Source organism: Marinovum algicola, assembly GCF_900109145.1.
GTDB classification, from domain to species: Bacteria; Pseudomonadota; Alphaproteobacteria; order Rhodobacterales; family Rhodobacteraceae; genus Marinovum; species Marinovum algicola.
Genome location: NZ_FNYY01000011.1, coordinates 1 through 55835, shown reverse-complemented (window position 1 = coordinate 55835; position 55835 = coordinate 1). Strand labels below are relative to the sequence as shown.

56 protein-coding genes and 2 pseudogenes (1 of these 58 running past the window's edge) are annotated in these 55835 nt (G+C 62.0%); 31 read left to right on the top strand and 27 right to left on the bottom strand.

The features are described 5' to 3' along the window. Together BMW90_RS15350 and BMW90_RS15345 are read left to right on the top strand one after the other, a co-directional pair. Positions 1-162, top strand: the 3' end of a protein-coding gene (locus BMW90_RS15350; protein ID WP_074837349.1) for an SDR family NAD(P)-dependent oxidoreductase. It extends 657 nt beyond the left edge of the window; 162 of the gene's 819 nt are visible here — the last part of the coding sequence; the start codon falls outside the window, past its left edge; the stop codon is at positions 160-162. After that, complete coding sequence (locus BMW90_RS15345; RefSeq protein WP_170850558.1) at positions 159-971, top strand: SDR family NAD(P)-dependent oxidoreductase; 813 nt, start codon at positions 159-161, stop codon at positions 969-971. The genes BMW90_RS15350 and BMW90_RS15345 overlap by 4 nt, the downstream gene beginning before the upstream one ends. Before the next feature lie 18 nt (positions 972-989). Here BMW90_RS15345 and BMW90_RS15340 read toward each other — a convergent pair whose 3' ends face one another. From BMW90_RS15340 to dctP, 6 genes and pseudogenes are all read right to left on the bottom strand, one after another. Beyond that, positions 990-1622: a DUF4286 family protein gene (locus tag BMW90_RS15340; protein WP_139211401.1), complete on the bottom strand. Its 633-nt coding sequence runs from the start codon at positions 1620-1622 to the stop codon at positions 990-992. Between the two features lie 17 nt (positions 1623-1639). Next, positions 1640-2356: pseudogene (locus tag BMW90_RS15335) on the bottom strand (NAD-dependent epimerase/dehydratase family protein). Between the two features lie 92 nt (positions 2357-2448). Beyond that, entirely contained in the window at positions 2449-3594 is a 1146-nt protein-coding gene (locus BMW90_RS15330) for an acyl-CoA dehydrogenase family protein (RefSeq protein ID WP_074837346.1), read from the bottom strand. A gap of 27 nt (positions 3595-3621) precedes the next feature. Next, complete coding sequence (locus BMW90_RS15325; RefSeq protein WP_074837345.1) at positions 3622-4965, bottom strand: TRAP transporter large permease; 1344 nt, start codon at positions 4963-4965, stop codon at positions 3622-3624. Position 4966: 1 nt separating this feature from the next. Then, positions 4967-5485: a TRAP transporter small permease gene (locus BMW90_RS15320; RefSeq protein ID WP_074837344.1), complete on the bottom strand. Its 519-nt coding sequence runs from the start codon at positions 5483-5485 to the stop codon at positions 4967-4969. A 70-nt stretch (positions 5486-5555) separates the two neighbouring features. Continuing rightward, positions 5556-6593: a TRAP transporter substrate-binding protein DctP gene (gene dctP, locus BMW90_RS15315; RefSeq protein WP_074837343.1), complete on the bottom strand. Its 1038-nt coding sequence runs from the start codon at positions 6591-6593 to the stop codon at positions 5556-5558. Between the two features lie 103 nt (positions 6594-6696). On the opposite strand from dctP, the gene BMW90_RS15310 reads away from it, so the two are divergent. Then, a complete protein-coding gene (locus BMW90_RS15310; protein ID WP_074837342.1) occupies positions 6697-7881 on the top strand; it encodes a CaiB/BaiF CoA transferase family protein in 1185 nt (394 codons plus the stop codon). Here the strand turns inward: BMW90_RS15310 and BMW90_RS15305 are convergent. From BMW90_RS15305 to BMW90_RS15290, 4 genes are all read right to left on the bottom strand, one after another. After that, positions 7871-8902 (bottom strand): NADP-dependent oxidoreductase, encoded by a 1032-nt coding sequence (locus BMW90_RS15305; RefSeq protein WP_074837341.1) that lies wholly within the window; start codon positions 8900-8902, stop codon positions 7871-7873. The genes BMW90_RS15310 and BMW90_RS15305 overlap by 11 nt on opposite strands. A 105-nt stretch (positions 8903-9007) precedes the next feature. After that, on the bottom strand, positions 9008-9334 hold the full coding sequence (locus BMW90_RS15300) for a hypothetical protein (RefSeq protein ID WP_176247340.1): 327 nt from the start codon (positions 9332-9334) through the stop codon (positions 9008-9010). 40 nt (positions 9335-9374) lie between these two features. After that, a complete protein-coding gene (locus BMW90_RS15295; protein WP_074837340.1) occupies positions 9375-10085 on the bottom strand; it encodes an IS6 family transposase in 711 nt (236 codons plus the stop codon). A 230-nt stretch (positions 10086-10315) separates the two neighbouring features. After that, positions 10316-10531, bottom strand: a complete 216-nt coding sequence (locus BMW90_RS15290) for a hypothetical protein (protein ID WP_074837339.1) — start codon at positions 10529-10531, stop codon at positions 10316-10318. 550 nt (positions 10532-11081) lie between these two features. Here BMW90_RS15290 and BMW90_RS15285 point away from each other — a divergent pair. Beyond that, positions 11082-11330 carry a hypothetical protein gene (locus BMW90_RS15285; RefSeq protein WP_074837338.1) on the top strand — a complete coding sequence of 83 codons (249 nt, stop codon included), beginning with the start codon at positions 11082-11084 and terminating at the stop codon, positions 11328-11330. Positions 11331-11430: 100 nt separating this feature from the next. Then, positions 11431-12165 (top strand): hypothetical protein, encoded by a 735-nt coding sequence (locus tag BMW90_RS15280; protein WP_074837337.1) that lies wholly within the window; start codon positions 11431-11433, stop codon positions 12163-12165. 21 nt (positions 12166-12186) lie between these two features. On the opposite strand, the gene BMW90_RS15275 is transcribed toward BMW90_RS15280, so the two are convergent. Together BMW90_RS15275 and BMW90_RS15270 are read right to left on the bottom strand one after the other, a co-directional pair. After that, positions 12187-12444 carry a helix-turn-helix domain-containing protein gene (locus BMW90_RS15275; RefSeq protein ID WP_074837336.1) on the bottom strand — a complete coding sequence of 86 codons (258 nt, stop codon included), beginning with the start codon at positions 12442-12444 and terminating at the stop codon, positions 12187-12189. A 139-nt stretch (positions 12445-12583) separates the two neighbouring features. Then, complete coding sequence (locus BMW90_RS15270; RefSeq protein WP_074837335.1) at positions 12584-12901, bottom strand: hypothetical protein; 318 nt, start codon at positions 12899-12901, stop codon at positions 12584-12586. Positions 12902-13046: 145 nt separating this feature from the next. On the opposite strand from BMW90_RS15270, the gene BMW90_RS15265 reads away from it, so the two are divergent. The 16 genes from BMW90_RS15265 (at position 13047) to BMW90_RS15190 (ending at position 25808) form a co-directional block, all read left to right on the top strand. Then, complete coding sequence (locus BMW90_RS15265) at positions 13047-13403, top strand: hypothetical protein (RefSeq protein ID WP_074837428.1); 357 nt, start codon at positions 13047-13049, stop codon at positions 13401-13403. Positions 13404-13446: 43 nt separating this feature from the next. Further along, positions 13447-14052 carry a lytic transglycosylase domain-containing protein gene (locus BMW90_RS15260; RefSeq protein WP_074837334.1) on the top strand — a complete coding sequence of 202 codons (606 nt, stop codon included), beginning with the start codon at positions 13447-13449 and terminating at the stop codon, positions 14050-14052. Next, entirely contained in the window at positions 14049-14342 is a 294-nt protein-coding gene (locus BMW90_RS15255) for a TrbC/VirB2 family protein (RefSeq protein ID WP_074837333.1), read from the top strand. The genes BMW90_RS15260 and BMW90_RS15255 overlap by 4 nt, the downstream gene beginning before the upstream one ends. A gap of 12 nt (positions 14343-14354) precedes the next feature. Next, the gene (locus tag BMW90_RS15250) at positions 14355-14633 is read left to right on the top strand and encodes a VirB3 family type IV secretion system protein (protein WP_074837332.1); all 279 of its coding nucleotides are present in this window, start codon (positions 14355-14357) and stop codon (positions 14631-14633) included. After that, on the top strand, positions 14623-16986 hold the full coding sequence (locus tag BMW90_RS15245) for a VirB4 family type IV secretion/conjugal transfer ATPase (RefSeq protein ID WP_074837331.1): 2364 nt from the start codon (positions 14623-14625) through the stop codon (positions 16984-16986). The genes BMW90_RS15250 and BMW90_RS15245 overlap by 11 nt, the downstream gene beginning before the upstream one ends. Beyond that, positions 16983-17153: a hypothetical protein gene (locus BMW90_RS26700; protein ID WP_170850556.1), complete on the top strand. Its 171-nt coding sequence runs from the start codon at positions 16983-16985 to the stop codon at positions 17151-17153. The genes BMW90_RS15245 and BMW90_RS26700 overlap by 4 nt, the downstream gene beginning before the upstream one ends. Continuing rightward, positions 17146-18297, top strand: a complete 1152-nt coding sequence (locus BMW90_RS15240; RefSeq protein WP_074837330.1) for a lytic transglycosylase domain-containing protein — start codon at positions 17146-17148, stop codon at positions 18295-18297. The genes BMW90_RS26700 and BMW90_RS15240 overlap by 8 nt, the downstream gene beginning before the upstream one ends. Further along, positions 18297-19127, top strand: coding sequence for a type IV secretion system protein (locus tag BMW90_RS15235; protein WP_407657393.1), 831 nt, complete (start codon positions 18297-18299; stop codon positions 19125-19127). Before BMW90_RS15240 ends, BMW90_RS15235 begins: the two co-directional genes overlap by 1 nt. Positions 19128-19139: 12 nt before the next feature. After that, positions 19140-19793 (top strand): VirB8 family type IV secretion system protein, encoded by a 654-nt coding sequence (locus BMW90_RS15230; protein ID WP_074837328.1) that lies wholly within the window; start codon positions 19140-19142, stop codon positions 19791-19793. 1 nt (position 19794) lies between these two features. Further along, the gene (locus BMW90_RS15225; protein WP_074837327.1) at positions 19795-20490 is read left to right on the top strand and encodes a TrbG/VirB9 family P-type conjugative transfer protein; all 696 of its coding nucleotides are present in this window, start codon (positions 19795-19797) and stop codon (positions 20488-20490) included. Continuing rightward, complete coding sequence (locus tag BMW90_RS15220) at positions 20487-21878, top strand: TraB/TrbI/VirB10 family type IV secretion system protein (protein WP_074837326.1); 1392 nt, start codon at positions 20487-20489, stop codon at positions 21876-21878. The genes BMW90_RS15225 and BMW90_RS15220 overlap by 4 nt, the downstream gene beginning before the upstream one ends. A 1-nt stretch (position 21879) precedes the next feature. Beyond that, a complete protein-coding gene (locus tag BMW90_RS15215; protein ID WP_074837325.1) occupies positions 21880-22869 on the top strand; it encodes an ATPase, T2SS/T4P/T4SS family in 990 nt (329 codons plus the stop codon). Then, positions 22866-23057 carry a DUF4177 domain-containing protein gene (locus BMW90_RS15210; RefSeq protein WP_074837324.1) on the top strand — a complete coding sequence of 64 codons (192 nt, stop codon included), beginning with the start codon at positions 22866-22868 and terminating at the stop codon, positions 23055-23057. The genes BMW90_RS15215 and BMW90_RS15210 overlap by 4 nt, the downstream gene beginning before the upstream one ends. A gap of 415 nt (positions 23058-23472) precedes the next feature. Next, entirely contained in the window at positions 23473-24552 is a 1080-nt protein-coding gene (locus BMW90_RS15200; RefSeq protein ID WP_074837322.1) for a TrbL/VirB6 family protein, read from the top strand. Between the two features lie 150 nt (positions 24553-24702). Next, on the top strand, positions 24703-25116 hold the full coding sequence (locus BMW90_RS15195) for an MbcA/ParS/Xre antitoxin family protein (RefSeq protein ID WP_170850555.1): 414 nt from the start codon (positions 24703-24705) through the stop codon (positions 25114-25116). Between the two features lie 41 nt (positions 25117-25157). Next, positions 25158-25808: an RES family NAD+ phosphorylase gene (locus BMW90_RS15190; RefSeq protein WP_244526527.1), complete on the top strand. Its 651-nt coding sequence runs from the start codon at positions 25158-25160 to the stop codon at positions 25806-25808. Positions 25809-26069: 261 nt separating this feature from the next. Here BMW90_RS15190 and BMW90_RS15185 read toward each other — a convergent pair whose 3' ends face one another. The 7 genes from BMW90_RS15185 to BMW90_RS15155 form a co-directional block, all read right to left on the bottom strand. Beyond that, on the bottom strand, positions 26070-26558 hold the full coding sequence (locus BMW90_RS15185) for a TRAP transporter small permease subunit (RefSeq protein WP_074837320.1): 489 nt from the start codon (positions 26556-26558) through the stop codon (positions 26070-26072). Positions 26559-26566: 8 nt separating this feature from the next. After that, on the bottom strand, positions 26567-27871 hold the full coding sequence (locus BMW90_RS15180; RefSeq protein ID WP_074837319.1) for a TRAP transporter large permease: 1305 nt from the start codon (positions 27869-27871) through the stop codon (positions 26567-26569). 80 nt (positions 27872-27951) lie between these two features. Beyond that, positions 27952-28968 carry a TRAP transporter substrate-binding protein gene (locus BMW90_RS15175; protein ID WP_074837318.1) on the bottom strand — a complete coding sequence of 339 codons (1017 nt, stop codon included), beginning with the start codon at positions 28966-28968 and terminating at the stop codon, positions 27952-27954. Between the two features lie 42 nt (positions 28969-29010). Further along, a complete protein-coding gene (locus BMW90_RS15170; RefSeq protein WP_074837317.1) occupies positions 29011-30279 on the bottom strand; it encodes an alpha/beta hydrolase in 1269 nt (422 codons plus the stop codon). Positions 30280-30302: 23 nt separating this feature from the next. Further along, complete coding sequence (locus tag BMW90_RS15165; protein WP_074837316.1) at positions 30303-30806, bottom strand: acyl-CoA thioesterase; 504 nt, start codon at positions 30804-30806, stop codon at positions 30303-30305. Continuing rightward, complete coding sequence (locus BMW90_RS15160; RefSeq protein ID WP_211568899.1) at positions 30803-31999, bottom strand: FAD-dependent monooxygenase; 1197 nt, start codon at positions 31997-31999, stop codon at positions 30803-30805. Before BMW90_RS15160 ends, BMW90_RS15165 begins: the two co-directional genes overlap by 4 nt. Continuing rightward, positions 31996-32745 (bottom strand): maleate cis-trans isomerase family protein, encoded by a 750-nt coding sequence (locus BMW90_RS15155; protein WP_074837314.1) that lies wholly within the window; start codon positions 32743-32745, stop codon positions 31996-31998. The genes BMW90_RS15160 and BMW90_RS15155 overlap by 4 nt, the downstream gene beginning before the upstream one ends. A gap of 375 nt (positions 32746-33120) precedes the next feature. On the opposite strand from BMW90_RS15155, the gene BMW90_RS15150 reads away from it, so the two are divergent. The 4 genes from BMW90_RS15150 (at position 33121) to BMW90_RS26880 (ending at position 36649) form a co-directional block, all read left to right on the top strand. Then, complete coding sequence (locus BMW90_RS15150; protein ID WP_074837313.1) at positions 33121-33831, top strand: TetR/AcrR family transcriptional regulator; 711 nt, start codon at positions 33121-33123, stop codon at positions 33829-33831. 150 nt (positions 33832-33981) lie between these two features. Next, entirely contained in the window at positions 33982-35646 is a 1665-nt protein-coding gene (locus tag BMW90_RS15145) for an AMP-binding protein (RefSeq protein WP_074837312.1), read from the top strand. Between the two features lie 26 nt (positions 35647-35672). Beyond that, positions 35673-36383, top strand: a complete 711-nt coding sequence (locus tag BMW90_RS26165; protein WP_211568897.1) for a VOC family protein — start codon at positions 35673-35675, stop codon at positions 36381-36383. Continuing rightward, positions 36383-36649, top strand: a complete 267-nt coding sequence (locus BMW90_RS26880) for a hypothetical protein (protein WP_074837311.1) — start codon at positions 36383-36385, stop codon at positions 36647-36649. Before BMW90_RS26165 ends, BMW90_RS26880 begins: the two co-directional genes overlap by 1 nt. A 299-nt stretch (positions 36650-36948) precedes the next feature. Here the strand turns inward: BMW90_RS26880 and BMW90_RS15130 are convergent, their stop codons facing one another. From BMW90_RS15130 to BMW90_RS15105, 5 genes are all read right to left on the bottom strand, one after another. Beyond that, a complete protein-coding gene (locus tag BMW90_RS15130; protein WP_074837310.1) occupies positions 36949-38973 on the bottom strand; it encodes a type IV secretory system conjugative DNA transfer family protein in 2025 nt (674 codons plus the stop codon). Further along, complete coding sequence (locus BMW90_RS15125; protein ID WP_083416069.1) at positions 38973-41669, bottom strand: relaxase/mobilization nuclease domain-containing protein; 2697 nt, start codon at positions 41667-41669, stop codon at positions 38973-38975. The genes BMW90_RS15130 and BMW90_RS15125 overlap by 1 nt, the downstream gene beginning before the upstream one ends. Further along, a complete protein-coding gene (locus BMW90_RS15120; protein ID WP_074837309.1) occupies positions 41656-42237 on the bottom strand; it encodes a helix-turn-helix domain-containing protein in 582 nt (193 codons plus the stop codon). Before BMW90_RS15120 ends, BMW90_RS15125 begins: the two co-directional genes overlap by 14 nt. A 538-nt stretch (positions 42238-42775) precedes the next feature. Further along, the gene (locus BMW90_RS15115; protein ID WP_074837308.1) at positions 42776-42982 is read right to left on the bottom strand and encodes a hypothetical protein; all 207 of its coding nucleotides are present in this window, start codon (positions 42980-42982) and stop codon (positions 42776-42778) included. Positions 42983-43520: 538 nt separating this feature from the next. Further along, the gene (locus BMW90_RS15105) at positions 43521-44450 is read right to left on the bottom strand and encodes a DUF2493 domain-containing protein (protein ID WP_074837306.1); all 930 of its coding nucleotides are present in this window, start codon (positions 44448-44450) and stop codon (positions 43521-43523) included. Between the two features lie 799 nt (positions 44451-45249). Here BMW90_RS15105 and BMW90_RS15100 point away from each other — a divergent pair. The 6 genes from BMW90_RS15100 (at position 45250) to qatD (ending at position 52396) form a co-directional block, all read left to right on the top strand. Beyond that, complete coding sequence (locus BMW90_RS15100; protein WP_074837305.1) at positions 45250-46476, top strand: ATP-binding protein; 1227 nt, start codon at positions 45250-45252, stop codon at positions 46474-46476. Then, entirely contained in the window at positions 46473-47378 is a 906-nt protein-coding gene (locus tag BMW90_RS15095) for a restriction endonuclease (RefSeq protein ID WP_074837425.1), read from the top strand. The genes BMW90_RS15100 and BMW90_RS15095 overlap by 4 nt, the downstream gene beginning before the upstream one ends. A gap of 141 nt (positions 47379-47519) precedes the next feature. After that, a complete protein-coding gene (gene qatA / locus BMW90_RS15090) occupies positions 47520-49448 on the top strand; it encodes a Qat anti-phage system ATPase QatA (RefSeq protein WP_074837304.1) in 1929 nt (642 codons plus the stop codon). Then, the gene (qatB, locus tag BMW90_RS15085; protein ID WP_074837303.1) at positions 49448-50320 is read left to right on the top strand and encodes a Qat anti-phage system associated protein QatB; all 873 of its coding nucleotides are present in this window, start codon (positions 49448-49450) and stop codon (positions 50318-50320) included. The genes qatA and qatB overlap by 1 nt, the downstream gene beginning before the upstream one ends. Next, positions 50317-51657 carry a Qat anti-phage system QueC-like protein QatC gene (gene qatC, locus BMW90_RS15080; RefSeq protein ID WP_074837302.1) on the top strand — a complete coding sequence of 447 codons (1341 nt, stop codon included), beginning with the start codon at positions 50317-50319 and terminating at the stop codon, positions 51655-51657. The genes qatB and qatC overlap by 4 nt, the downstream gene beginning before the upstream one ends. Further along, the gene (gene qatD / locus BMW90_RS15075) at positions 51650-52396 is read left to right on the top strand and encodes a Qat anti-phage system TatD family nuclease QatD (RefSeq protein WP_074837301.1); all 747 of its coding nucleotides are present in this window, start codon (positions 51650-51652) and stop codon (positions 52394-52396) included. Before qatC ends, qatD begins: the two co-directional genes overlap by 8 nt. Positions 52397-52514: 118 nt before the next feature. Here qatD and BMW90_RS15070 read toward each other — a convergent pair whose 3' ends face one another. The 3 genes and pseudogenes from BMW90_RS15070 to BMW90_RS15060 all read right to left on the bottom strand — a co-directional run. Then, the gene (locus tag BMW90_RS15070) at positions 52515-53243 is read right to left on the bottom strand and encodes a DUF736 family protein (RefSeq protein ID WP_074837300.1); all 729 of its coding nucleotides are present in this window, start codon (positions 53241-53243) and stop codon (positions 52515-52517) included. Positions 53244-53367: 124 nt separating this feature from the next. Beyond that, positions 53368-53673: a hypothetical protein gene (locus BMW90_RS15065; protein WP_074837299.1), complete on the bottom strand. Its 306-nt coding sequence runs from the start codon at positions 53671-53673 to the stop codon at positions 53368-53370. 14 nt (positions 53674-53687) lie between these two features. Beyond that, a pseudogene (locus BMW90_RS15060) lies at positions 53688-55484 on the bottom strand (strawberry notch C-terminal domain-containing protein); the annotation flags it as partial. Positions 55485-55835 lie beyond the last annotated feature (351 nt).

Here is a 55835-nt window from a genome sequence, read left to right as displayed (position 1 = left end):
GGCCTCGGAACAAATGCGCAGGCCGAGGGTCTGCCACTCAGGCGGCTTGGACAGGTCGAGGATTGCGCCGGGGTCATCGAATTCCTTGCCCGTGATCTTTCGCAATATGTGACAGGACAGGTCATCTGCGCCGATGGCGGCGCAGTCCTGAACGCCAGTTGACCGGCGCGCGGCTGGCGGGCAAGACCGCTATCGTTACCGGCGCGGCCCGCGGAATCGGTCGGGCATATGCGCTGCGGCTGGCCAAGCTTGGCGCAGACGTGGTGATCGCGGATCTCAACCTGCAGGGCGCGGCCCGGATCGGCGAAGAACTGGGCGCGGAGTCCGTCATGGCGGAAATCGAAGCGCTCGGCTGCCGCTCCATCGGCGTTCAAGGCGATCTGCGTAACCCCGAGGCCGTGGCAGGTCTGGTTGCAGAAACCATGGCGGCGTTCGGACGGATCGACATCCTGGTGAACAACGCCGGTGTCGCCGTGGCGCGGGGCAGCGGCACCCTCAGCACCGACACGACGCCCGAAGCCTTCGACTACCTGATCGCGGCCAATCTGAAATCCACCCAGATGTGCTGCGCGGCCGTGGCGCCCGTGATGAAGCAGCAGAAATCGGGAGTGATCGTCAACATCTCTTCCCAGACCGGAATTTCGCTGCTTGAACACGGCAACCTCGCCATCTACGGCGCGGCCAAGGCTGGCGTCGCCTACCTGACCCGCACCCTTGCGGCCGAACTTGGACCGGATGGCATCCGGGTCAACGCAATCGCGCCGGGGATCATCGAAACCGCCCGTCTGAAGAAACTCGATCCCTCCATGGGTGTCGGCACCCCGGAACAGCTCAACGCGATTGCCCTGCGTCGGTTCGGACAGACCGAGGACATGGCCAACGTGCTGGAGTTCCTCGCCACGGACCTGTCCGGCTATGTCTCGGGTCAGGTGATCTCGGCCTGTGGCGGTGCGGTTCTGCATCCCAACTGACCGGAACCGTTCACCGGGTCAGAAATCATCGCGGCTCATCATGAAGGTGAGCCGGAACAGATCCACTGTGATTGACGACCCGCCGGGACGCATCCGGACACCGTCGGCGAGTTGGTTCAGATTGTCGGGATCGGTAGTGTCGATGTACAATGCGCAGGGATATGTGGCTGCCTTGTCCGTTTCACTATAATGGGTCACGGCACTGTCAGGTACCCCAAGCTGCCAGGATGCCACATCCGGCAAATTGCGCAGGCCATAGGCCACGGATCGCAGAGTGTCCAATTGCTGCGCGCTCGTCCCCGAGGAATCCGCGCGCACGACGCACAGGAAACCGCCATGACCGGCCCCGAATCCCTCTTGGATGTCATAGGCTGTTCGGGTCATCCGACGCAGCAAGGGACGGGCGGCGATCGTGGCCGACGTCGGCGCGGCCCGGCGCGCGGCATACGCATCCGATGCGAAAACCTGCAGGGTGTCGGCAGCGTAGATCATCAGCCAGCCTTGTCCGGGCCGGGATGGGCCGACCGCACTGTAGCGCCGAGCATGGGTAAAGCCGGGAACCTCCAGGCGTTCACGGACATGTTCGTGATTGTGCCACCTTTCGAACTGGGCGCGGTCCGACTCTTCGAGGTCGAACCAGTTTGCCAGCAATCCCGCCGACCGCACCTTCAGCCCGCCCTCAGATAATCTTCGATGCAGTCTGCGGCCCCGGCTTCGAACCCGTATCGCGGTACCCAGTTCAGCTCTTGCCGCAACTCAGATGAATCGAGGTCGGCATAGTCGAACAGCGGCGTCTCCTTTCCCCCGCCCTCGGACGCGGGCGCCTCGGCGAAATCGATCCGACCACTCGCAGGCGCGACCTTTACGGTAAGGTCCATCATCTCCCGGATCGAAAGGTACTCCCCGGTCCCCAGGTTGTAGATCGGCCGTTTGAACCTGCGGTCGGCAAAAAGCGTTTCGACGAAGATGTCAGCCGCGTCCTTGGAGTACAGCGGGTTTATCATCGTGTCGGCCTGCCAGGGATGGGTGACCGTCCCCTGCCCCGTCTCTGCAACGTCTTTCATGGCCTTGACCAGAATCCCGACCGCCCCGTCGAGCCGTCCGAAACCGAAGGTCATCACCGGTCGCAGGCCGACCACATCGACGACCTCGCGATGCGCCTGTTCGGCAAGACCCTCGCGCATCGCCTTCGTTCGTCCATACAGATCATAGGGCCGGGTCGGCTCGTCCTCGGTCACCGTCTAGCGCCCGAAGGTCTCCTGATAGAAGCCCCGCGTTCCGTAAACGGCGGCCGAGCTGGCATAGACCACGCGCCGGAATCCGAATGCCTGGGCAAGTTGCAGAAGGTTGCTGGTCCGGAGGTAATTGATGCGAACAGCACGCACCGGGTTTGATGACGCGATCAACGATCCGAAACGGGGAAAGGCCCATTTCGAGCGGACGTGGCAGTTTCTCGAAAAGCTCAGTTGATGTCGGCTCAGTATGGGACCGCAGCGCGTCCGATCTTCTGGCGGGCGATGATCTGCTTCATCACGCCTGCCGTTCCGTCGCCGATTTCCAGCCCCATGACATCGCGCATCCGCTGCTGGTGCGGCAGGTCATAGGAATAGCCGTAGTGACCGCTGGCCAGCAGGCAGTTGTGGATCACCTCGACCGCGTGTTTGGGCCCCATCCACTTGCACATTGCTGCCTCTGACGTATGCGGCAGCCCGGCCTCTCGCAATTGCAGCGTCTGATAGGCGAGCTGGCGGATCGCCGTGATCATCGACTCGCCCTCGGCCAGCGGAAAACTGACACCCTGAAACTGACCGATCGGGCGGCCGAAAGCCTGCCGGTCCTTCACGTATGCCCATGCCTCGTCCAGCGACGCCTGCGCCGCACCCGCGCATTCTAGGGCAATCAGGGCCCGCGAATAATCGAACCCGTGCATGACCTGTGTGAACCCGGTACCTTCTGCGCCCAGACGGCACCATTCCGGAATCACGACATCCTCGAAGAACAGTGACCCGCGCCCGACGCATTTGTGACCGACGTCGTCGAATTTCAGCCGGGCGATGCCCGGTGTGCCCTCGGGGATGAAGAAGGCAGTGACGCCTTTTGCCCCCTCTTCCACCGATCCGGTGCGGGCGAAAACAAGGAAGATGTCGGCGCAGTCGGCAAAGGTGATCGAGGTCTTCTCTCCGGTCAGCACGTAGTCCATGCCCCGCTTCTTCGCCCGCAGCTCGATCCGGGCGGCGTCCGACCCGCCGCGCGGCTCGGTCAGGCAGATCGCCATCAGCTTTTCGCCCGCGATCATCCTGGGCACCCATTCGTCGGTGATCTCTTTCGGCGCGTGCTGCATCAGGACGGCAGCATTCAGCGACACATTGACGGGAAGGGCGGACATGTTGAAATCGCCAAGCGCCAGCGCCTCGGACACCATGCCGGTGGTGATGGAACTGTCGCCCAGCCCGCCCAGCTCTTCGGGAAGGTCGGTGCCGATCAGACCCATGGCCCCCATCTCGCGCGCAAGGTCGCGGTCGAAAGGCTGGGTTTCGCGCTTCTGGTAGCCGGGCAGCAGGATATCGCGGGCAAATTTCTCGGCCGCGGTTTTCAACGCGAGCTGGTCCTCGGAAAAGATCATGTCGTGTTACTCCTCTAGGGGCTGTGGCTATCCGATCTGCGCTGGCAACCAGAGAGTCAGGGCCGGGAAGAGAACCAGAAGCGTCAGCACGATCAGGTCCATAGCAAAGAAGGGCGCGACCCCGGCAAAGATGCGGCCGATCGGAATCGGCGGGTTCGTGACCGACTGGATCACGAAGACATTCAGCCCGACCGGCGGCGTCAGCAGGCCCATTTCAAGCAGTTTCACGACGATCACGGCGAACCAGATCGTGCTGAGCCCCTGCTGTTCGATCAGCGGCAGGGTGAACGGCAGGGTCAGAAGCATGATCCCGAGCGGATCCAGGAACATGCCCAGAATGATGTAGAGGCAGATGATCCCGAAGATCAGAACGCCGGTGCCCGGATCGAAAGCCAGCACCTGGCTGACCATCCACGGCGCGACACCGGTGAGGGCCACGAATGTGACAAAGACCTTGGCCGCCCCCGCAATCAGGAAAATCGCCGCCGTCTGAAACGCGGCCTCGCGCAGCGAAGACCAATAGACGCTCAGCGTGATCCGCCCTGTCGCGAACGCCAGGATCGACACGGTGGCGAAACTGACCGCTGCGGCCTCGGTCGCGGTGAAGATGCCGCCATAGATACCGCCGATGATGATGACGAACATCAGGATCGCGATCCAGGCCTTTGCGATGGCGACCAGACGGTCCCGCATGCTGTGGTGTTCCATGACCGCAGGAAGGTCCTTCGGGCGCATCACCGCCCAGAGCAGGATCACGACCGTGTAGCCCAGCATGGAAATCAGACCGGGGATGATCGCGGCGATGAAGAGCTTCGAGATGGATTCCTCGGCGAAGATGCCGAAGAGGATGAACAGGACGCTCGGCGGGATCAGCGCGCCGAGTGTGCCGCCAGCAGCGACGGCCCCGGTCGCGATCCGGTCGGAATATCCATAGCGCCGCATCTCGGGAACGGCGACCTTGCCCATGGTCGCGGCGCAGGCAACACTTGAGCCCGAGATCGCCGAAAACCCGCCGCAGCCGATGACCGAGGCGACGGCCAGGCCCCCCGGAATCCGGGACAGCCAGGCCCGGGCGGCGGCATAGATGTCGGTGGTGATCCCGGCGGCATAGGCGACATGGCCCAGCCCGATGAAGAGCAGTACGGCTGAAAGGTCGTAGGACTGGAACAGCTCGATGATGGCGCCGTAGGCCAGCGTCATCGAAGGCGCGAAGGCGCGTGAGAAATCCGGCCCGCCGCTGCCCATGAACGCAAAGTTCAAAATTGTGCCGAGCGTCGCGCAGGCCGCGAGAGCGAAGGAAATCGGCGTCCGGAGGGCGATCAGGATGAAGGTGGCGATCAGGCCGCCGACGCCTATGGCGATAGGTGTCATCTTACTTTTCCGCTCTGGCCAGCGGCCCGTCGACCGGACCCGGGTGCCGGGCATCGTGAACCACCAGCGCTACAAGCCGTAGCATCATCACGAGCAGACCCACGAAGAACATCGCCTCCCCCGGCCATTCCTGCAGTTTGAGCTTGCCGTACATGTAATCCCCCCTCGCGAAGGATGAGGCGAATTCGTCCCAGGCCCAGACGGTCAGCGGCACGAAGGCCACCAACCCGATGCACCAGGCGAGAAGGTTGCACGCCTTGCGCACGCCCGCGGGCAAGGCGTTGTAGAAGATGTCGATGGCGATATGGGCCCGCTCGGCGCTGGCATAGCCAAGCGCCGCGGCGATGGTCGCGACCATCAGCTGACGTACGATCAGGATGTCATCGGGAAGCCCCGGCCAATGAAACGACCGCGCCGCGATGCCGTAACAGATGATCACCGTGATTACGATCATCGCCACCACGGCCAGTTGCAACAGCGCGTTTTCAAGCCACCCGAGCACCTTGGTCATCTGTCTCATCCGGTTCTCTTGCTTTCCGATCAGGCGGATCCCTCCCCTGCCGTGGCCCCGGCGGCGGAGGGATCTCCGGTTACCGGGTGCTCTGGTCGATCAGGGATCTGTACTGATCAACGATGGCCTGCCCGTCGAGCCCGTAATCCGAAGACTCCTCGATCCAGGCGTCGATGTACTTCTGGCTCGCTTCCTCGATCATCTCGCGGTCTTCGTCGCTGATATTCGTGACCGTCAGCTCCTTGCCGTCGATCCCGTTCGGAAACTCGGCGATGGCCTGCTGGTTGGCCTCCCGGATCGTCCTGGCGTTGTTCTCGGTCAAGTTCCTGCCGGCCGTCACGACGATCTCCTGCTGTTCGGGCGAGAGCCGCTCGAACGAGTTCTTGTTCATGAAGATGGCGTTCGAACCAAGTGTCCCGAGGTCGAAGATCACGAACTGGTCGCTGACCTCGATGAGCTTGTAGGACAGTGTGGTATAGGCATAGGTCTGAGCGCAATCCACCAGCCCGGTGCTGAGCGCCTGATAGATCTCGGGCGTGGACAGCTCGACCGTGGTCACGCCAAGGTCGTCAAAGATCTTTCCGTATTCGGCAGTATAGCGGACCTTCTTGCCCTTCAGATCGTCGAAGCTTTGCAGATCGACGCCGTTGCAGACCATCTGGATAGGGCCGACAGTATAGTTGCCGATATAGACGACGCCCGCCCTGTCGAACTGGGCCTGAAGACCTTCGTTGGTGGTTGCAAGCTCGTAGAGCGCCATGCTCTGCGCGACTTCGTTTTCACTGGTGATCGGCAGGTCGCCGACGCGGTAGCCGAACAGATCCTGCGGGGCATAGACGGCGGTGATGGTCGACATGTCGGCAACGCCGGACTGCAACCCCCTGAAGCCGTTCTTGGCCCCAAGCAGCGCCCCGCCCCAGTGTTCGACGATCTCGATCTCTCCGCCCGATCGTTCCTTGATCTCGGCGAAGAAATCCTGGACCGTTCCGGCCCGGTCGCCACGGTTCGGACCATAGTCGGCAAAGCTGATCGTGGTTTGGGCGGCGGCGGCTCCGGTTAGAGTTGTCGCCAGGATTGCGCCAAGCGCAACAGAGCGCTTCCCTTCGAAAATGGACATGATTTCCTCCCATATGGTATGCTTGCATACAATGACCTTGTGCAATGAGTTGTCAATCCCTGAACGATTGGCTAGTTCGTGTCAGCGAAAGGGGAGGATCACCATGCTTGGCGACACCGCGCACGGAGCGCATCAACCGCTGGCCGGCCTGAAGGTCATCGACCTGAGCCAGATTTACAACGGCCCCTACGCGACCTTCCTGATGGCCACCGCCGGAGCGCATGTCGTCAAGGTCGAACCCCCAGCCGGCGAACCGCTGCGCCGACGCGGCGTGGTGGGCGGTGCCGCCCTGCCCTTTGCCATGCTGAACGGCAACAAGGACTCCGTCGTCATCGACCTGAAGACCGAGGAAGGTCTTGCGGCCCTCAAGGCAATGGTGGCCGATGCAGATGTCATGGTCGAGAATTTCGCGCCCGGTACAACGAAGAAACTCGGCATCGATGCCGAGGTCATGCAGGCGCTGAACCCCCGGCTGATCTACGCCTCCTCCACCGGGTTCGGCGTGGACGGACCCTATCGCACCTATCCGGCAATGGACCTCACCGTGCAGGCCATGTCAGGCGTCATGTCGATCACCGGCTTCCCCGACCGCCCGCCGGTCAAGGCCGGCCCGGCGCTGTGCGACTTCTTCGCGGGCATCCACCTCTATGGCGCGATCACCACCGCCCTGCTGGACCGCGAACGCACGGGTATCGCACGGCGTGTCAGCGTCGCGATGCAGGACGCGGTCTATGCCTCGCTTTCGTCTTCGCTAGGGATGGTCTGGGGGTCACGGGACGAAGAGAACCCGCCGCCGCCCCGCACCGGCAACCGCCACGGCGGCATGGCTGAAAGCCCCTACAACGTCTATCCCTGCACCGACGGCTGGATCGCCATCATCTGCGTCGGAGAGAAGCAGTGGCAGAAGCTTTGCAACGTGATGGAACGGCCGGATCTGCTGACGGATCCGCGCTTCGCCTCGCTCAAGGACCGGGTCAGCGTGATGGACACGGTGGACGAGATCGTCGGCGGCTGGACCGGCGCGCGCAGCAAGGAAGAGGCCTTCGGCAAGCTGATGACGGGGGGCGTGCCCTGCGCTCCCGTACGGACCCTATCGGAAGTGATGGAGGACGAGAACATGCATGCCCGCGGATCGCTGCAATACCAGGACCACCCGGAACTGGGCCGCATCGTCGTGCAGCATTCGCCGCTGCGCTACGAGGGGGCGCCGCTGACTCCGCTGGAACCAAGCCATGAACTCGGTGCGGATACCGACCGCATTCTTGCGGCGCTCGGGCTCAGCCGATGAAGATCATCGACTTGCCCATGTTGCGCCCCTCGTAGAGGTCGTTGATCGCCTCGGGCGCGCATTCGATGCCCTGTTTCATGTCGGTGGCCCAGGTCAGTGTGCCCTTGGCGACCATCGCGGCAAGATCGTCGCAGGCCGAAGCGTATCGGGTCAGGTGATCGAAGACGACAAAGCCTGACCAGACAAGCCGCCGCGTCATGATCTCGCGCTCATTGCGCGGCCCGGTCGGGATCGGGGACCAGCTTGAATTCGCCGCCGTGCCGCATTGCACGATCCGGCCCGCGACCGCCATCTGACGCAGCACGGTGTCAAGGATCGCGCCGCCGGTGTTGTCGAAATAGACGTTCACCCCTTCAGGCGCCTCCGCACGCACCGCGGCCTCTAGATCGGCCGTCCGGTAGTTGATCGCCGCATCATAGCCGAAGCGGGTCTTACACAGTTCAACTTTCTCGTCGCTTCCGGTCAGCCCGACGGTCCGGCAGCCCAATCCATTGCCGATCTGCCCGACAAAGCTACCGACCGACCCCGCTGCCGTCGACACGACCAACGTATCCCCCGCCTCCGGACGACCAAGCAGCGTCAGGCCCAGATAGGCCGTTACCCCATTGATCCCGCAGACACTGGCAAAGGCGTCGAGCGGCAGATCCTGGGTACAGCGGTGAAAGACGGCGTCGGGCGTGACGACCGCATAATCCTGCCAGCCAAAGAAGCCGTAGAGGAAATCTCCCTCTGAATAGGCTTCGCTCCGGCTTTTGATGACCTGCCCGACCGCCAGACCCCGCATCGGACCGCCAAGCGGCACCGGGGCAGAGTAATTGGCCACATCCGCCGCCCATCCGCGTTGCGCGGGATCGACAGACAGGTAGACGTTGCGCACGAGGACCTCGCCTTGATCGGGCTCCGGAATCCCGGTTTCGTCAAAGGTGAAATGCTTGGCTTGGGGGATGCCTGTCGGACGGGTCGACAGAACCACGCGTCGGTTCCGAAGCGGCAGAGTGAAGACCGGAACGTCGCGGGGCATGGCATATCCTCTCGGGCTTATATGGCAGATTTATCTTGCAGGCGCGCGCGTCCTGCACTCAGGGACCACGGCTTTCGCCACAACGTACGCAAGCTTACGAGATAGTCAAACGCTGCCTGATGTCCGGTGCGCCAGAAAACCGTCCTGCAGGACCGGTTCAAGTTCTCCCCGCCGCACCAGCCGGTTCACATGGGCAAGGGTTTCGGTGAAGGCAAAACTCATCTGGTGCGCATCCAGCTTTCGCGCAAACAGAACCGGCACAAGATCGGCAACGGTCTGCGGCGCGACCGCGCAGGCAGTGCGTATCAAGTCGCAGCGCTGCTCGTGATGATCTTCCAGTTCTGCCGCCCGAGTGTGAAGCCCGTGGAACGGGCGCCGATGACCGGGAAGCACCAGAACCTCCGCGAGAATATCCTGCCGGGGGATTGCCAACTTGTTTTCGCCTATTTGAGAGAGGCGAGACCTCTGCCTGTCAGGCGGTCATTTCGGCTGCATAGCCTCTCCAGAGGTCGAAAGCATCGGACCTTGCGTGCCGGTATGAGACGGCGGAGAGTTGATAGCGTCGTGGGCGAAAAACGATGTTGATCTGATCATGGGCAGCCAGAAATCTCTGTGCCTGTTGGGGAGATTTGAACCGCCCCATCAACTTCTCGCGTTTTCGTGTTGGCCTGTGTGTTCCTTCGATCCGGTTGTTCAAGCCCTTGTGCGCGCGATGAGCTGCGCCCGGTGCCAAGTCCCGGATCGGCCTGAAATAACTGCGCAACTTGTCCGTGATGACGACACGGGGTTCACCGAACCGGTCGATCAGCCTTGCCAGAAAACGTCTTGCAGCCTTGGCGTTGCGCTGTGGCTGAACGAGAATATCAAGGACGTCGCCGTTCGCGTCGACCGCCCGCCAGAGCCAGTATTTTCTGCCGTTGATTGGGATGACAACCTCATCCAAGTGCCATTTGTCGCCCGCGGCCGGTCTGTCGCGCTTGATGCAATCGGCAAAGTGGCGGCCAAAGCGGTTCACCCATTTTCGGATCGTTTCCCGGCTGACCATCACGCCCCGATCGGCGAGAAGATCCTCGACATCCGCTGTGCTGAGCGCGAAGCGATGGTAGACCCAGACGGCATATGCAACGATTTCAAGAGGAAAACGGTAGCCTTTCAAGCGCGGCATGGAGGATGGTATATTCATACACAACGCCTAACCAAGCGCCGCACCGCAAACAAGTTGGCAATCCCTCTGCAACAACGTCAGGCCTTGCCGTAACGTCAATCGACGCCTACGATAAGAAGCGTGAGTACACTATTTTACCTCGATTCTGGGACCGCTTGGCAAAGATGCCTGGCGGTCCTTTTTCGTCGGACTCTTCGTTAACGCCCCCCGCCTCTTCCCGGCCGCGCAGGATCTTCGCCAGAGCGAACTTATCGCCGACGTAAAGCGTCTGTCACGCGCCGCCCCAATGCGGTCTGCGCGTAGTCGCGACCGAACGCGTTTGTCATCTCGGGGTCCAATCTGGTCAGCAGGCCCTTCTCGACCAAACCACTCATAGTCTCGGAGTCGACATGCCGGGCGTGTCCAAGGAGCACATTAGTCTCCAGCACATCCAGCGCGTCGATGATGGCGGTGATCTGAGGCATACGGCCTCCTGCAGCTCATTTGATAGAGCGCCTGAGAGCCTGATCGGACATCTTATTCGCTCGCTTAAAGTGTTACAGCAGCGCCGAAGGACAGCAACATCCATGTACACAGCCCAAGAAGCGGCACTCTAGGCGGGCGAAGATCCGCTGGTTCAGCGAACCCAATCCATATGCACGGTCCCATGGCCTTGGCCCTGCATCCGTCGTCCCGCCACACTGGACCTCTTCCCATTGATCGAGGTTGTGTCCCGACACCCGTCACGTTTCCCACAACAACGGCGGATTACCGCGCAGACGCTAAATGGCGTCATTCCCGCTTGCGCGTTGACGCTTCACCTCGTAGTCAAAAATGGAGCTTTGTAAGGCGAGTATTAATCCGATCAATTCAACCAGTAAGTGTTTTTCTGATGTGCCCTCTTTTCCCGTCTGACCCGCTGTCCCGAAGAGCTGAAACCGGCTTTTCTTGGTGCCACCGGGACGGGGCACCCCGTCATCTCAAATTGGTTGTCAGGGCCGCGTTGGCTGAAGACGTGACGTGGGGTCGGCCGCAATGAAGGCGGTCAAGGCTGAGGCTGCACCGATCGCGCGTCTCTTCGGATTCAATCCAAACCGTGCCATCGCATGGGTCTACGTCTGGAATACCTCGGAACTGTCCATCCTCTGGCTGGATCGGCGCGTACCGCCAAAGTTCATCGACCCTCCCTTGCCGAAGGGCGTGCTGGACCAGGCCATCGCCGTGACTTCCGATGAGGTGACCGATCTGTTGACCGCACTCTCCAATCGCACGACAGGCTCATAGCAAACGGACCCGTGTGCTGCTCATGCTATATCGAATGTTACTATAGTATAGTATTGTAGGCGCGTGGTAGGGAATCGTCAGTAGCTCCGGAGACCGAGACATGCCCAAACGCCTCGCCCCTTTCGTCGCCGCTCTTGGTCTTGGGATCGGCCCTTTGAGCGGGACCATAGCCGCCGCTCAAAGCTATCCGATCGATTGCGCCATATTGCTCTGCCTGTCCGGTGACTGGCCTGCTTCAGTGCCCTGTGCCCGCGCCAGGGCGGAATTCATCCGGCGGATCACCCCATGGCCAATCGAGCCTCCTCTTCAGATCTGGCGGTGCCCCATGGGCGCAGCCTATCCAAAGAACAATGACGAAGGCCCCCTCGCCCGTCTCTACAACGCCGTTTTCGACCAAGTTGGCCGGACCACGCCTGCGCCAGGTCCGGCGATCTCGAGCCGAGACCTTTCACCACAGCATCGGCCCGCTACGGACGAGAATAATGACCGGCGATTGCCAGATGGTTTCGCGCTGCTGCTCGCACAAAGCGCCGACATCGACATCAGCGGCCCTGAGTTCAACTTCGTCCGTTCGATCCGCGTTTATGATGTCCGCTATGCTGCGCAAAACCACCCGGGCGAAGGCGGTTGCATGCGCTATGCTTCAGTCTATTTGGGCAGCTACAGCACCCAAGGCGCATTCTCTTGGGCCAGGTCTACACCAGAAGCCCTGCCCGCAGCCCATGTCGGCCTGGAGACCTGGGGCATGAACTGCCCGGAACTCTACCACCGATCCGTCTTCGTCGACTGGCGAGACTACGAGGGCAACTACGGCTTCGAGCAAGTCAACTACTGACGGCCTTGCGTGGCCGGAGCATCAAATCCGGTGATCCGCGTCCATGGCGCCTTCGGCCTTGGCAAGCAACGTCGACGCGTCTACCTCCATGGCCCGCGCCAACACGATCAGCTCGATCACGTCGATCCGACGTTCACCACTTTCGACTCGGGCAACGAAGGATTGGTGGCACTTGAGCCGAACGGCGAGCTGCTCCTGCGTCAGGCCAGTCGCTTTCCGCGCCGCGACCAATGCGTCGCGGAGTGCTTCATGCCCGGAACTCCTGATTGTCTTTGCCACGCGTCACATGCCTCTTGCGACGGGGCTAATCCAGTTTGCAGATTATCTAAAAAGTAGATAGTTTGGACCCAGAACGATATCGACGTCGCGGAAAGCCCGTGGTGGCACGTGAGACCACGGCTCTCACGTTACGGACCCGTCAGTCGCCCACTGTCTGGACGAAGCGGCCGTACTCCTGACTCACGTCGCGGGCCTCCGCGAAGGCTCGGGCCCGCTCCTCGTCCAAGCACCGCAGATAGGACTGGATATCACGGAAGTAGAGATCGAAGTCCCGACGGATGATGTCGGCGTAATCCTGGGCATCCCGGGCGTCATTCGGCACAAATGGTCGCTGCGGCGCGATGCAGGTTTCAGCCGAGGCCCCGTGCACCGAAAGGGGCAAGAGTATACAAAGCGCGAGGAGGAGCGATTTTGGAGGAGAGATTCGGCACAGCCTTATTCTCTTGATCGCAGGCATGGGAGGCGTTTATCCGTTCGAATGAGCGAGAATCCGCTAGGCGGCGCATGGATATAACTTGTGCGTCAATACTATATCATCGTATGACTGGGCATCAACTGATGATACCCGGCCATTCGCCTTATTGGAGAGTGTGACCCGGGTGATGGATCTAGAAAAAGAAGCCCCGAATGTGGTCACCGAACCCAGATTCCGCGATCTGGTCGCCAGCGGCTATCGCGTGGAAGTTGTCTGCAAGGCGAATGCCTTCAGAAAAGGCCCCAACTGGCACGGGGCCTGGATCCTGCGCGCCGTCAGCGATGCGGGCGTCGAAAAACTCCTCGTCACCGCGCGAACACGGACCTCCCGCAACGACATCAAGATCCGCGAGATCAAGACCGTCACCGGGGTCATTTCCCTGCTTCAGGCGATCGGGTTCTCCCACGCCGATGTGCCGCTCGAAGAAGGCCGCCGCACGGTGCACAAGCTCTCCAGCGAAGAGATGGCGGCACTCCGGCTTTAGTGCCCTCCTCCTATCCCTCCTGATCGCTCCTGTCTCGGCCCAGATGGTGCTGGTGATGGAGAGCGACGGCACCCTCCGCCCGAGCCAGCGGCAGGAAAAATTCGCCCGCACGTACACAGACGGCATCGGACAGGGTTCGGCGGCTGACGACCTCAAGGTCCTGGGCGAGAAGGCCGCGACGGTCAGCACCTCCGCCTCCCTCCCTGCCCCCCGGGTTCCCAAGCCGCATATCCTGGCCGCCATCGAAGAGACCGCGCTGCGCTATGCAGGTCATCGCGGTCTGCGCGCCGCCGACATCACCGTCACCACCTGGCTGAACCTCTACCGGGCCAATATCGAGATCGAGAGCGGCTACAATCCGCATGCCGTGTCCCGCGTCGGCGCCATCGGTCTCGGGCAGCTCATGCCGGACACCGCCCAGCTCCTCGGCGTCGATCCCAGGGACTGGCAGCAGAACCTCTCCGGGTCCGCGCACTACCTCGCGATGATGCTGGCCGAGTTCGGCGACGTGCGGCTAGCACTTGCCGCCTATAACGCCGGACCCGAGGCCGTCCGCAAACACGCCGGCATTCCCCCGTTCACCGAGACCCGGAACCACGTCCAGCGTGTGCTGGCCGTCGTCAATCGACTGGAAGGAGCATCTCAATGAAGTCCCGATCTTATGCATTGCACACTGCCTTCATCGCCCTCTTCGCGCTGCTGGCCGATCCCGCGATGGCGCAGAGCATCGACCTCTCGCCGATCCAGAGCCTCCTGCAGGGGATCGTGGACGCGCTGACCGGTCCGCTTGGCGTGGTCATCGCCACGCTGGCCGTGCTCGGCGTGTTCCTGAGCTGGTTTTTCAACATCATCGACCTGCGGCAGGCCCTCTGGGTTCTTGTCGGCATCGCGGGTGTCGCCGCCGCGCCGACCATCGTCGCGGCCGTCTTCGGCTCCTGATCGGAGGCAGGTGTGGCAGAGCGTTCCCCCCTCTTCCTGGGCCTCGTCCGACCGCCGAAGCTCCTCGGCCTGCCGATCATGTACGCCATGGTCTGGCTTTTCGGATCGGTGCTGCTTTTTGTCTGGATCCAGCACCTCGCGGTGCTGGGCCTGGCGGCCGTGCTCTACCCCATGCTCTGGAAGGCCGCCGACTGGGACCCCCGGTTCCTCGACGTGATGGTCACGGCACTGCAGGAGACACCGCCGACGCGGAACCGGGCTGTTCACGGAGGCGACAGCTATGCCCCGTGACGCCGCGCTCGACGAACGCACCCTGATGCCGGACTGGTACGCGCGGGAACAGCGCCTCGCCCATATGCTGCCCTACGTCAGTCTCGTTGATGACCTGACGGTCCGGACACGGGACAACGAGATCTTTCAGTGCATCCGGATCGGCGGGGTCAACAGCTACACGACCGACGACGCCTATCTCGACAAGGTTACGGCGCTTTTTGCCCGCCTCATCGCGCAGCTCGGCCCGGAGTTCAGCTACTACGTCCACAAGGTCTCGAAGGCGATCACCCCCGACCTGCTACCGGTCCGGGGCGACACCTTCGCGGCCGCCGTCGACGCGACCTGGCGGCAGAAGCTCGCGACCAGCGGGCTTCGCGACAAGACCTTGACCCTGACCGTCATCCATCGCCCGCCGCCCAGAAGCTTCACCGAGTTCCTGAACGGCAGCGATCCGGAGCGACTGAAGGAACAGACCCGAAAGCGCCTTCGTCGCCTCAAGGACGCAGTCGGGGTGTTTCTGTCGGGGCTCAGCGATCTGAGGCCACGTCTCCTGTCGGCCACGTCCGGCGAACTGGTCGGGTTTCTGGGCGCTCTGAATACAGGTCGCGAACTGCCGCTCTATCCGGCCAACCGCTTCGGCTTCCTCGCCACCAACGTCGCCAATACCCGCGTGACCTTTCTGGAAGATCATTTCGAGCTCTCCGAGGGCGTCGTCGGCAGGCGCTTCGGCAAGTGTTTCACCATCGGGGAATATTCCGAGGCGACCACTTGCACGATGTTCGACATGCTGAACCTGCCCGTCGACATGATCGTCACGCATTCGTTCACGCCCATCAATTCGAACCTGATGGCCGGACGGATCAAGCGGCAGAAACGGCAGATGCAGGCCTCGCGCGATGCCGCCCTGTCGCTGCTCGAGGCGCTCGACATCGCCCATGACGATCTCGAGGCGAAACGCCAGAGCTTTGGCGAGCACCACATGGTCGTCACCGTCTTCTGCGACAGCCTCGACGAGCTGGAAACGCTCGGCGCCGAGATCGTCAACGCGGCCGCCGCCGAGGGCGTGAAGATGATTGGCGAGCGGGTTGCGGCCAAGACCCACTATCTGAGCCAGCATCCGGGCAATCAGCCGAAACGCGTCCGCGCCAGCGCGGTCACTAACCGCAATTTTGCCGACTTTGCCGCGCTGCATCGCACCCAACTTGGCAAGGACAAGCATCAGTTGCCGTGGGGCCAGGAAATCACGGTCTTTCCGACGCCAGAGCAAAGTGCCTACCGGTTCTCCTATCACGAGCAGGGATCGCCCGACAAAGAACCGACCGGCGGCCATACCCTGATCCTCGGGCGGCCCGGCTCCGGCAAATCCGTCCTCTCGGCCTTCCTCATGACCCAGGCCCGCCGCGTCGGGGCGCGGATCTTCGTTTTCGACTACCGGCTCGGCATGGAGATGGCGGTGCGCGCCAATGGCGGACAATACGCCTCGGTGAAAGCCGGTCAGGCCACGGGGCTGAACCCGCTCTGGACCGAGGTGGACCCGCGCGGCACGGCCTGGCTCTCGGACTGGCTGGGCTCACTCCTGCATCGCGCTGACAAACCGCTCACGCCCGCCCAGACCAACCGCATCCAGGAGGTGGTGCGCCAGAATGCGACCGCAGCCAGCCCGGAGCTGCGCAACTGGAAAGACTTCGCCTCGCTCTTCGTCTCGACCGACGATAGCGGCGATCTGCACGAGCGCCTCCTCGAATGGACCGAGGACGGTCGCTACGGCTGGATTTTTGGCCAAAGCCTGAAGGACACGTTTTCGCTGGAAGGCGACGTCGTTGGTTTCGACCTGACCGGCATTCTCGACAGCGAGAGCGAGAAGGAACGGATGGCGGTCCTGAGCTATCTCTTCCGCCGGATCGAGCGCGAGATCGAAGACCGCCGCCCGACGATCATCATCATCGACGAGGCCTGGAAGGCCCTCGACAATGCGTATTTCGCAGAGCGTCTCTCCAACTGGCTGGTCACGGCCCGCAAGCAGAACACCGTCGCCGTCATGATGACGCAATACGCGAGCCAGCTGGAGCGCACGCGCACCGGCAAGACCATCGTCGAGGCTGTGCCGACGCAGATCCTGCTGCCGAACATCCGGGCCCATGCCGCGGACTACGCCATGCTGAACCTCTTCGAGAAGGAGATCGACGTGCTCCTCAACACCGGCAGCGACAGCCGCCTGGCACTCATCCGTGATGACACCGGCTCGGTCGTGGTCGATGCCGATCTGTCTGCGCTTGGGCCCTACCTGACCATTCTGGGCGGCATGGAAAAGGGCGAGGCCCTCGTGGGCGCCGAGTATCGCGACCGTCCGGATTTCTGGAGGCGCTCATGATCCGTTTTGTCCTGCTGCTCATCGGTCTCGGCACCCTCACGGCCTGCGAGCAATATCAGGAACCCCGCGCCAACTGCTTCAGCTTTGCGCCGAACGCCCCAAGCTCCGAAGATTGCATATTCATGCCCGTAGTGGGCGCGACCTTTGCGGACCTGCGCCATGAATAGCCCCGCGCTAATCTTCGCCTTCGCGGTCCTGGCCGGGCCGGTCGTCGCACAAGGCGTCCCGACCAATGACACCGCCCTGACCGCGCGAGACATCGTGGAGACCGCCGACCGGGAGAGTGATCTCGCCCTCCAGCGCGACAAGCTGGCCGTGAAGGAACTGTTGACGGAGATCGAACAGGAACAGCTCGCCGTCCTGCGCAACATCCTCGAGGCGCAGACGAGCTTCGGAGGCCTGGGCCTGTCCGACATGGTCTCCGACCTTGAGACCGGGAGTGGGGACGCCGAGAGGTCGGTGGAGGCTGTCTTCGGCACAGCCGATGTTGATCCCAATCCCGGCGGCGCTGCGATGTTCGGCGATGCATCTGAGAATGTCGAAGAGCTGATCATCCGCGTTGCCCGCGACACCCATGGACAGCCCGGTGTCGGCCGCGCGGGCCTCTCGGTGGTGCAATGGCGGGCGCTTCTGCAGGCGCTGATCTGGCAGGAGAGCCGGTTTTCCATCGGGGCGCGTTCCCCGGTCGGTGCCTTCGGTCTCACCCAGATCATGCCGGGCACCGCCAGCGATCTCGGCATCAACCCCGCCTATTACGACAGCCCCTATCTGCAGGTCGAAGGCGGAGCGCGGTATCTCGCAAGGCAGCTCAACACCTTCGATGGCAATGTCATCAACGCGCTTGCCGCCTACAACGCCGGTCCCGGTCGCGTGTTCGAGTATGGTGGCGTGCCGCCCTTCAAGGAGACCCAGCACTACGTCCGGGTTATTCCCGAGCGCTACAACCTCTACCTCTCCCGCATCGGCGGGATCGAGGCGCTCGGCACCATTGATCCGGCGCTTATCGCGAACTCCAATCTCTCTTTCGCGGGCTTTGGCGCCGCCCGGTACGGCAACGCCTCTCCGGTGGCGATCCGACAGGCCGCCCTGCGCATCCAGGACATCGTTCTGCGCATCCGGGGAACCACCGACGTTCAGGACAGCATGGCGCTGAACACCTATGCCCGCGCCGAACTGGTCCGCCTGGTTGCCGCCCGCCTCCGCCTCACGGCCGTGCGCACCAAGCCACTGACCGCCGCCCAGCTCGCCCAGGCCTCCGCCCGGATGGCCGAGGCCGAGTTCATGGACTTCACGATCAAGGAGCTACGTTGATGCCGGTACCCTGCCCCTCTTCCAGATGGCTTCGCCGTGCTGCCGTAGTCGTCGGCGCGTTGGCCCTGCCCGGCCCGAGTTTGATCGGCTCCAGTGCGCAGGCCCAGGGCGTGCCTGTGGTCGACACCCAGAACATCGCACAGAACATCCAGCAACTCCGCCAGATGATCGAAGACGAGCTCCTGCAGAACGAACAGCTGACGCAGCTTCGCGAACAGCTGAACACCCTCAAGGAGCACCTCGCGGAATTGCAGCGCACCTATCAGGCCCTCACCCGTCTCGCCGAGCTGCCGGAGATCATCCGCACCCAGATGGAGGACGAGTTGAACGGCCTTCTGGACCAGGAGTTCGGCGACATCATCGCCACGATAGAAGCGATCAAGACCGGGGATTTTTCCCGTCTGACCGGGTCCGGCGCCAGCCAGATCGAGACCCAGATGGACCGGGTTCTGGCCGATCTGGGCTTCGACGAAGACACTCTCTCGGAGATGGCCCGCAGCGGCAATCCCGGGGCCGAGCGCGTGGCAACCCAGGCCACCACCGGTGCCCTCGTCTCGGCCGCCGCGCAGAACAGCTACGACGATGCAGGCGAGTCGTTGCAGCGTGTCGAGCGTCTGGTCGGCCTCATCGACGACATGGACGAGCTGAAGGAGAGCGTCGATCTCAACACCCGCGTGACGGCGGAACTTGCAATCGCCCTTGTCGCCATGTGGCAGCTCGAGGCCGTCCAGACTGTGGGCGACGGCACCGGCGGCGTCATCGATGCCGCCACGATCGCCGAGGAGCAGAAGTTCATGGATTTTTCGCTCCCCGACCTCCGGCCCGAGTGAGGATATGGCGCGGTGGACGAAGAGCTGGCGATCATCGAAGAAGAACTGGTCTATGGCGCGCTCCGGCGAGAACGGCTCTGGCAGCGCCTCGGGTTCGTGAGCGTGATCTTCGGCTGCCTCGGTTGCCTGAGCGCGGCCGCCGTCGCCATCCTCGATGTCGATCCCCCACCCGTCGTTGTCCCCTACGACCCGGCCACCGGCTTTGCGCTTCCGGAAGCCTCCGTCGGTGCCACCACCGTCACGGAAAACCGCGCGATCATCGAGGCCGAGGTCTTTCGCTACGTCACCGATCGCGAGGTCTACAACCAGCTCGACAACGATGTCCGCATCCGGAGCGTCCTCCGACGTTCGGACGGAGCCGCGCAGGCCTCGCTCCGCCGCATCTGGAACTCGGCCAATGCCGACTATCCGCCATCGGTCTACGGCCCGAACGCCCGCCTCGAGGTCGAGATCCTCAGCATCAACCGCATCGGGGCCAACCGCGCGACGGTGCGCCTGCGCAAGCGCCTGACCTCGATCAACGGCGTGCAGGCCGGTCTTTTCACCGCCACCCTCCTCTTTGAATTCCGTCCCGAAACGCGCCGCACCATCGATGAGGTCTGGAATAACCCCTTCGGCTTCACCGTCGTCGAATACGCCATTCGCTCGGACAGGCTGGAGAACTGACATGCGCCAACGCCTCTCCACCCTGATCTGCCTGATCCTTCTGACCGCCCCTGCCCTTGCGGAGCAGGTCCCGCGGAGCGGCCCGAACGACAAGCGCGTCCGCATCGCCACCTACCAGGACGGCCAGGTCTTCCGGCTGAACGTCTCGCTCACCCACGTGACGACCGTCGAGTTCGGCGAGGGCGAGAGCATCCGCTCGATCATCGCGGGCGACACTGTGGGCTTCGAGATAGACGGCGTCCCCGGGGGTCGCGCCTTTGCCATCAAGCCCCTCGCCCGCGGCGTGACATCCAATGTCACCGTCTACACGAACCGGCGGAGCTATTATTTCAACGTAGAGGAGGTTTCGAGCCCGACCTTCTATGTCGTCCAGTTCCGCTATCCGGGAGACAGCCGCCGCCCTTCGAACGCCATCGCCAAAGCGGCCCCGAACCACAACTACGCCGTCAGTGCGCGGAAAGAGTTCACACCCTCCCGGATCTGGGACGATGGCACCTTCACCTATTTCGCCTTCCGGCGGAACGCGCCGGTCCCGGCTATCTTCCGATACTCCGGCGGGCGGGAGCGCACGGTGAACACCGGCGCCGTTGAGGATGGCGTGATCCGCGTGTCCGGCGTCAACCGGTATTGGGTCCTACGGCTCGGGGACGACACGGTCTGCGTTTCCGCGATAGTGCCGGAGGGAGGAACGTCATGAGCGACGATCCGAACCCCGATCTGGAAAAGCGCCTCGCCGCGCTGGAACAGGGGACGGCGAAACGGCCGTCACATGGCAAGCGGCGATCCCCAATTCTCGCGCTTCTGATGGCCGGCCTGATCCTTGCGGGCGGGCTCGTGCTCTATGTCTTCTCGCGACCGGTTGTTGAGGTGACGCTGCCAACCGCGACGCCGGACGAGTTCCAGCAGGAAGGCGACGGGTTTGGCGAGATCGAGCCGTTCCGGCCGCCGCCGCCACCGGAGCCCGAAGTCGTCATGGTGCCCGAGCCTGCAGAACCCAATGCCGAGCTCCTGCAACAGATCGCGGCGCTACAGGCCCAGATCGAGGAGCTGCGCTCCGCACCGCCGCCCGAGACCGGCGAAGACCCGGCAGCCGCGGCAGCGATCGATGCGCTGACCGCGCAGGTCGCGGCCCTCAAGAAGGCCTCCGAAAACGCCCAGGTGGAATTCCAGAAGGAACTCGCCGCCCGCGACCGGGAGATGCAGCAACTGCGCATGGATCTGGAACTGGCGCAGCTCGAGGCCAAGAAGCCCACCCCTGCCCCGCCGGGTCCGTCCGAGGAGGACCTGAGGGCGCGTGAAGCGGAGCGCCTGCGTCAGGAGGAAGAGGCGCGGCGGATGGAAGAGTTGCGCAGGCGAGCCGAAGAGGAACGCGCCTTTCAGCAGAGGCGGGTGGCCTCGCCTGTCATCGCCTTCGGCGGCGCAGGCGCGGACGGCACCCAATCAACCGAACTGACAAAGCGCACCCTGAACGAGGTCACCGACTTCGTCCGAAACGGAGCACTGCCGAGCGAGGTCACCCAGGCCGAGGTCATCGCCAACCCCTCAAACACCGTGGTGCAGGGCACGATGATCCAGGCGGTGATGGAGACCGCGCTCGACAGCTCCCTGCCCGGCCAGACCCGCGCTATCATCTCCGAGGATGTCTACAGCTACGACGGGTCCCGGCTGCTGATCCCGCGTGGATCGCGGCTAATCGGGCGCTATCGCTCCGGTGTCGAGATCGCGCAGCGCCGTGTCACCATCGCCTGGGACCGCATCATCCTGCCGACCCAGCAAACGATCCGGATCAGCGCCTTCGGCGGCGACGAACTCGGCCGGTCCGGGGTCACCGGGTTTATCGATACGCGGTTTGCGCAGCGCTTCGGATCCGCCGCCCTCATCTCGATCATCTCCGCCGCCCCAAGTGTTGCGGCCGGCGAGGTCAAGAACAAGAACACCGCAAACGTGCTCGAGGATGTGGGCGATGATCTGGCTGACGCGACCGACAGCGTCATCGGCGAGTACCTCTCTATCGGCCCCGTCATCTACATCGACCAGGGCGCCCGCGTCACCGTCATGGTCGACCGCGATCTGGAGATCTTCTGAGATGACGGTCAGCTATCTCCAGGCCTCGCTCGACAAGCTGAAGGACGCCGCCCGCGACGACGTCATCGAGATCTGCGTGAACCCCGACGGCTCCTGCTGGGGGGAATTCCAGGGCGACCGCTTCATGCGGGCACTGGACGACCGCCTGACCGTCACCGAGCTGCGCGACCTCGGCAATCAGATCGCTTCGAGCGCCAACACCACCATGAGCAAGGACAAGCCGATCGTATCGGTCTCGATCGCCTATCGCGGGCGTCCGATCCGGGCGCAGGTCATCACGCCTCCGGCCGTCATTTCCGGCATGTCGATTTCCCTGAGGTTCTTCTCCAGCCTGCCGCTCGAGGAGATCGAACTGCGCTATCTCTACGGCCAGGAGCGCAAGCTCGAGGAACTTCGCCAGCAGAAGAACCGCACCCTGCGTGAGGTCGTGGCCTCCGGGGTCATCACCGACGCCATCCGCTTCTGCGTCGAGAACAAGCTCAACATGATCGTCTCCGGCGGGACTTCCACCGGCAAGACCGTCGCCGCCCGGAAGATCCTGTCTTACGTCAGCCCGGACGAACGGATCGTCACAATCGAGGAAGCGGCAGAACTGCTTCCGGCCCAACCAAACGCCGTCACGCTCATCGCCAACCGCGATGCAGAGTTCCAGTCCGCCGACATCCTCCTGACCGCGACCCTGCGGATGCGCCCCGACCGGATCATCCTAGGCGAAGTCCGGGGCAAGGAAGCCATGACCTTTCTCGAAGCGATCAACACCGGCCATGGCGGGTCCATGACCACGCTCCATGCGGAAACCCCGCAGCTCGCCGTCCAGCGCCTCGCCATAGCCGCCCTCAAGACCGAGATCCCGATGACCTACCAGGACATGGTCCAGTACATCGAAAGCTCGATCGACGTGATCATCCAGGCCGGGCGAGAAGAGGGCCAGCGCGGCATCACCGAGTTTTACTTGCCAGGAACAGAGTTGGAGGAAAAGCAGACGTCATGAAACGGTTTGAGTATGAGATACTCTTCTTCGAGGTGAAGAAAACAAAGGATTTCGAGAAGATGCGCCGGACCCTGAATGACCACGGGGCAGACGGATGGGAAGTCATATCCGCAGAAGCAGGCGACTATGGATATACGACATTCTTGAAACGCGAACTTGACCCCGATGCAGCGTCCGCAAAGCCATGAAACGCTTTGCGCCCTTGTTGATTACGGCAGTGATCGCATCCGCCACGAGCTGTATTGCTGAACGCAGTCAAAGTCCGACGCGTCTCAACACGCCGGACGTCTGCCCCGACCAACCTCCTGAGCCGGAATGGATGAGGCAGATGGGACCGCGCGATGCCCACAAGAGGTTGCTCATCCAGCAGATTTACAGAGCCGAGAGCATGCAGCGCATCGTGGAGGCCCAGAGCTGTGAATGTGCGACGCGATATCCTCCGTGGGATGCGGCCGAGGCCGAGTACCGGGACCGGTACGCCACCGGGGAATACTGGGACATCGTCGAGGCAACTTCAGAAAGTCGGCGATTAGCGAACGAGCTCCGGAAGGTTGCCAAGCCGATTTGTGAAGCGGCTCGGAACTGGTAGTTGGAGGCCTGACCATGAGCGTTGTCGCGTACTTCGTCGAAACCGCCCAAGGTTACCTGGATACCGTAGCAGAAACCCAGTTCGGGGCCGTGGCCTCGACGGTCGGGACGCTGCTTGTGCTCGGAGCGACGCTTGTCGTGGTCCTGGTCTGCCTGAACATGATCTACCAGTACCGCGCCATGGACGGTCGCACGGCATTCTGGTTAGCAGTCAAAATCGGGCTCATCGGGGTCTTCGCGACCAACTGGGTCGATTTCAACGCTTTTGCCACCGCGATCTTGAACGGGATCGACAGTATCGCAGGATCCTTGGTGGCCTCTGTCGGAGGAGGATCGCCTGGTCCTTCCGGCACGTTCGCAGAGGAATTCGACGAACTCATCGCCGCTCTCGGGGATTACCTCAACGCAGCGGGTTCTGAGCTCAACTGGATGGCTGGCGCGTTGCTGGACACCTTGGGCGTCCTGCTTCTTTCGATCCTGGGCGGCCTTGCAGCCTTCATCGTCATTGCCTCCCGCCTTATGATCGCCCTGTTGATCGGGATCGCTCCGGTGATGATTTTCCTGACCCTTTTCGATGTCACGAAAGACTATTTTGCGCGCTGGCTGTCTGCTCTCGTCTCTTTCGCGATGTATCCGATCGTCGTTGCCGGAATATTCGCGACCATCACGGGTGTTTCGCGTGCCCTGCTCGCTGAACTGGGCGATCCGGAGGGCGCATCTAACATCGGAGCGTTGATCCCCTTCTTCATGATGGTCCTCATGGCCAAGGGCTTTATCATCGCGACGCCCTTCATCGTCAGGTCGGTGTCGGGAAACATCATGATGCCTGCGCTCACCGCAGGTTTTGGGGGCAGCTATTCCTTCGCCCGCGGGTTAGCTGGAAGCCAGCAGGTCTACAACAGGTACGCAATTGGTGGCGCGACAGGAGCCGAGTACGCTGCCCTGCGAGCTCGTCAATTCCTCGGCGTCCAGCCACTTCCCGCCCGTCCGAATTCTTCCGGGGGTCCTTCACCGCATCCAGGTAGTGGTGCGACCGGGACAGGAGCGCGGATGTTGGCTCAGTTGGCACGACTGAGCAGGTTGGGGAAGCGGTAGAGGTACGTTTTCTCCGAACGTGTTTGCGGGTCATGGAGCCCACGTTGGACAACCTAGCAGCGGTCCACGAACGGAATCCCCGATCGGCCGTCATCTTGACATTTGGCAGCAAATATACATATAGATGTCAAATGCCAAAAGGAGGCGCCGATGCCCGAACTCCGACGCATAGACCCGCATATCGCTCCTCCGCAGCCCCAATTCTCTGGCGAAGAGGTGCAGGCCATGCAGCGAGCATTTGTCAAACTCGCCGAACTTTGGGGACTGTCCGACGAACAAGCCTCAGTGCTCATGGGGGACATCTCTGTACGCACTTTCCGCCGCTGGAAAGCTGGTGAGCTCGGCCGGGCCGGCATCGACACCGCAGCCCGCCTATCCAATCTGATGGGAATCCACAAAGCGCTGCGGCTGCTCTTTAAAGAGCCCGCTCGCGGCTATGGCTGGGTTAAACGTCCGAATGATGCGTTCGGCGGCACGACCGCGCTGGACATCATGCTGAACGGTCAGATCACAGACATCATGCGAGTGCGCCGCTATCTGGACGCGATGCGAGGACCTTGGTGACTGTCCCAGAGACCCGGATCACTTGGGACCGATACTATCGGTTGATCAACTCAGCCTACCCGCCAATCGACCTGTTCGAGGATATTGCCGATCCTTCGGACTGGCTCCTTCTGGGGTCCGCCGAGAGCAAGACCAACCCAAGGCTGGCCCAGACCATCGGCAATCTTGATCTCGTACCCGCTGACCGCCGCGTTGGCGGTCCGGGCGCGTCATACCTGATGGCGCCCTTCGTTCACGTGAGCACAGACCACCGAGGACGGTTCCACGATGGCACGTTTGGCGCATTCTATGCCGCTGACAGCTTTGAAACCGCGCTGTTCGAGACCGTGCACCACACCCAAATCTTTTGCGCCGCGACGAAAGAAGCGCCAGGATGGATTGCGGACAAGCGCGAATTGATCGGCTCGATCAACGCTGTACTGAGGGATGTCAGAGAAGGTTTTGACGAACTTCTCGATCCTGATGACTACACAAGATCACAGAGTTTTGCCCGAGAACAGCGAGCGGGTGGCGCGAATGGGATCGTTTATCCGTCGGTGCGGAACTCCGGAGGAACCTGTGTGGCAACATTTTACCCGGACGTTGCAGGAGTACCCGTTCAGGGGCGGCACCTGACCTATCATTGGGACGGCACGAAGCTCGACATGTTCAAAGACCAGTCGGACAGGGCAGTCTACGCGATTTCGACATAATTCAAAAATTGGGCGGATTGCGGACATTCTCTGCGACAGCGTCAATAGTCCGCTCTGGGACTGGTCAACACTTTGCAGAGCGTTCTGGCTGAAGAGCTTTGGCATGACCAACGAGCGACCCAGGGGCCGTGGATAATCTTTCTTGGCTGGGTAAGCCCTGCGACGAAGCATCTTGCTAATCCCAAAGTCGATTGGTCCTGAACTTACACCACTGTCTTCGCAGCCTATGCCCGGACCTCATACCAAGATCCTGATTGCGTTTCAGTCGATCAAACCAAGCCGAATACCGGCTCCCTTTACAGCGGCCATCAGCAGGCACGCCATCCCGCCCAGCCCCAGTGACGCCGCCACCAACCCGTGGAACACCATGGGTGACCAACCTAAAGTACCCATCCTTTGTCCCCGGTCTGCAAGGGAGACGCCTTCGTGCCAGACGAACCAGGCCAGCGCCAGAAGCAGCGGTGCGCCGAGTAGCAGCCAAACCGCCTCGAGCCGCATCTTGGCCTTGTCTGTCAGTGCGTAGGTGCCGAGCTCGACCACGAGGTGTCGATTGATGACAAAGGCTACCGGGATCGTAGCGCCAGCCGCCAGAAGCAGCAGGACGGAGACATAGTCCATCATCCCCCGGACGTGGGTGATCCCCAGATTCCGGACGATGACATCGAATGTGACAATCGACATCAGGCCGAAGATGGCCAGGATCGCAACCCAGGTCAAAGAATTGACGGTAATTGAGAGCGTTTTGGTCAATGGGAACCTCATCCGAACAGAAGACCGGGAAGCCAGAGCGATAGGGCAGGGAAGGCGACAAGCAGGGCGACCCTCACGATATCGGCCGCGATAAAGGGCATGACACCGGCAAAGGCTTCGCCGAGGCGGATCTGGGGGACCATCGAGTTGATGACGAACACGTTGATACCGAAGGGCGGTGTCATCAGGCCGATCTCGACCACCATGACCATGATGATGCCGAACCAGATGAGGTCGTAGCCCAGATCCATGACGATCGGGTAGAGGAACGGCGTCATGATCAGCACGATGGCGATCGAGTCGAGCACGCAACCCAGAAGGACCAGCATGCCGATGATCATCAGAAGAACCACGAGGCGCGGGGCTTCCAGGCCAGTGAAGAAGCTGACGATGGCGGAAGGGACGCGCGATGCCTCCATAAAGAACTGGAAGAATTCGACGCCGATGACCATCAGGAAGATCATTGCGCTGACATAGGCAGAATCCCGAAGCGCCGCGAAAATCCCCATGAAACCCAGTTGACCTGACAGGACACCGATGGACAGCACCGCCGCCGCGCCGATAGCCGCGCCCTCGGTTGGGGAGAAGAAGCCGACGAAGATCCCGCCCATCACGATGCCGAAGGCGAGGCCTACGCCCAGTACGTCCTTCAGGCTGCGCAGGCGTTCGCCCCAGGTCGCACGTGGCTGGCGCGGCCCAATCGCGGGTTTCAGCGTCACCCACAGGAAAATCGTGCCACAATAAAGCGCAATGGCGACGAGTCCCGGTATCATCCCTGCGGCGAACAGGCGGCCGACCGACGTCTCGGTCAGGTAGGCATAGATGATCATGATCAGCGATGGCGGGATAAGGATGCCGAGCGTGCCACCCGCACCGACCGACCCGGCCGCCAGTTTCGGCGAATACCCGTAGCGCAGCATCTCGGGGACCGAGATCCGCGTGACCGTGGTGACCGTGGCGAGGGAGGAGCCGCAGATGGCGCCAAAGCCGCCGCTGGCGAGGATGGTTCCGGCCGCGAGACCACCGGGCAGATGGCCCACGAACTTGCTGGCGGCTGAATAAAGAGAGGTTGCCATGCCGGACTGAACGGCGAGATTGCCCATGACAAGGAACAGCGGAAGAACGGAAAGCGTATTGCTGGTCAGCACATGGACGGGGGCATTGGCGCCAACATATTCGACGGTGCGCCACCCGGCGAGGAGCCAGGTTCCGCCGATGCCGACGAACAAAAGGGCAAGGCCGATCGGGGACCGCAGGACGATCAGAACGATCAGCATCGCCATGCCGGTCAGGCCGATGAGTTCACTGCTCATGGTGGGGACTTTCCAATGAGTTGGATGCAAGCGCCCGGCCCTCACGGGGGGACAGGACCGGGCGCCGAAGGCAGGTCACATCAGTTTGACTTGGCAAGCTCCGCGTCGATCCTGTTGCGGACTTCGGTCGCGGGCAGGCCCTTGTCGTCGAGCACCTTGAGATGGCCTTCGATGACTGGCGCGATGACCTCTTTCATCTTCATGCGGGTTTCTTCAGGCACAACGTGGGTCGTGTTCCCGGCCTCGGTCCACTTTGCCTTTGCCTTGGCGTCGACAGCGGTGAAGCACTTGGCAACCTTCATCGAGGCCTCGGGACCCGAATGTGCGTCGATGATTGCCTTCACGTCATCCGGCAGGGCGTTGTAGCTCTCGAGGTTCATGGCCGTGAAGCCGACCGACCCGCCAAAATTCAGTTCGTAGTGCTGTTTGGCGACCTCACCGACCTTGAAGGCGGTGGCCGTCGTCCAGGTCGCGACGGTGCCGTCGATGACGCCCTTCTGAAGGTTCTCGTAGGTGGCCGGAGCCGGGAAGGCCGCAACCTGGGCGCCTAGCGCTTCCATCGCAGGCACCTGCACCTGACCCACTACGCGCATCCGCGTACCATTGAGCGCGGTCAGATCGGCGACCTCGTCGCGCATATGGAACTGATAGGGAGACGTGAGCCAGAGGTTGATGATTTTCACCTCATCGAGTTCCTCGCCAAGGTATTCCGGCAGGATGACTTCGTTCAGGACGCGCGTCGCCGCTTCGTGGTCGTTCATCACGAAGGGCATCGACACGATCTCGGTCAGTGGGAACAGGCCTTCCGTGTAGGTTAGCATTCCGAACGAGATGTCGGTGATCCCGCGCAGTGCCTGGTCGTATTGCTGGACCGGGTTGCCGAAGGCGCCGCCGCCAAAGTACCGCTCGACCTCGACCTTGGTGCCCTGGTTGGCCTCAAGCTCCTCGACAAGCGGGATCATGGAACAGGCGAAGATCGGGTTCCGCTCTCCGACGAATGCGCTGAACTTGATCGTAAGGTCCTCTGCGGCGGCCGGTTGAGCCGCGATCAAGGCCAGAAGACTGGCCGTCAGTGCTGATTTTGCTTGGATTTTCATGTTTTCCTCCCTGAAATCCGAAGTTTTTGATGGGTCGGCCCGTCAAACGAAGCCATGATCGCCCAGCCATCTGGCGATGGTCTCTCCGGCGATGATCTGCCCGTTAGGCTTGTCCGGATCGACCGGACGCCCGTGATGGTTTCCGTGGATCCGCGCACGCTTCTTGTCCTGGGACCCGATAGCGTCGAAGATGAAATCCGCCTCCGCCGGGAAGACGCTGTTGTCGCCGGTGTATTCGATCATCAGGACCGGCTGCGTGAGCGCCGGGGCGCATGTCTTCATTGAAGCGTTGGAGTGGAAGGCCGACCAGTTCGAGAGCCAGCTTTCCGGTGTACAAACCCGCGCGAAGCCGACGCTGCCATAGTTCGACACAGTCTGGTTGGCACCCCACAGGGTCCCGTAGGCGCGATCCGAGGGATCGAGCGACAGATCGAAACATCGGGGATCCGCGTCAGTGCGCCAGACCTGAAAGATCGGGGCCCGTGCAGCCATGATCGCGTCCTCGCGGGTGCCGCCGGACTTAAATGCCTTGCGGGCCTCGGCCTTGCGTTTCAGCAGCGCCTTGGCCTGAGCATCGATGCGCCGGATGCGATCGGCCTGCGCGGCACGGTAGCGTTCCAGGAATTCGGGCGTGTAGGTCGACGACTCCGGCGCGAGGCGGAACCCGTTGTCGGGGTTGAACGGGTCCAGCGACGCATCGGTCTGCATCGGGTCTGCTTCGTCGACTACCGAGGGGTCGATACAACGCAACAAGAGCTCACCTTGGCCAAGGTGGGCCGAAATCAGGATGACCCCGTCCGGAACCGGCATTTCGGCCTGCTCGAGCTTCGTCGGTTTGCCGCCCGGAGAGCGGGCGATGCGTTCCTCGGGCGCGAGCGCTGCCTGTTGGCAATAGAACGTCGCCAGCGGACCGCCACCGGACGTGCCCTGCAGGACGGTTTTTTCGAACCCCAGCTTGGTGCGCAGATGGACCTGGCCTGCCGCAAGATCGAGGATCGCACCTTCATGCTCCAGCCGGATGTCGTTGCCCGGAGACCGGGGTGCCTGGATCCATACCGCGACCCCGGCTTCCAGCAGGTCGGGCACGAGGTATTGGGTCACATTGAACTCACGCGGGTGCATCAGGCAGACGGCGGTCGTCTCTCCTCCGCGACGATAAAGGTAGCCGGTGACCGGGGCCTTGTCGGCGGTGGTCAGGGCATGGGCCGTCATCTCGACGCCGGCTGGTAGGCGGGAGGGGTCCCACTTCGTGCCGCGCAGACCGGCCGTCGTTGTGGCAACCCGTCTCGGCTGTGTTGCTTGTTCAGTCATATAGTCCTCCTCCTGTCGGCCTGTCAGAGCGCGACCTGCTCAAGTTCCGCGGGCACCGGCCCGGATGTTTCCTGGTAGGTCATCAGCTTGCTGCGGATGTCGTCGGGCACTGGAATTGCCTTCAACCGGTCCGCCGGGTCGACGTAGATCGACGAAATGCGCCCGGCGAAGATCGGGGCGCCATTGTCATGTCGACGAGCCATGACCAACATGTGCGTGGTGTGCCGGCCGATGCCGCCCACGTGCACGGTCATCTCGAACATGTCGCGCGGCCACAGCGGACCAAGGAAGACGATGTTCAGGGCCTTGCCCGGCGTATCGTAGGTCTTAACGGGCTGGTGCCCGACCGGCGCGCGCAAAACGTAGTCGCGAAACAGATGGCCGGCGTTGACCATGTAGTCCGGGAATTTGCCCGCATAGACGACGCCCGCGGGGTCGCATTCGGACCAGCGGACCGTGCGCCTTACTGTGAAGGGCGACAGCGACACGATGGCCTCGGTGGCGCGAACGACAGCCTCGCCGGTCATCCGCGCCGTCCGCCGACTGCGGCCTCACGCTCAAGGCGAGGGGCGACGTGATCGCGGTAGAATTCGGGCGCGTACCGTTCCAGCCGCTTGTCGTCGACCCGACCCGTCCGCGTCAGGAAGTCATGGGCAAAGCTGGCCACATCCGTCTGCATCCGGACGGCGATATTCTCGTACCACTCGAAACTCTTCACCGTAGCCTTGGTGAACAGATCGCGGTTCGGTCTGCGGTCGGCTTCGTAGGCGGCCAGGGCCGCGGGAATATCGCCTTCGCATCCGGCAAGCGCATCATGCAGGGCAAGCGCGTCGTCCATTGCGAGGCGGGTTCCGGAGCCTATCGAGAAATGGGCAACGCGAAGCGCGTCTCCTATCAGGACGGCATTGCCGCACGACCAGTCCTCGGCGACCTGCGCGGTGAACTGGCGCCAGATGGACTTGTTCTCCAGCAGGGTCTCGCCTTCAAGCTCAGGCGAAAAAATCTCTTCCATCAGAGCTTTGCGCTCCGCATCCGTCATCTTGTCGAGCCCGCAGCGGGTCCATGTGTCGGCGTCACATTCCGCGACGAAGGTGCTCATGTTCGCGGTGTAGGCATAGTAATGGGCGATGAAGACTCCACCCTCGTAGTGCCGGAAGACCAACGCGTTCGGGCTGAGCGCCTTGCCGACGCCGTACCATGCGAAGTGATTGCCGAGCGTGCGGGTTGTCATCCGGAAGCCCGACCCCATCATCGCGCGGACTTCCGAATTCGCACCATCTGCCCCAACGATCAGGTCATAGTCGCCCAACTCGGAGGGAAGGCCCCTGACGGTCAGGTCGGACTTGCTGTCAACTCGCGTCTCGTATCGGGGCGTGACGCCGACCTCTTCGCACAGGCGTTCGAGAATGGTCAGAAGGTTCAGCCGCTCGATGGCGCCTCCGGCCCCGGCGTATTTCAGCAGGATGCTCTCGTCGTCCAGCACGATGGCCTGTGTGCTGTTGAAGACCATGGCCTCCTCGAGCCGGGCCTGGACCTCGGGGTCGACTTCGCCAAGGCGCGCGCGCGCTGCCCCTGCAAGGGTAACGCCAAAACCGTAAGTTGCATCGCGCGGGTTCTGCTCGAACACCTCGACATGGGTTTCGGGCATGGTCTTCTTGATGAGACGGGCCAAAAAAAGACCGGCTGGGCCTGCGCCGACTATCGCGATCCGCATGGTCATTCCGCCGCTTCCAGTGACGTCATCGGATTCACGTCAAGCCCGAGAGACCGCAGCATGACCCGGCTGGTGCACTCGGCGGTCGAAGTCACCGGCATCCCCAGCCTTGCCCGCGCCAGGTCGAGCGCCGCGATCGAAGGCATCTGGACGCAGGCCGACAGGACAACGGCATCAGCCTCGTCGGTTCGCAGGTCATCAAGCGCGGTGATCAACCGTTCGGACGGGATCCGTCCAACTTCTTGATTGTCGGTGACACTGAAATTCTTGTAGTCGACAACTGCGATGCCCTCGGCCTCGATGTAGTCGACGACGGTTCTTGCCAGTTCGTCGGCGTAGGGCATCAACAAAGAGACCTTGCGGAACCCTTCACGCTTCAGCTCGGACACCAGGGCGCCGGCCGAGGTCACGACGGGAAAGCCCGCACCTTCGCGCGCTGCAATCTCTGAAAGCGTCTTCTCGGATGTTCGGTGATAACCGGGACCCATGGCCATGATGGCGACAAGGCAGGCGTATCCAGCCACGTCGATAGGCGCATCGGCCAGTTCAGCGGCGCAGCGATGGCTGTCGGCATCCATGGCCGCCAGTTCTTCTTTCCGGACGTGCTTCATCCGCATGCGGGAGGAGTGGAAGGTGAACCTGACGCCGCCATGCTGTCGCGCATAGCGGTTCATGAACATCGGCACCTCGGTTTCCATCGTGGTGTTCGAACTCGGTACGATTTGCCCGATGCGGAACAACGTCTCCGACATGTTTAATCCTCCCTACAGCCAGTCTGGCACGCAGCATTTTGACGCATACGTTTGATATTTGACGGTTGTATGAATTATTTGACTTTGACGCAAGTGACAAAAATTTATCGACCGAGGGTGGCGCGGCTTTCTGAAGAAAGGTGAAGGTAATTCAATTGATTGGAGGCAGGCACGTTGCGCCCGAAGAATGACACCAGCGCGACGACTCGGCCCGAATCCTGCGCTGCGCCCCATCAGCGTCTTGCTTCAAGGCCCGTTTCAGCACAGGTTTGACAGCTGAAACTGATGTTCCGTCCAAGGCGGCGACAACGAGGTGCACGTGGCCGTGTCGATGAATGACACACCTGCCCGCATCATTCATGACCGAAGGACGCCATGGCCAATACTGATCCGATAGACGACATCCCGCAGACAAGGGATCGCCGCAAAGAGCTTCTTGAGCGTGACCTGATGGAAAAGGCCTGTGCCCTGTTCGCGTCCAAGGGATACGGCGGCACGAGCCTCGCGGACATTGCACAGGCAGTCGGTCTGACCCGTGCGGCCGTCTACTACTACTTCAAGAACAAGGAGGCTGTCCTCGAAGCGATCGTGAATGAAGTCACGAACGCTCCTCTGCGTGAAATCGAAACCTGGCGATCGACAGCACCGGACAAGCCCGCCGACCGACTTCGCACCTTCGTCGAGATGCGCGTGCGTGGGGTTTTGAGCCGACAGGTCCAGATGCGCATGATCGAGGTGACTGAGGCAGCACTGCCAGAAGACTTGCTCGCGCGGCACACCGAGGCCAAGAGACGTATTCTTGAAGAATATCGCCAGATCATTCGGGCCGGGATACATGCCGGAGAGTTTAAGCCATCTGACGAACGGATCACGGCGTTCGGAATCATCGGGATGGTGAACTGGTCCGTCTACTGGGTGAACCCGGACGGTCGCATGGACACCGGCGAAATCGCGTCGCAACTGGCGGAAATGGCCGTCCGGTCCGTCAGCGTCGACAAATCGAGGGTAGACATGTTCACCGACCCGAAGACGGCGATCGCCACGTTGCGGGAAGACCTCGAATATCTATCGAACCTTATTAAATAATTAAAAACAAAGGCTTAAATCGATCTTCAGCCACAAGGGCAGCGACGCCTGCGCAGGTCAATTCTACACATTCGTCAAATTTTTTAACGTAAGCGTTGATTATTTGTCGCATATGAATGTAAATGGCATCAGAGATTCTGGGAGGACTCAATGCCATCAGTGCGCAAGCCGATACCTGGTGTCGTTTATCCGTCGAAGTCGGATGTGGACGCCTTTGATGCCCTCGGGCTCTTTGATACGCGGACCATGGCAACGGCCTATTCCGAAGTTGCCCGACAGCATCCCGACCGGATCGCCCTTTCCGATCATGACGTGGTCCATACCCATGCCGAACTGGATGACCTGACCGATCGGGTCGCGGCGGGGCTTTTGGACATCGGCCTTCGTCCCGGCGACCGTGCGACTTTCCAGATCCCGAACAGCCGCGAACTGGTAATCGCCCTGCTGGCCTGCCTGAAGGCCGGCGTGATCCCAATTTGCACGCTTACCGCGCATCGGGCGGCCGAGATCGGATACCTTTCCCGTCATGCCGGGGCGCGGGCACATCTGATCAGTACTGACGATCCGAAGTTCGACTTTGCCACCTTCGCGCGAAAAATGCAGGACGAGGTACCGTCGCTCGAACACAGCATCGTTGCACGGGGCGAGGCAGGAGAGGGAATGACCTCCTTTACGGCGCTTGCGGCCCGCGTGCCAGAAGTTGAAGTTTCGGCCCGGCTGGCGGCCGTGCCAGACGATCCGGCACAGGTAGCGCTGTTCCAGCTGTCAGGCGGCACCAGCGGGGTGCCCAAGATCATCCCACGTTTTCACAACGAATATCTTTACCAAATGCGGAACTCCGGCGATCTGCATGGACAGACTCATGAGACCGTCGCCTTTTCGCCAGCCCCGATGATGCACAACGCTCCGATCATCTGTTACTGGGGCCCGGCGCTCTGGCGCGGGGGTCATGTCGTTTGTTCCCCGAACCCAACCCCCGCCGCTTTGGCGGAGCTGATTGCGTTGCGTCGTCCGACATGGATGTCAGTGCCCCTTCCCATGTTGGTCAAGATGAAGGCCGAAGGTGTTCTCAACCCCGCGCATTTCTCGGGCGTCCAAATGTGTACCGCCGCTCATGCCCAGAGGCTGGCGGAGCTGACCGGCGCAAATGTAGTACCGCTTTATGGAATGACCGAGGGGATGATCTCTTTCGGTCTGTTTGACGACCCCGAAGAAATCCGGAAGTCCACGGTGGGCCGCCCGACCAGCCCGCACGACCAGTACCGTATTGTAGACCCGGACACCGGCACACCCTTACCCGACGGCTCTGTCGGCGAATTCGAGTTCACGGGGCCGAGCGCGACGCGCGGCTACTTTGATGCAGAAGAGCGCAACCGTGAAGCCTTCGCCGCGGATGGCTGGGTCAAGTCGGGCGACCTCATGAAGATCCACGCCATCGGCGGTGAGCGCATCCTCAGTTTCGAAGGTCGCGTGAAGGATGTGGTCAGCCGCGGGGGAGAGAAGATCAATTGCCAGGAGATCGAGCGCGCCCTTGCCTCGCATCCCGGCGTTGGCGCCATTGCCTGCGTGCCCATGCCCGACCCGGTTTTCGGCGAACGCATGTGCGCCTTCATCATTCCGGCCGCCGGAGCCACGCCACCGACGGTCGCGGCGCTTGGTGCGCATCTCGAGGCTGCGGGCCTCGCCAAGTTTAAATGGCCCGAACGGGTCGAGATCGTATCCGAATTCCCACAGACGAGTTCGGGCAAGACATCGAAACCGCTGTTGCGCGAGCTGATCGCGCAGCAACTGACCACCGAACCGGCCGCGTCCTGAACGCGCCACTACCGAAAGGATCGCAGATGCCACATGACGCCCTGCACGAAGAAGCCCGAAGCGACAGTTCCTACATGTCCGAGGACAAACGAGGCTATCGTACGCGCGAGGTCGATATCTCGATGCTAAAACCCGCCTCCGATGACGGCGTTCAGCTGCGCCTGAAGGGGGTGGACCATTCGGCCCGCCCGACATGGAAGCTGCGAGAAACCGTGACGTTCTATCGCGATGTGCTGGGCCTGCCGCTAATCCACACGATCTCGGCCCGGGGCTGGGGCCATCCGGGCCACCCCGATTTCCTGCATTTCTTCTTCGATGCCGGGAATGGCGCGACGATCGCGTTCTTCTACTACATTGGTACCGACCGGCCCGAAAAATACATGCCCGAGGACAGCTACTTCTACTCGGCCAGCCACACCGCCTGGAGCGTGGACACGGCCGAAGAGCTTGCCCAGTGGAAGGAAACGCTGGAGGGGCGCGGACTGACAGTCTCGAAGTTCACCAAACACGAGGGGCTGGAGTCGATCTATTTCCGGGACCCGAACGGTTATCCCCTCGAAGTCACCCGCCGTCTCCGCGATGTCGAGGTCATCGATGCCGAGGATGCCGCGCTTACCATCCAGGCCGCGATCGAGATCGAAGATGCCGCCTTTGCCGCGGGCGAAAAAATGCGCGACATCGACACCGTTTGGCGCCGCAAGGCAAAGCTGGTCGAAGCCCGGGTGGGGGATCTCTGATGCCGCGCATTCACGTCGTCGACGTTCCCGAATTCCGCCCTGTCGTCGACAGCGCAAAGGCCCGTGCATCCGACGGTTATCGCGTTATCGGCCCCCGGAAGGGATATTTTACGATCGAGAAGGCAGGAGAGATGTCTTTCAACCGAAAGGACATGAAGCTGCCGCCAGCGATCTGGTACGGCATCTTCACCGGCGGCCTGAACGGAGAGATTTCGTCTTTCGGCCGTGAGGTTGTCACGATCATCGGAACCAATCAGCCCCTCTGAACGACTTTGAGAAACGGAAAAGGGCGGCTCGGCGATGCCGCCCTCTGCCATGCCGAGATCGAGTTGAATTTCTAGATCGTCTGTAGAACTACAGGGTCGCCCGCGAGGAAAGCGAGACGCTACAATCCAGGATGCGTCACTGTCGAGGGTACGACAACAACGTGCCCGCAAGGGGTGATCCTGGCCCACTGCAATTAACGGTGGGAGAAAACAACCAATGCCTGTAATCGTATTAACCGGTCGTCCGCTGCCTTGTGCCCGAAAGACAGCTTCGGGACAGAGTTACCATTTCACACGCCCTACCTAACCCCAACTTTCACACCCGTCCGCCGGTCCAACTCTTCCATTCCCGCAGCGATCTTCCCTTCCAGCTTGTCGAGATCAACCAAGGCCCCTTCCACCTCAGCAACATCCCGCTCGGTCGGGTTTTCAACCATCAACTCCGCGCTCCCCGTCAGGTCCATCTCAAGCTGCCGCCCATCCGCCGCCAGGATTTCGGCACGCTTCTTGGTCTCAGGTGCCGATCGAACATGGTCAGCCTCTAGTTTCAATTCGCCCTGCGAGGGGGTCGCAACGGCTTCACTATCCGCTGTACCCTTGATCGGCGGTACCAATGGCATCGCCTGCACACTCAACGGCACATTCGCCGATGGCTGCGGAGCCGGGCCCTTCGGGAACGGCATCTCCCCCTCCTGCGCCGCGTGGATTTCCTTGAAGAAGGGGTCCTCATAGTACACCACCCGCTTCGCCCGGATCGGCATCTGCGCATCGACCACGACGACGATCTCATCGAGCGGCAACCGCCGCGCCTCGTCCTCGGGCAGAAGCGAGGTCTCTTCCGTCCGCGTCGACTGGCTCCGGCCCTCGAATGGGTTCTTGCCTATGGAACGGGAGCGCGTGACGACCGTTTTCGTGGTCTTGCCGACCGCCTTGCTCAACTCCTCAATGGTCTTCTCGTCCGAGGGAGTAAGGTAGAGTTTGACGCCGGCGTTGCCCTGGAGCGCGCGACGGGTGTTTTCGCCGTAAATCTCGTCGATGGCGGGAATAGTTTGGGTAACCACGGCCAGGTGCCCGCGGTAGTGCCGGAGCACTTCGATGCTTTCCGCCACGATCGGCATCTTTCCGAGGCGGTTGAATTCGTCGAGCATGATCATCACCGGCCAGGGTTCGTCCGGCCCGGGCTCCTTGTCCTGCAACGCGGAAAGCAGGTCCGAGAAAAACAGCCGGATCAGCGGCGCAAGCGGTTTGACCATCAGGGGCTGAACGACGAGGTAGACGCTGAACGGGGTCTGCCGAATCGTCCGAAAATCAAAATCGGAGACCGAGGTCGCTTCGTCGATCGCCGGGTTCTGCCACTGATCGAGACCCGAGGTCATCAGGAGTGAGACGTAGGAGGTCAGCGTGTCGTTGTTGGTCGAGGCAAGCCGGATGAAGATCAGCTTGGCGGCCCGGTTGTCGACCTCGTGTGCACGAGCCAGGTATTCTTTCTGCTTGTTCCCGCCCGAGGCGGAAATCCGGTAGATCTCGCCAAGCGTGGGACGGCGACGCTGGAAGGCCAGCAGCCCTGCCGCGACGAAGAGATCGATGCCGCCTTTCAGGAGGCCCTGGACCCGGTCGTTGTCGTTCTGCAAGAAGAGTGTCGCCAGGAGCTGCAGCTCCATCTGCTGTCGCGCGGGGTTTCTCAGGCCGTAGATGCGCAGGAGCGGATTGTAGCGATGCGTGCGCTGGCCCTCCCAGTCGGTCGGCGCGAAGCGGTAGACGCGATCGCCCTGTGCCGCGCGATGCCGGGACGTCGCTTCGTAGCACTCGCCCTTCACGTCGAGCACCACGGCCGAGCCCTGCCAGGTCAGGAGGTTCGGGATCACGAACCCGGTGGTCTTGCCGCGCCCGGTCGGGGCGACGATCAGCGCATGCGGGAACACCGTCGAGGAGAGCAAGGGTGCCCGCGATCCGGGCTTGCCCAGCTTGCCGATGATGAAGCCCGTGCCGGGGGCGCCGAAGAACCCGTTGCGCTTCATCTCGCGGCGGGTCTGCCAGTGGGTCAGGCCGAACCGGGTGAGCGCCGATCCGGACATCGCCAGGCTCATCAGAAGACCTGCCACCCCTGCCCCGCCCATGATGAGGTTGATCAGGCGGAAGTCCTCGGGCCGGTACACCCGGATCGAGAGGTAGTTGCGCACGATGTACAAAAAATCGATCTCGGCCTGGAAGCCGACATCGCGGAACGTCAGGACCGCCGAGGCAATCACATAGCCCATGGCCACCGCCACGAGCGTGACCGACAGGACCCCGAAGGCGAGCTTGGCGGGCGCGAGCGGTCCCATCAGTGGGTCTCCCCGCGTTCGGTCTCACCGTCGGTCAGATCGGCCCGTTCCCGCTCGTACTCCCGATCGGCGATCTCCTCGACCACGGCCCGCGTCGCCGCACTATTGGCGGTCGCGGCGTCAGATTGCAGGTAGTGCTTGGCCGCGTAGAGCCGATCAAGCCGGTCTTCGATCTGGTCTTTCAGGACGTCGATGTCGCCGTCGCGTAACCGGTCGATCTGGGCCTCGTCCAGGTCCCGTTCGATCGCATCGCGATAGCTGACGCGCTGGTCTACGGTCTCGAAGGGCGACGACCAGTCCCCCGCGCGTTCATGCTTGATAACGCGGCGGATCTCGTCAGGCTCGACGCGTTCGCGGTCTCCGCTCGGAGCATACTCCCGCATGAGGGTGTTCAGCCCGTCCCGCTCAGACCGGATCCGTTCATAGTCCATTTCGGTGACGGTCTTGTCACCATCGCTCCCCGACAGGAACGCCGCCTCACGCGCGGACATCCTTTCCAAATAATCCCGGTCAACGTCACGGGACATTCGATCGCCGTGCCGCGCGACCGTCTCCCGGATCAGGACCTCTGCCCGTTGCGCGGCGACCGGATCCAGCCGACCCGCTTTGAGATCGTCATTCAGGTCCTGAACCGCCGAACTCAGGTCAACGCCATTCCCGTCCTGCGCGCGGTCGTTCTCCAGAAGATCTCGCTCGATGACGACACGCTCAAAACGCGTGAACTCGCTCGGCGCCCGGTCGAACTGATCCGCCACGCCGCGCGTGATCTCGGTGACGGTGGAGCCACTGTCCCGCTCCGCCGCGCGCCGCACCTCGTTGATCGCGTCGGTATCCCGCGTCTCGACAACGGCGGCATAGGTCGCGCCAAGCCCGCGGGTGAGATGTGCGGGCATGTCCGGGTACCGGTCCCGAAAACTTTCCGAGACCGCCTCCGCCACCGACGTCCGGACATCGCGCCCGTCCATGATCCGGTCCACCTCGCGGGCGATCTCTCCGGCCCGGGCGTCGTCGGTGATGTGCTCACGGTAGGGCTCGGACCGATCGATCACGTCACCGGGGCGCTCCAGGATCTCCGGATGCCCGGCCAGCCAGTCGCGCTGCTCGACCTCGATCCGTCGCTCCGCACGGGAGATCACTTCACTGTCCCGGGTGTCGATCTGGCGCTCCGTCAGACCCTCGGCCCGCATCTCCTGACGGATGCTTCCTTCCATTGCGCGGACAGAGTCCGAATCGTAGTGGATGCGCTCCGTCACTGTCTCGACCTCCGTCACCCCATCCCGGCGCAGGACCCCCGCCCGTTCCAATGCGGTCCCGAGCTGCACATGCGCCCGGTTGAGCGTCTCGCGCGCCGTCTCCAGATCGTCTCGCCGTTCGAGGTTCAGGCCATCCCGCTCCGCCACCCGGCTCAGATCATCTGCAATCCACTGCCGCTCGAGCGCGGCGTTCTGCGCCCCGGTCTCCATACGGGCGACCACCACCGAAGAACTGATGCCGGTGCCGCGCAACGCGGTGTCGACCTGTGCGCGGATCTCCGGATCGCGCAGCCGATCGAGCTGAGACGCGTCGATGTTCTGCTCGGAATAGACCCCGCCCTCGGAGGGCCGCTCCGTCAGCGTTCCCGACCGGAGGCCGAGAGGCTGCATGTGCGCGAGCCGCGACTGGATCTCGTTGAGGCTCTTTTCCAGCCGCGGCCGCTCAGCCTCGGGCTTTTCGGCGATCATCCCCTGGATGCGCTCGACCTGCTCGGCATAGCGCGTGCGCAGGTCGTCGAACGTTTGATCTTCGGCCATATAGACGCCTCCTTCCGATGTGAGTTTGCCGCCCTTCGCCAGAAGCTCCCCTGCCCGGAAGAGCGCATCCGCAATATCCTCACGTGCCTCCTTCGAGGCCTCGGCGGCAAGCGAGTGGTAGACGGTCCGCGTGTTGGCGATCTCCTGGAGCGCCAGGTCGCGGTCAGCCCCGACGCGGGCCCGGGGCGCGGCCATGCGACCCTCCGCCTTCGCCGCGTAGACCTCGCGCGTCCGGGGCGGGTAATGCACCTCGCCCCGGTCGATCCGCCGCGTCGCCTCCAGCCGGACCCCGTACTTCTCCGCCTCCTCCACCATGGCGAGACGGAAGTCGTCGTAGTTGAACCGGTGGTTCCGGCCGAGATAGAAGAACTCGCCCTCCTGCGACCGGCGGTTCAGCACAAGATGGGCATGCGGATGATCCCGGTCCTCGTGAACCGCGATGATGTAATCGAAGTGCCCCTCATCGGTCTGGAGGAACCGCTCCGCGACATCCGAGGCGATGTCGCGCACGTCCTCTCCGCGGGTGCCGATCGGGAAGGACATCAAGAGGTGCGTGGTCTGCCCGAGCTTGGGTTTGAACCCGCCGTCCCACCTCTTCGCGAAGCGCTCGGTGAGGTCCTTGATCTCGCCCGCCTCGAGCTTCTCCTTGCCGTCCAGAAACCCGCTGCTGTCGACGATGAAACTCGACTTCGTGGTGAGGTAGTCGAGCTGATTCGTCAGTTGCGACTTCGTATGGGTGCCGCCGCTCCGGATCGCCTTGAAGACCGCCGCCCGATGACCGGCTGCGGCCCGAACGAGCTGCTTCTGTTTCGAGACATGGAGACCCTGCATGGAGCCCCGGATCCGGCTCCAGCCATCCCGGAAGATCTCGCCGGTGACATCATGGACCGCATCATTCAGCCGCATGCACAAACTCCCTCAGGACGGCCGCAGCCTCCAGCTGCATCGCGTCCCGCCGGCGGCGCACCAGCAGGTCGATCTCATCCGCCGCGTCCAGGACGAACCGCGCCACCGCCCGCACCTGCGCCAGCCGCAGATCCGAAAATTCCGCCCCCGCACTGGACCCCGTCCGATTGGCCTCGGCCATCCGTTTGGCGATCTGCGCGACGCCGTTTCCGACCTCGTTGAGCGAGGTCCGGAGCCGCCCCATCTCGGCCGCCATGCGGGCGTCCGGAACGAAGACACCGCCGGCCCCTTGCATCAGTCGGCGGAGCCCGTCGGCCCGCGTCTCGATCCCCGCCGCGGCCAGCACAGCGTCGAAGGCCACCATCTCCTCGGCGGTCACCTTCACGCTCACGGCGACCACCGGAACTGCCGTGTCGCGCTGCCGCTCCGCATCCGCCTTCACCGTGTATCGCACCGCTCTCGGCGTGACCCCGAAGCGCGCCGCCAGCTCGGACGTGGACACGCCCTCAGCCGCCTCCCGGACGATCTCCATCCGCTCTGTCTCGGTCAGTCGCTTCGCTCTGCTCATGCGGAAGAAAGCCCCCCTATTTCCTGCCACCTTCATACGAGGCCGCCCCCACCATACGAAACTATAGCAACGTGTCAATGATATATGATCGTATGAACAGCGGGCGGGCGGCCTCGTATTCCGTTTTCCGCCGAGCGGCCCCGGTGAAACCGGGGGCGCGAGGCCGCGGCCCGAAGGGGCGCCAGCCTCCCTCTCCGACAGCGCCCCGCCCGCCCATGAGTGCGCCCGCGCCCGAGGGTCTGTCCGGACACGGACCCCGTGTTTGGACGGACGCGAGGGGCGGCGCGCCTTCCCTCCGACTGGGCTGACAGACAGGGTCAAGGGAGGCCAGATTTGGCTCGGCCCAAATCTCTGCCGCAAAAACCGGCAGGCCCCGCCTGACTGTTTTTGGGGATGGCCCCCTTGAGGCTGGCTGGCAGACCTGTTCGCGGCTCTCCCTCCCCCTCCCGTTAGGACCCGGAACGGTCCTGACGGGAGGGCTCGACGTGCGGATCGACAGACAGAAGGGCCGCCTTTCGGCGGCCCTTCGGGGGTGCGATCAGTCCTGCGGTTCTTTCGAGCTGGGCGGGAACATCACCAGCTCCTGGACGGCGACCGGGAAGTCGAGCTTGAGGCTGAAGAACTCCGTTCCGTCCCCGGTCCGGGTGTTGCGGAACATCGCGCCGACGCGCTGGAAGCGGGTGCGGACCCCGCCCTCGGCATCGGTGAACTTGACGGGGACGGTGGCAACGTAATGGGTGGTCATCTGGGTCTCTCCTTTTTGCGATGAGGATCACCTGGCACGGGGGACCGAGGGTCGGACGCAAGCGCAAATGCGGAGGGTCCGCGGCTAGCCGTGGAAGCCGTATTTGTGCTTGCCGAAGCGTGAGCTGAGGGCACGATTGGGCCGACCCCGTGCGATCCACATCTATGAGCAAAAAGGAGAGACCCGGATGACCCTTGCTATCACGCAGCCGCCACCATCCGCGTCCGCGTCCCACCGAGCCTGGCCGGGGTGCTGACGGAGCCCGCCCGCGTGGATGCGATGTTCCGAAACACGCCCCGAGGGACGTGCAGATCTTCAGCCTCATGTGCGACGTCTCGACCCCTCGCGTCTTGCGCTGCTGACGATGTGCGTGATGGGCTCACCATCCCCATCCTGTACCGATGCGGATGGGCCGCACTCTGACGGACTGGGTAGAGGGATAACGGTGCTGGACGCCGCAGACTGCCGATTGCGCATGACCGATCGCACGCGCCATGAGACATGACGAAAGGGCCGCGCCAAGCGCGACCCGCTCTCTTCAATCCTGCGCGGTCTTCTTCGCCGGGTCCGCAACCCGCATGACCGTCAGGCCTTTCGCTTCCGCCTTCTGCCCGAGGTTCAGCGCGACCCCGTTGCCGCCGAAGAGGACAACCCCCGTCGCCGCGAACTTATCGTCCAGCATTTCGTCGTTGCACTTGAACGGTGCCGCCCGGCCATGCGCGGACCAGCGCGGATCGAAGCGCGCCTGCGCGACCCCGCGTGCCCGGGCCCACCGAGCCGCAATCATCTCCGCCCCGTGCTTGCCACCCTTATGGCAGAGGAAGATCTCCTGATTGCGGTTCTGCTTGATCCGTTCTCGAACCTTGTCGAGCGTGTTGAAGATCACATCGACATCGGTCCAGTCGGTGGCGCCTGAGACGATCAGGGGCACCCCCTCGACTTTCGACTTCTCGGCGGTTTCACGGTCGTGCTGCTCCAGGAGCTGCCGCGCCTCGAAGACCGCCCCGGTCTCCTGCGCCCGGACGCTTGCGCGCGACCCGGCTGCCGGGATGAAGGCGTAGCCCGTTTCGACCTCGTAGCATTCCGCCGCCGCCTCGCTCATTACCTCGATGGCGCCGACGATCTCGCGCAGCTGCACAAAGCGCGCTTGCGCCTCTTCGAGCGCGGTCTCGGCGATCTCCGATCCGTCGTGGGACTTCGCCAGGGCGCCGATCTTGTCGGCGGTGCGATCGACCTCCTTGCCGAGCGTCACCTTGCGCCGTTGCAGGATCGTCGCGAGGCCATGTGCGAGCGGTTCGATTTCCGCTTCAAGCCCGGTCCCGCGCAACTGCCCGAGCAAAGCCTCGAAGCTCTCGCGGATGATGTGGTCGGTCAGGACGTGATCCTCCGGGATCGGCAGCTGCGCGTCCTTCTCGGTCAGTCCGAAAAGCTCGATGGTCTCGTAGGTGTTTGCGGTGTCGTAAGCCATGTCTGGTCTCCAGTGTTCGGTTCCTAGGCCACCACGTGAGTGTGGGGGCATGGCCGAATGCCTGGTTTCCGAATCTGCCCGGGTCAGGGACGGCGCAGCCGCCGGCTTGCCGGGCGCAAAAGTTTTCCGCGCGCAGCACCTGATGCACGCGCGCGCTCACGCACGGGACCGCCCCATGCCACAGGCTACGCCCTCGCCGAAAAGTTTTGCGATCCTTGACGCGGGCTGATTTGGGGGCCATCCGGAGGATATGCTTCCACGCTCATGTGTGTGTGTTTTGACGGTAGGTTTGCCCGACCCGAGCAGGCAAACGGCCCGACCGGACGCGGGAGACGGATGAAGCGGCGGGATCGTTTTGGCCTCGGGCCAAAACAGACCAGAGCGCAATCCGGCGGCGCGGCCGGGGAGGGACGTGCTCGCGAGGCGAGCAAACCGGGATGCCGGGTGCTACGCCGCGGTGAGGCCGCATGGCCGAATGCGCGACGGACCGCAGGGCCGTTCTCACCTGCGACACGCGAAGCCGAGCAGGGGAGGCCGAAAGGCTGGTTGCTAAGCAGAGGATCAGGTGCTCCCGCTTCCTACTCGAGATCGCACAGCACGACGGAGGTGATGTACTCGAAATCTCGCAGAACCGGCGAACAGCGTTGCCAAAGAAGGCAGGATTGTCGCCAGCACGTTAGGCTTGCGAGCTGAGGTTGTGTGCTTTCATTCAGTCGGACCTCAACTTTCAATTGGTCGGCAGTTGACTTTCAATTGGTCGGAGGCGTACTTTCAATCGGTCAAAAGGAGTCGCGCGGCGATGTACCCAAGATTTGCCAAGGCTAGAGTGGAAGAGGCGCTGTCCGACACTCGCGTGGTTCTCATCTCGGGGCCGCGTCAGTCCGGCAAAACGACGCTTGCAACCGACATCGCGTCAGAAAAGATACCCTTTCTGACATTGGATGATGCCAACGTTTTGCGGTCGGCGATAGATGATCCGGTCGGATTCGTCCGCGGATTGGACCGCGCCGTGATCGATGAGATCCAACGCGCGCCCGACCTTCTGCTCGCCATTAAAAACTTGGTCGATGACGACAAGACACAGGGACGGTTCCTCCTAACAGGTTCGGCCAACCTCATGACCATCCCAAAAGTAGCAGATTCCCTTGCTGGCCGCATGGAGGTTGTACGGCTCCTGCCTCTCTCGCAGACGGAAATCCTTGGGAGGAAATCGGACTTCATCGAACGGGCCTTTGCCGGAGAAAAACCAACGGCCGATCATATGATCGTCGGTGACGAACTCGTTGTGAACGTCCTTTCGGGCGGGTATCCCGAAGCGCTTGGCCGAGCGCGATGGGCGCGAAAGCAGGATTGGTATCACGGTTATCTGGACGCAATCGTCCAGCGCGACGTCCGTGACGTGGCCCAGATCGAACAACTCGCCATCATGCCAAAGCTTCTGTCAGTGCTTGCCGAGCACTCAGGACAGTTGGTCAACTACTCCGGCATCGGTGCCGGACTCGACCTCAATCATGTCACCACACAGAAGTACGTCAGTGTCTTCGAGAGCCTCTACCTTGTTCATACCCTGCAACCATGGTTCACAAACCGTCTGAAACGCCTGACCAAGTCGCCCAAACTACATTTTTTCGATGCGGGCCTCCTCGCAGCAATGCGGGATGTTTCGCCGGAAGTGATCCGCAAGGACAAAACGAGCTTCGGTGCGATCCTGGAAACCTTCGTGTTCAGCGAACTTCGGAAGATCGCGACGTGGAGCGAACAGAGGTGTTCGTTCTCGCACTTCCGAGACAAGGACAAAAACGAGGTCGACATCGTATTGGAGAACCGCCGAGGTGAGGTCGTCGGGATCGAGGTAAAGTCCTCCGCCACCGTATCGGCGAGTGATTTCTCGGGAATGCGCAAGCTGGCGGAAGCCTGCGGAAAGAAGTTCGTTCAAGGCATGGTGCTTTATGATCACGATCAGGTTGTCCCATTCGGCGAGAACATGTTCGCCGCTCCGCTCTCATGCCTGTGGGGTCGTTCATGAATCTCGTCGAGGAACAATGCGTGGAGGATCTCGCAGACCTGCTCTACAACTTCTTGCCCGGAAGCGGAAACTCCCGGACCGCATTCCCATTGGCGGCCGCACAGGTCCAATGCGAAGACCACTGGACCGGCGGGAGCAAGCGCCCGGCGATTGTCCAAATGTTGTCATCAACCCTCAGTCAACGGCGACACAAGTTTAGCCCATTGATGCTGGCGATCGTACGGCAATCGATGACTTGGCGCAGAGGCAAAGGAGAGCCTCTAACCCGTGCGGAGGTAGATGGGTTGAATGTGCTCCTCTTGCGTCTGTCGTTAAAGGTGCCCGAGCTAAACGATCCCGCGTTTCTTGATTCACTGCCGGGAGACCAACCCGAGCCAGAGACGAAGGCGGCATCGAAAAACACCACGCTTTCGGACGAGTTAGCGCACACGCTATCGGCGCGCCTGATCGGCCTATTTGAACACCCGCCCCAGCGGCGCGGCTTTGAATATGAGCGCTTTCTAACCGAACTTTTCGCCGCGTATGGTCTGACGCCGCGAGCGCCTTTCAAACTGACAGGCGAACAGATTGACGGAAGCTTCAAGTTGCACGGCGAAACATACCTCGTGGAAGCCAAATGGCAGGCTGGTCGCACGGGACAATCCGATCTGCTAACCTTTTCGGGAAAGGTCTCAGGCAAGGCGACTTGGGCGCGCGGGCTTTTCATCAGTAATTCGGGCTTCTCCGAAGACGGCCTCAAGGCTTTCAGGACGGGTAGACGCACAAATATAATCTGTGCTGATGGGTTGGATCTGCATCAGGTCGTTCACAACCGTCTCTCATTGATCGACGTGCTTGACGAAAAGCTGCGACGCGCCGCTGAAACCAACCAAGCATTTGTTCCGGTTCGAGACTTGTTATGACGAGAACCGAACGAGGAAAGAAGACCAATAGATCGGGCAAGCCTGCCGGTTTACAACTAATCACTCGGCCAGCGACGAGGCGGCAAAGCTGCGCGCAATCGACAATTATTGAAACCTCTAAATCCTACAGAAATGACTTTCATGATTATTCCAGATAACGAGACCGCCATCGACATGATCTACTCGGAAGCCGTCTCCGCGACGGTCGCGAAGGTGATCAGAGACTCTGGAAACGAACCTCTCACGGTCGGCGTCCATGGGGACTGGGGTGCTGGAAAATCGAGCGTGTTGCTCATGCTGGAGGACGCGTTTTCAGAGGACGATCGCACATCCGTCGTCCGGTTCAACGGCTGGCTGTTCCAGGGCCTCGAAGACGCAAAGACCGTAATCATCGAAACGATCGTAGAGCAATTGCTGCGGGATCGGGCGTTCACCACCAAGCTGAAAGACGCATCCAAAAAACTGCTTAAGCGCGTCGATCTTATGAAAGTCGCGTCCAAGGCGGGTGGCCTCGCCCTGACCGGACTTACCGGCATCCCATCCCCGGACATGCTCGGCGGGCTCATGGAACAGGGGAAGAAGCTCTTGGCCGGTGGCGAAGAGCTGACGGTTGGCGATATGACAGGGTACGTCAAGAATGTCACAGATTGTCTTAACGACCCTGAAGCCGAAACCTTGCCTGCCCATATTCATGCCTTCAGGGTGGAATTCGAGGAACTGCTCGCGGCCGCGGACATAGATCGCCTCGTCGTTGTTGTTGACGATCTGGACAGATGCCTTCCCGCCACGGCGATCGAGACACTTGAGGCGATACGGCTCTTCCTGTTCGTGCCCGGCGCGGCCTTTGTCATCGCCGCCGACGAGGGAATGATCGAATACGCCGTCAGGTCCCATTTCCCGGACTTGCCACTATCGTCGGGCCCGTCGACCTATGCCCGGAACTACCTCGAAAAGCTCATTCAGGTGCCGTTCCGACTACCGCCACTGGGATACGTCGAGACCAAGGTCTATCTCACGCTTCTCGTCGCCGGTAGCTCGCTCGACACCGGTTCGGCCCCCTTCGACACATTGCTCAACTTAGGTCGCGAAGCACTCAGACGTCCCTGGGACGGGAACGGGCTGAGCCGCGGTGTGATCGAAGAGCGTCTCGGTGCGGTCTCGGCGGAGCTGGAGAATGCGCTCATTCTCGCCGATCAACTCGCGCTGCCGCTCGCTGAAGGCGCTCAAGGCAACCCGAGGCAGATCAAGAGATTTTTGAACACGCTCAATCTCCGTCTCGCCATCGCGGATGCGCGCGGGATCGGTGACGATGTGAACCCCGCGGTCCTCGCCAAGCTGATGCTCGCCGAACGTTTCAAGGCCGATTTCTTCGAACGCCTCGAGGTCGAGGCCGCTGTCAGCGGCTCCTCCATAACCGTTGCGACACTCGAGGAGGCGTTGCGCAAAGATGATGAAGAGCCCGAAAAATCCAAGAAACCGGCCACCGCCAAGGGCCGGGGTCAAACGGAGAGACTTCCGGAGGACGACCTTCTTGCGAGCGAATGGGTCAGACGATGGGCTTTGGTGGCCCCCGCGCTCGCGGACGAGGATCTGCGCCCGTATTTGTTCGTGTCCCGAGATCGCAAGGCGCTATTCACTGCAGGCACCAATCTCGCTCTGAAAGAGGACTGGATCGAGAAGCTTTGCGGCAGCACCCTAGGCGCGCGCGCAGCGGCAGTAGAAATCGCAAAGCTCACGCCCGGAGAGATCGAGCAGATCTTTGACGTGGTGGCCGCAAGGATCAGGGCCGCAACAGATCTGAAGAAGCGACCTGGTGGCATCGAAGGCCTTGCGGAGCTTTGCAAAATATCCGCCAATCTCCAGACCCCTACGGTTCGCCTTCTCGCGGACCTGCCAAGTGGTCAATTAGGGCCATGGGCAGCCACGGGCTGGGACAAGATCTTCACCGGAGCGGAAGCCAAACGAGAGCTTGCCAAACTCAAAGAGGGCTGGGCCAAACTTGATGAGAACAAACCGCTCCAGCTCGCTGCGGGTGGTGGACGAAGCGGCCGTGGGAAGGGGACAGGATAATGGGAACTTCGAGCTCGTACGGTGGACCCGCGTCCGGCCTCGTTCCGGACTGGGTCGACGGCGTCGATCCGGGCATGGGCGGTGGTGAAGAGGGATCCGATCACGACGGAAGCGATGGTTCTGACACCGAAAAACCGACCCCGGACGAGGGCGGCGAGAAGGGTGCAGTGCAGACGCCGCCCGCCTTGGCCCCTCCCGGCGGCGCATTCACCTATCCTCGCGGCCAGTTCACCCGATTCACGAACGGTGGCGGGAGCAAGTCGCTCGGACGGGCGTTGAAAGGTTACGTCAGCGCTGTGGGAGGCGGAGCCGGGGCCGCACGTCGAATGCCGCACTCTACCAGGGTCGCATCCGGTGTCGCCGGGCTCGCAAGCGCCGTCGCGAACGAAGGTGCCGAGGCGGCGCTCGCCCGATTTGATCTTCAAGGCCTTGCGGGTCGGCCAGCCGCGGAGGTCCTTGAGGCCGTCGCGGAGGTAATCTGTCCCGATGGTGGGACGATCGATGAATCGATCGCCCGTGACGCGATGCTCGAAGCGATCGCAGAGGTCGCGGAAGATGATCCAGGCGCATTCGATGAGCTTTCACCCGATCAACTCGATGAATTCTTGTGTGATGTGATCACCCGAAGCGTGGTTACCAAGGTCCTGAACGAGATCGGCACGAACGCGTTGCACGGATCCGCGTCCGACGCCGACTTCCGGGAGGCAGAGCGGATCACACGAGATTTTACGCAGGGGCTGGTCAGGGACGCGCTTGGTAGCCGGTTCGATGTCGGCTCGCGCCCGACACAATCCGAAATCGACAGAAGCATTTCCGTGGTCTATGCAGACACCTTCGACATGCTCGGAGCCGTCCTGGAGACCATGCAATGAGACGAAATGTCTTTGTCCGTTTGGGGCGCGGTGACGTGACATCTGCTGAGGGTGCGGCTGATATCATCATCGATATGGTCGACAATTTTGGGGATCTCGACAGGGGACTGGGTCAGCTGCTGGACCGGCTCTTCAAGCTGGGCGCGAGACCGAGCGAGGCCGCGGTCGACCTCATGATCATGGCTACCGCGGTGTACGCCGCCGACACCGGCGTATCGCGGGACCGGTACGCCGATGACGGATGGACGCGCATGATCGATCTCAGCGTTCCCGTGGCAGAGCCCGAGCTCTGGCGACACCAGCACGACCATCTGTCCCGAATGCTGCAATTCTTGACCGGCGATCATTGGAGTTTCACGTTCCGTCACCGGCCGGACGAATTCCAGTCCTTCACGAAGCAACCCGAAGAGATGGACTTCACAGACTTCACGCAAGTGAGCCTGTTCTCGGGCGGATTGGACAGTCTCATCGGTGCGATCGATCTCCTCGCCTCGGGGCAGCGGCCACTCCTGGTCAGCCATTACTGGGACGGCGAGGCGTCGAGCGCGCAGAGGCAGTTGCTCGAGGTATTGAAAGACCGACACGAGGACGCATTCGAATCTGTCCGGGCTTATATCGGCTTCCGAAAGAAGGATTTCCCGGAAGCCGGGAGCGACAACAATCAGAGGGCGCGCTCCTTCCTCTTCTACAGTCTCGCAGTGGTTGCGGCCGACGCCGTCGCTTCCACAGACAAGGTGCTCATCCCCGAAAATGGGTTGATCGCGCTCAACGTTCCCATGGACGCCCATAGGCTCGGGTCGCTTAGCACGCGGACGGCCCATCCGCATTTCATCCGCTCGATGTCAGATCTCGTCAAAGTCTTGGGCATCAACGTGTCGCTGGAAAACCCCTATCGCTTCAAGACTAAGGGTGAGATGGCCAGGGAGTGCCTTGATCGTGACCTTCTGGCCGAACTTGCCCCGACCTCGATGTCCTGTTCCCATCCTGCGCAGGTTCGTTTCGAAAGCGCGCCGCCCCAGCATTGCGGACGCTGCGTCCCCTGCCTGATCCGTCGTGCCTCCCTTGCGGCGGGCCTCGATGGACCCGATACGACACAGTACTTTCTGGATGACCTTAAGGCCAGCACATTGGACTCAAAATCTGCCGATGGCAAAAATATCCGATCCTTCATGTTTGCCGCAGAGAATTTGCGGCAAAATCCCGGTCGGGCAAGGTTCCTCGTGCAAAAGCCAGGACCCCTCGGCCGCGATGATCTGGACGCATATGTCGACGTGTATCGCCGAGGCATGGATGAAGTGTCAGAGATACTCAAGGGCGTGAGGACAAAACATGTCTGACGCGGACTGGTCCGGCCCCGTCGACTTTCATTGCCATCTCGACCTCTGTCAGAATATGGCGGCGGAGTATGCGCGTTGCGAGGCCGCACGGTGCCTAACCCTGGCAGTGACGACTACACCCAAGGCTTTTGCCCGAAACGCCGAGATGGCCCGTACCAGGCGCTTTGTGCATGCAGCCCTTGGAATGCACCCGCAGCTTGTCGCGCAACGCGCATCGGAGCTATCTCTGTTCGAAGAACTCGCTCCCTCGACCAAGTATATCGGCGAGGTCGGCCTGGATGCAGGTCGCCGGTTCTATCCTTCGTTCGAACGCCAGAAATTGGTGTTCGAACGCGTGATGGCGCTCTGCGCAAGGCTCGGCGATAAGGTAATCAGCATTCACAGTGTTCGAACCGCTAAACAGGTGCTTGATGTCATCGAGAAAACGGGGGCGCATCGCACTTGTGTTCCTGTTCTGCACTGGTTCAACGCTTCGGGGGCGGAGATCAGACGCGCTTTAGAACTAGGCTGCTATTTTTCGGTCAACGAACAAATGCTGCTGGCTCCACGGGGGCGCAACTTGCTTGAAACGATCCCTATAGAACAACTTCTCACCGAAACGGATGCCCCGTTTCAGTCTGATAAGGCTCCAGGCGACGTGCACGGGGCCATTCGGTTGATTGCCAAAGAACATAACTTGGAAGATTCAGCGGTCGAGGCCAGAATTAGGCGGACGGCCACGGAACTGTTGGCGAAATAAGTACACATCTCACGCCGGTCATGTGTCGGGTTGCCCACAAACATACCGACGAAGAAAAAGGGGAACCGTGTAACCACGGCTCCCCTTGCTGCTCGGTTGTTCAGGCCTCTTGCTGTAGTCAGGCGACCAGCGACAGCCCCGCGCCTGCATCCTGCGGCTGCTCACCACCGTCGATGAACGGGATGATCGAGAAGGTCTTGCCGCCGCGCTGTTCCTCGTTCTGCACGGCGTTGACGCGCAGGTCGCCATCGGGCGTGTTGATCAACAGCGACAGGTACTCATTGCCCGTGCGGCTGCTCTTGGCCATCCAGGCAGACCCGACGCGGATCGGCTTGCCGCGGGGCGAGCTGACCTCGACCCGGTAATCGGGATGGGTGTCCTCGGACTTGTAGTCGTTCTCGATCAACATGAAATCGAGGTCGAACATCATGTTGGCGATGTAGCCGGCAAAGGCGTTGTCGGCGTCCATCGCGGTCAACTCGCCCGAGATCGAGCCGGATTTCATGAGGCCGTTCGAGACAAGCGGGATGATCTCGAATTCGCCGCTCTGCGCCGCACGCGCCTCCAGCGTCTGCACCGCATTGACACGGAATGGGCCGAGGCCGACATCGATCTGCATCGAGATGTAGGGGTTGCCACTGGTATTGCCGGTCTCGTTCCATGCGGTACCGATGCGCACCTTGCGGCCAGACTTGTTGACCGCGGTCACGTCGTAATCCGGGCTGCGCTCGGACATTTTCGGGCGGGTCTCGAGCTGGATGGCGATGTCGAAACGTGTCGAATGGATCATGCCGGAGTATTGGGCGGCTGCGGTTTCGGTGTTGCGGGTCAGGGTTCCTGCGAACATGGGATGGTTCCTTCTGATATGTCCGGTGCCTGACGTCCTTGCCAGCGCATCCGGGATTGCTTTTTCGACCCCTCCTGGGATCACAAACCAGAAAGCTCGCTTTCCTTTCTTCCCAACCTTCAGTTCAGCGCTGGCGCCTGAGAGACTGTGCCACCTTCCCGCCGGGTACGACGCCCCTCCCCTGCCCGTCTGGTCTCAGTTGGCTGTCCTTGCTTTTCTCGTCGCCACCCTCCGGTCCTGCGATAAAGAACTCTGCGTCATCCCCGTTCAACCGCTGCCCGCTGTGGTCGGTCAGCCCGATGGTGCTGCCGTTCGGCTCAAACGTGATCAGGTACTGGCCGAGGCTGTCCTTGTGCACGCGGTAGCCGGTGTTGGCCCAATGTACGGTCTGACCTGCATCGATGGCGGCTTTGATCTCTTCGAGTGTCATGATCGCCCCTTCACCTATTCCGCTGCCACTGAAGCCACGTCCTGCGCGGCGTCTGGTCCGGTTCCAACAATCCGGGAGAGGATGCCCAATGTGTCGACACCGTCCCCATGCGGCAGGAACACGCGAAGCTGGAAGGCGATGATCTCCGTGAAACACCCCATTGCCTTGAGGCCATCGATCATGCCCTTGTCCGCACCGCCCAGCTCGAGGCGCATTTCGCCCGCGACACGGCGGCGGGTCAGGGTCAGACCCCGGCCCAGATCGACCGGAGAGGTGGTGCCCAGGACGGCGGTCAGCATCTCCTCTGTCGTTTGCGGGTTGGAGACGAGGAAACGCGCGCGCAGCGCTGCCGCGCCCTCTTCGCTCAGCGTGCGGCCGATCATGCTGGTTCCGCCGTCGGGCGTGACCCGGTAGATGCGCTCATTGGTGGTCGGGATGTCCTTCCAGATCGGCAAGAGCAGCCCGGTCAGCAGGTAGAGCTTGGTCGTGGTGGTTTCTGGCAGAGTAGCTGCTTCATCATCCCAGAGCCGGATGAATTCGGACTTCCCGATCTCTTCCCAGGCGGAGGCTTCAAACCGGGTCTCCTCGAGGTAGCTGGAGCCATTGGGCCGCACCGCCTTACGCATCAGCGTCACGACATCCTCGTCATACATCTGCATCGGCCGCGCCGAGATCAGCGCAGCACGACCGGACGCGCGGTTGACCATCGGCTGTTTGTCCGGATTGCGCGAGAGCGCTTCATCCGCGGACAGCACATGCACCGGGTCCGTCACCTCGAGCCCGATGATCCGCGTCACCGCGCCGGGTTTCGGGCAGGTCCAGAGGTCCTCCGCCCCGACCTGCTCGATCTTTTCACCACGCAGCGTCTCCACTCCGAGATCGAGTGTTCCGGCCGCCCGCGCACGTTCCGTCTGATCCGCGATCCGCCTCATGAACTCTGTAAAGAGCGCGTTCTGCATGTGGATCGGCAGCGCCAGCACCCGGTTGAGGAAGCGTTGGATGGGGGGAAGCTCTTCCAGCAGCACCCCGTCCTTGTCGATCAGCCGCAAAGCGGTCCAGTCGGTGAAGCTCTCATAGCTCATCGCCTCGGCGCGTCCGGCAGCCAGATCTGCATAGTAGCCGCGCAGCGCCGCTCGCGCGATCGGGCTTTCGAGATTGTCCTCCTCGCGGAACATCCCCTGCGAGCCGGTTTCTCGCTGGCCCTTGGTGAGCGCCCCCAGCTGGTCGAGCCGTTTGCTGATCGTCGAGGTGAAGCGTTTCTCGCCATGCACATCCGAGGTGCAGACCCGGAAGAAGGGCGCGCTGACCTGGGCCGAGCGATGCGTGCGGCCAAGACCTTGAATGGCCGCGTCGGCGCGCCAGCCTGGCTCCAGCAGGTAGTGCCGCCGCCGTTTCTGGTTCTTCGCCGTCTGCGCGGCATGATAGGAGCGGCCCGTGCCACCCGCATCGGAGAAGATCAGGATGTTCTTCTCGCCTTCCATGAAGGCTTGGGTCTCGGAGGAATTGCTGCTGGCGGCGCGCTTCTCGATGAAGAGATGACCATCCTCGGCCTTCAAAGGGCGGATGGAGCGCCCGGTGACTTCGGCTACGGCTTCATCGCCGAAGGCCCAGAGGATCTGAACGAGCGCCGAGGGGATCGGCGCCAGTGTCATCAGTTCCATCATTGCCGCATCGCGCAGGGCGAGCGCCTCGCGCGAGACGACCAGCGCGCCGGTCTCGTCGCGCAAGGGTTCCGCCACCATGTTGCCGTCGATCTCGACCAGCTTTTGCGCATGGATCGGGAAGGCCTGTTCGAGATAGCCCAACACGTAATATGCCGCGTCACCGTTATGCGGAGTTCGGGATTTCAACCTGTTGTTCTGCTGATTCATTTTCGGGTTTCCACTTTGGATAATCATGACGCCTCTGCTCTCAACCGCAGAAGGACATCTTCCATGAACTCCCCCTCCAACTCTCCGCTCAGTGGCCGTGCTGACGATCGGGAAGACCCGCTTACGCCAGTCCGTTTCGCGCTTTATGCTTGGCGGAAGGGAAAAGATTGGGTGGAAACCGCGGGTGGCAGAAAAGAGCGACATCGGGGAGGAAATGGCGCGGGTTCGAGCGCGTCTGGCCGATCTGGATGCCGAACGGCAGCGGCTTCAGCGCGAGATGGCGTCCCTCGA

What these genes read in the sequence shown, in the direction of transcription:
- BMW90_RS15330 (WP_074837346.1), bottom strand. Translation starts at nt 3,594, where the DNA reads ATGATCTTTTCCGAGGACCAGCTCGCGTTGAAAACCGCGGCCGAGAAA.
- BMW90_RS15325 (WP_074837345.1), bottom strand. Translation starts at nt 4,965, where the DNA reads ATGACACCTATCGCCATAGGCGTCGGCGGCCTGATCGCCACCTTCATC.
- BMW90_RS15320 (WP_074837344.1), bottom strand. Translation starts at nt 5,485, where the DNA reads ATGAGACAGATGACCAAGGTGCTCGGGTGGCTTGAAAACGCGCTGTTG.
- dctP (WP_074837343.1), bottom strand. Translation starts at nt 6,593, where the DNA reads ATGTCCATTTTCGAAGGGAAGCGCTCTGTTGCGCTTGGCGCAATCCTG.
- BMW90_RS15310 (WP_074837342.1), top strand. Translation starts at nt 6,697, where the DNA reads ATGCTTGGCGACACCGCGCACGGAGCGCATCAACCGCTGGCCGGCCTG.
- BMW90_RS15305 (WP_074837341.1), bottom strand. Translation starts at nt 8,902, where the DNA reads ATGCCCCGCGACGTTCCGGTCTTCACTCTGCCGCTTCGGAACCGACGC.
- BMW90_RS15295 (WP_074837340.1), bottom strand. Translation starts at nt 10,085, where the DNA reads ATGAATATACCATCCTCCATGCCGCGCTTGAAAGGCTACCGTTTTCCT.
- BMW90_RS15290 (WP_074837339.1), bottom strand. Translation starts at nt 10,531, where the DNA reads ATGCCTCAGATCACCGCCATCATCGACGCGCTGGATGTGCTGGAGACT.
- BMW90_RS15285 (WP_074837338.1), top strand. Translation starts at nt 11,082, where the DNA reads ATGAAGGCGGTCAAGGCTGAGGCTGCACCGATCGCGCGTCTCTTCGGA.
- BMW90_RS15280 (WP_074837337.1), top strand. Translation starts at nt 11,431, where the DNA reads ATGCCCAAACGCCTCGCCCCTTTCGTCGCCGCTCTTGGTCTTGGGATC.
- BMW90_RS15270 (WP_074837335.1), bottom strand. Translation starts at nt 12,901, where the DNA reads ATGCCTGCGATCAAGAGAATAAGGCTGTGCCGAATCTCTCCTCCAAAA.
- BMW90_RS15265 (WP_074837428.1), top strand. Translation starts at nt 13,047, where the DNA reads ATGGATCTAGAAAAAGAAGCCCCGAATGTGGTCACCGAACCCAGATTC.
- BMW90_RS15260 (WP_074837334.1), top strand. Translation starts at nt 13,447, where the DNA reads ATGGTGCTGGTGATGGAGAGCGACGGCACCCTCCGCCCGAGCCAGCGG.
- BMW90_RS15255 (WP_074837333.1), top strand. Translation starts at nt 14,049, where the DNA reads ATGAAGTCCCGATCTTATGCATTGCACACTGCCTTCATCGCCCTCTTC.
- BMW90_RS15245 (WP_074837331.1), top strand. Translation starts at nt 14,623, where the DNA reads ATGCCCCGTGACGCCGCGCTCGACGAACGCACCCTGATGCCGGACTGG.
- BMW90_RS26700 (WP_170850556.1), top strand. Translation starts at nt 16,983, where the DNA reads ATGATCCGTTTTGTCCTGCTGCTCATCGGTCTCGGCACCCTCACGGCC.
- BMW90_RS15240 (WP_074837330.1), top strand. Translation starts at nt 17,146, where the DNA reads ATGAATAGCCCCGCGCTAATCTTCGCCTTCGCGGTCCTGGCCGGGCCG.
- BMW90_RS15235 (WP_407657393.1), top strand. Translation starts at nt 18,297, where the DNA reads ATGCCGGTACCCTGCCCCTCTTCCAGATGGCTTCGCCGTGCTGCCGTA.
- BMW90_RS15225 (WP_074837327.1), top strand. Translation starts at nt 19,795, where the DNA reads ATGCGCCAACGCCTCTCCACCCTGATCTGCCTGATCCTTCTGACCGCC.
- BMW90_RS15220 (WP_074837326.1), top strand. Translation starts at nt 20,487, where the DNA reads ATGAGCGACGATCCGAACCCCGATCTGGAAAAGCGCCTCGCCGCGCTG.
- BMW90_RS15215 (WP_074837325.1), top strand. Translation starts at nt 21,880, where the DNA reads ATGACGGTCAGCTATCTCCAGGCCTCGCTCGACAAGCTGAAGGACGCC.
- BMW90_RS15210 (WP_074837324.1), top strand. Translation starts at nt 22,866, where the DNA reads ATGAAACGGTTTGAGTATGAGATACTCTTCTTCGAGGTGAAGAAAACA.
- BMW90_RS15200 (WP_074837322.1), top strand. Translation starts at nt 23,473, where the DNA reads ATGAGCGTTGTCGCGTACTTCGTCGAAACCGCCCAAGGTTACCTGGAT.
- BMW90_RS15195 (WP_170850555.1), top strand. Translation starts at nt 24,703, where the DNA reads ATGCCCGAACTCCGACGCATAGACCCGCATATCGCTCCTCCGCAGCCC.
- BMW90_RS15180 (WP_074837319.1), bottom strand. Translation starts at nt 27,871, where the DNA reads ATGAGCAGTGAACTCATCGGCCTGACCGGCATGGCGATGCTGATCGTT.
- BMW90_RS15175 (WP_074837318.1), bottom strand. Translation starts at nt 28,968, where the DNA reads ATGAAAATCCAAGCAAAATCAGCACTGACGGCCAGTCTTCTGGCCTTG.
- BMW90_RS15170 (WP_074837317.1), bottom strand. Translation starts at nt 30,279, where the DNA reads ATGACTGAACAAGCAACACAGCCGAGACGGGTTGCCACAACGACGGCC.
- BMW90_RS15165 (WP_074837316.1), bottom strand. Translation starts at nt 30,806, where the DNA reads ATGACCGGCGAGGCTGTCGTTCGCGCCACCGAGGCCATCGTGTCGCTG.
- BMW90_RS15160 (WP_211568899.1), bottom strand. Translation starts at nt 31,999, where the DNA reads ATGACCATGCGGATCGCGATAGTCGGCGCAGGCCCAGCCGGTCTTTTT.
- BMW90_RS15155 (WP_074837314.1), bottom strand. Translation starts at nt 32,745, where the DNA reads ATGTCGGAGACGTTGTTCCGCATCGGGCAAATCGTACCGAGTTCGAAC.
- BMW90_RS15150 (WP_074837313.1), top strand. Translation starts at nt 33,121, where the DNA reads ATGGCCAATACTGATCCGATAGACGACATCCCGCAGACAAGGGATCGC.
- BMW90_RS15145 (WP_074837312.1), top strand. Translation starts at nt 33,982, where the DNA reads ATGCCATCAGTGCGCAAGCCGATACCTGGTGTCGTTTATCCGTCGAAG.
- BMW90_RS26165 (WP_211568897.1), top strand. Translation starts at nt 35,673, where the DNA reads ATGCCACATGACGCCCTGCACGAAGAAGCCCGAAGCGACAGTTCCTAC.
- BMW90_RS26880 (WP_074837311.1), top strand. Translation starts at nt 36,383, where the DNA reads ATGCCGCGCATTCACGTCGTCGACGTTCCCGAATTCCGCCCTGTCGTC.
- BMW90_RS15130 (WP_074837310.1), bottom strand. Translation starts at nt 38,973, where the DNA reads ATGGGACCGCTCGCGCCCGCCAAGCTCGCCTTCGGGGTCCTGTCGGTC.
- BMW90_RS15125 (WP_083416069.1), bottom strand. Translation starts at nt 41,669, where the DNA reads ATGCGGCTGAATGATGCGGTCCATGATGTCACCGGCGAGATCTTCCGG.
- BMW90_RS15120 (WP_074837309.1), bottom strand. Translation starts at nt 42,237, where the DNA reads ATGAGCAGAGCGAAGCGACTGACCGAGACAGAGCGGATGGAGATCGTC.
- BMW90_RS15115 (WP_074837308.1), bottom strand. Translation starts at nt 42,982, where the DNA reads ATGACCACCCATTACGTTGCCACCGTCCCCGTCAAGTTCACCGATGCC.
- BMW90_RS15105 (WP_074837306.1), bottom strand. Translation starts at nt 44,450, where the DNA reads ATGGCTTACGACACCGCAAACACCTACGAGACCATCGAGCTTTTCGGA.
- BMW90_RS15100 (WP_074837305.1), top strand. Translation starts at nt 45,250, where the DNA reads ATGTACCCAAGATTTGCCAAGGCTAGAGTGGAAGAGGCGCTGTCCGAC.
- BMW90_RS15095 (WP_074837425.1), top strand. Translation starts at nt 46,473, where the DNA reads ATGAATCTCGTCGAGGAACAATGCGTGGAGGATCTCGCAGACCTGCTC.
- qatA (WP_074837304.1), top strand. Translation starts at nt 47,520, where the DNA reads ATGATTATTCCAGATAACGAGACCGCCATCGACATGATCTACTCGGAA.
- qatB (WP_074837303.1), top strand. Translation starts at nt 49,448, where the DNA reads ATGGGAACTTCGAGCTCGTACGGTGGACCCGCGTCCGGCCTCGTTCCG.
- qatC (WP_074837302.1), top strand. Translation starts at nt 50,317, where the DNA reads ATGAGACGAAATGTCTTTGTCCGTTTGGGGCGCGGTGACGTGACATCT.
- qatD (WP_074837301.1), top strand. Translation starts at nt 51,650, where the DNA reads ATGTCTGACGCGGACTGGTCCGGCCCCGTCGACTTTCATTGCCATCTC.
- BMW90_RS15070 (WP_074837300.1), bottom strand. Translation starts at nt 53,243, where the DNA reads ATGTTCGCAGGAACCCTGACCCGCAACACCGAAACCGCAGCCGCCCAA.
- BMW90_RS15065 (WP_074837299.1), bottom strand. Translation starts at nt 53,673, where the DNA reads ATGACACTCGAAGAGATCAAAGCCGCCATCGATGCAGGTCAGACCGTA.